This window comes from Dyadobacter chenhuakuii, from assembly GCF_023821985.2.
GTDB lineage: Bacteria > Bacteroidota > Bacteroidia > Cytophagales > Spirosomataceae > Dyadobacter > Dyadobacter chenhuakuii.
This window is the reverse complement of sequence record NZ_CP098805.1, coordinates 2,710,556-2,768,226: the sequence shown is the minus strand read 5'-3', so window position 1 is coordinate 2,768,226 and position 57,671 is coordinate 2,710,556. Positions and strand designations below refer to the sequence as shown.

Below are 57,671 nucleotides of genomic sequence, written 5' to 3'. Positions count from 1 at the left end.
GAACCGTTCATTCCATTGCTGAAAAACAGCGGCCCGTTCTGGGGATGGGCATAATGCAGCAGCTCGAAAATCCGCGCGGTATTAATGGATGGGTAAAGCGATTTTTGTACCCGGCCATTAAGGTTCAGGGAAATTTTGGTAGAGTTTGTTACGTTCGCGTCCAGGTTTAATGCAAGATTGTACCGGTTGTTGTTGGTTGCGTGCCACATACCAGCCTGATGCTGATAACCCACACTGGCATAATACGATACACGCTCGGCTCCGCCCGAAAGCTCAATGTTATGCGTCGTGATTACTGCATTCCGGGCAATGAGCTCTTTACGTACGTCATGGTTCGGATATTTGTCGGTATCCGATCCGTCAATGAATTTTTGCAGCTCTTCATCTGTATAAGGTTTTGGCAGACCAGCCGATTCGGCAGCTGCATTTTTTAGTAAGCCAAACTGGTGCGCGCTTGCATAGTCGGGTAGGACAGTCGGGTTTTGAAAACCTACATAACCATTGTATGTAAGGCTTGGCGTGCCTTTTTTTCCTCGTTTAGTAGTCACAAGCACAACACCATTTGCACCGGCAACACCGTAGGGAGCCACGGCAGCGGCATCTTTCAAAATCGTGAAAGATTCGATCGTATTGGGATCTAAATGCTGGAAGTTTCTAGGGATATTATCAACGATCAGAAGCGGCTGATTGGCCCCGGTAGAAGAGATGCCGCGGATAAAAATGCTGGATCCGTCGCGTCCGGGCTCTCCCGAACCCTGTTTTACAATCACACCGGACAGCCGCCCTCCCAGACTGTTGCTTAAATTCGTGATCGGGATATCGCCGACTTCTTCACCTTTCAATGTAGAAACTGCCGCGGTTACGGATGTTTTCTTTTGTACTCCATAACCCACCACCACCATTTCGGTCAGCGATTTGATATCTGCTGTAAGTTGGATATCAATGCTGCTTTTGTCTGCGGCCACTTCCTGACTGGTGTATCCAACAAAGCTGAAAATGAGGGAAACCGGGCCATCCGGTACGGTCAGTTTGTAATAGCCGTCGTTGTCCGTGGTGGTTCCCTGCGTGCGTCCTTTGATCATAATGCTCACGCCCGGCAGCGCATCACCCTTGTCATCGGTCACGCGGCCATTTATCGATTTATCGATCGGAGCGGACGAGCCGGGATTATTTTCTTTCGTAGGTTTAAGCATTTGGGGAGCATAGCTGAGCACAATCTGCTTGCCGGTTACATCGTAGGAAATCTGTAAAGGCGTGAGCAGTTGTTTGAGCACTTCGCCCAGCGTAGCGTCTTTTACAGTGATACTGACCATCCTGCCGGATTCGATAACCTGGGGACTATACGAAAAGTGTACATCAGCCGATTTTTCAATCTCTTTGAGCACCATTTTCATCTTTTTCTCTTTCAGGTCCAGCGAAAGCCGCTGGTTGAGCAACTCCTGCGCCGACAGGTCATTTGCCCAGGAAACACCAAAAAATGCGCATAGCAGCAGTATTTGCACCAACGAGATTTTCATACATAGGAATAGTAAATTTCTGGCATGTTCCATATTTTTGATTGTTTGTTCGTAATGATTGAAAAGTTCGGACAAAGGATTCCCCGTCAGTCTGGCAAGGCTGTTATCGAAGGAATTCCGGCCAACGATGGAGCAAGCATCGTTGGCTAATTTTTGCGGCGGTAGTTTATGTGTTTCCTTTCATAGGGCGGTGATTTAGGATTAGGGTTTAGGAATAGGTATTCAAATCTCTTTGCAGCCTTTGGAAGTGATAATGATCTGCGCATCCACAATCTCATAAGTAGCGCCGATGGACCGGCAAATGATATCCAGCTTGCCACGCAGGGGCTCCTCGCTCAGATTTGCGGTAAGCTCGCAGCTTTGGAGTAATTCGTCACTGAAGACAATATCAACACCGTAAGCCATTTCAATTTCTTCCAAAACCCTCAACACCGGGGTTTCATCATACACAAATGCGCTGACAGGTGCAGCCGGGAGTAATGCAGGACTTTCAACCAGTGCTTTGTTGAACTGTTCGCCAGTCCGTTTGAACACGACCTGCTGGTTGGGCAAGAGCAGCACGCCCGCTTTTTCTGAATGCTGTCCCGAGCTGTTACTGTATTCTTTTTCCTGATAAACAGATACTTGGCCGCTCTGCACCTTTACGATTACATCCGCGTCTTTTTCAAAAGCACTTACTTCGAAGCGTGTGCCGAGTACTTTGGTTATAATTTCATTGGCATATACCAAAAACGGCCGCTCCGGATTTTTACGAACGTCAAAAATCGCTTTGCCCGACAAGTATACATTGCGGTTCTCATTGTTATAGGCGCTTGAATAGCTCATCTTACTGGCAGGAAACAGGAGCACGGAACTGCTGTCGGGAAGGTAGAATATTTGCGGCTGTGAAAGTGAGTTAACCTTTTCAATGCGCGTATCCTGTAATTGGGAAACCTGCTTCTGATACATGGAACCTGCTGCATCATGCTGCCATACAAACCAGTAACCCGCGGCAAGGATAGCCAGCACCACGCATGCGGCCAACAGGCGGCTATGTTGCCAGCTTACCATCGGAACGACCTTTTCCCGGTCCGGCTGCGCGGAGCGATTGGTCGCCCAGATTCTTTGAAGCAACTCTTCTTCTGCTTCTTCCGAAAGATAAATGCGTGTGTAGTCCTTTAATCCAAGCAGGACTGCTTCTACCAGCTTGCGGGCTTCCTCCCAGTCTGTTGCTTGTCCCGGATTATCGCGCAGCCAATTGTACCAAAACAGATCGGATTCAGGGCTTGGTAACAAATAGTGCCGCAGGAAGGCATCATCTATCGCCAGGTCAATTACGCTGAAATTTGTGTAGTCTTTAATCACATTACTGCCTGTTATTTATCAGTATATAACAAAACAGCTATGATCATACTCACTTGCCATTGAAAAAAAGTAAAAAATTTGCAAATGCAGAATAAAATATGGCTATTTCAGCCACTCACGAAGTTTTTGAACAGCACGGTGGACAAGGTTCTGCGCCGATTGCCGGTTCACTGAAAGGATGTTTCCTATTTCCTGATAATCCATATTTTCGGTGTAACGAAGTCTGATCGCCTCCTGCTGGCGATGCGGAAGCAGTGCGACCAGCCTGCGCATCAGCTCCTGCCGGTTTTCAGCTTCTTCTTTTTCGGCGTAAACTTCATCCGTGGAAGGCTCGGACCACAGATCGTCTAAATCTGCCTGTGTAATCGGCGAATGTGATTTTTCCTGCCGTTTCAATAGATGAATTATTCTGATTTTTAATGCTTTGAGCAGATAGTGACGAATGTGTTCAGGAAGAGAAAGCCGCTCCCTTTTTATCCAGATCTCGGTGAAAACATCATGAATGCAGTCCAGCACAAAAGCTTCTGAAACCGGCACCAGGCTCATCCCGTAACGATACATGGCCTTCACATGCAGCCGGTAAAGGTGGGTGTAGGCATCCTCGCTGCCCGACTGAAATGCTTTCCATAACTGCTGTTCATCAACATTTCCGTCCATCGGCTGGCTTAGCATTAGAAGATTGGATATTCTGAAGGCTTTAAGTAAGTCGAAAGGCCTGCCATAACGTCTTTTACTTAGCATCGTATTGAATATAGCCGCCTATGGGTTGCAATGGGCCAGCTTTTCTGTGGTTTAAAAGTGGGCTCCATCACCATTTATGAAGATCTTCCTTATACTTTTGCTGTTGCTACACAACGCTGTTCGCGGGAAGTTGTCAGGTGGTTCGGGCTGCAATGATGGGCTGGCTCAGCTCCTGAAACAGAATGATATAATAAATCCATAAATGAAAAGCTTCTTTAATCTGTTCGATTTCAAGCAGAAAGTAAATTATAAAAATGAAATATTAGCCGGACTGACCGTCGCAATGACGATGATGCCGGAATCGCTCTCTTTTGCTATTCTGGCTGGTTTTTCACCTTTGGTCGGGCTTTATGCAGCATTCATTATGGGCTTGGTCACGTCCATTTTCGGCGGGCGGCCGGGCTTGATTTCGGGCGGAGCGGGAGCCACGGTGATTGTATTGATCGCGCTTATGCAATCGCACGGGGTGGAATATGTGTTTGCAGCGGTGGCGTTGGCCGGGGTTTTTCAAATACTGGTCGGCATATTCAAGTTCGGGAAGTTTGTGCGTTTGGTGCCGCAGCCAGTCATGTATGGCTTTGTGAATGGTTTGGCAGTGGTCATTTTTATGTCGCAGCTGGAACAGTTCAAAACGGTTGTAAATGGTGAAACTACCTGGTTAGCAGGTGCGCCGTTACTGGTTATGGCTGGTTTGGTGGCGCTTACGATCGGCATTATTATCATTTTTCCAAAACTTACGAAGGCAGTTCCGCCTTCACTGGTTGCAATCATTATCGTATCCCTCGTTGTCCTGGGATTGGGAATTGAAACCAAAACAGTGCGCGACATTGCGTCCGTAAGCGGCGGGTTTCCTCCTTTTCACATTCCGGACATCCCGCTCAATTTCTCCACATTACAGATTATTTTTCCATATGCCCTGGTTATGGGTGCGGTGGGGCTTACCGAAGGACTTCTTACATTGAATCTGGTGGACGAAATAACCGGGACGCGGGGTGATGGAAACAGGGAATGCATTGCACAGGGGAGTGCAAATATTTTAAATGGTTTTTTCACCGGAATGGGTGGATGCCCCATGATCGCGCAAACGCTGGTCAACCTTTCGGCAGGCGCAAGGGCCAGATTATCAGGTATTATCGCTTCACTGACCATTCTCATGATCATTCTTTTCGGTGCGCCTGTCATTGAACTCGTTCCCATGGCCGCACTTACAGGTGTCATGTTCATGGTCGCGATCGGGACTTTCGAGTGGGTGAGTTTCAGGATTATTAATAAAATGCCCAAGCAGGATGTGTTTGTAGGGATACTGGTTGCGGCGATCACGATTTACCTGCATAATCTCGCCCTGGCTGTCCTTATTGGCGTCATTATTTCGGCATTGGTATTCGCCTGGGAGAGTGCCAAACGGATCCGCGCGCAAAAAATGATTGATGAAAACGGCGTCAAACATTATAAAATCTACGGCCCGCTGTTTTTCGGATCGGTAACTGCATTTTCCGAGAAGTTCGACATTGCTAGTGATCCGGAAAAAGTAATTATTGATTTCTCTGAAAGCCGGGTTGCAGATATGTCTGGCATTGAAGCGCTTAATAAGATCACTGAAAAGTATCAGAAAGCAGGCAAAAAAGTCCACCTGACACATTTGAGCCCCGATTGTCGCAGGTTATTGGCCAATGCACAGGATGTAATCGAAGTAAATATCGTCGACGACCCTAACTACCACGTAGCGCTCTGAGGGTACGAAGCAGTTAGCATTCCACAATTCTTCAACTCCAATCCCTGCCGAAAAAAGGAAGAAGTGTTTACGACACTACTTCTTCCTATATTTAATACAAAATAATTCGACATTGTTAGCTTCACTCTTCGTTTAACATTTGCATATTGAAATAATAAATTCAAAATCAAGCCCCGGCGTGTTGCACACATCCTAATGGATTTAAAATGGAGAGTAGTCTGAAAATAGTTTACCTGGAAAATTCACACGATCAAGCGAACATTGTAACACAAGCCTTGCAGAAAGCAGACCTGCTTCCAGTCATCAAAATAGCTGGCACGAGAGAACAATTCATCGCTGCTGTCACGGAATCTGCTCCCGATATCATTCTTTCCGAATACAATTTACCCGGCATTAAATGCGCCGAGGCGCTTGAAATTCTGCGGTCGCTAGACCTTACGATTCCCTTCATTGTTATTTCCGATGCGGTCTCCGATACAATTGCGGAAGAAATGTTGCTGACCGGGGTAGATGACTATATGATCAAAAATCAGGCTGGACGTTTGTCATTTGCAGTGCATAAGGCCCTTGAAAAATACCAGGTTAAGCGGGAACAACAAGCGTTGCTGCAACAATTAACCAATAGTGAAAGGCGTTTTCGCACCCTTGTTGAAAACAGCAGCGATGCGGTGGTGATACTCGATAGGGAAGCGCGGCCAACTTATGTATCGCATGCGGTAAAAAACGTCCTGGGATATACGGCCGAGGAAGTTATGGCTATGGACATTTTTTCCAAGGCGCACCCCGAGGACCTTTCCGGGTTATCGGACACTATGATGAAAGTATTTGCCAATCCAGGAACCGCAATACCAGGGCACACCGGGCGAATGCTTCATAAAGATGGCACATGGCGCTGGATAGAGGCAACGGTAACCAACCTCCTGGACGAGCCGGCGGTGAACGGGATTGTTGATAATTTCAGGGATATTACAAAACAAAAGGTCAGCGAAGATAAAATACTGCATCTGAACAGGCTGTACGCTTTCCTGAGCCAGGTTAACCACACGGTTGTACATGCGCCGGACGCGCAAACGGTCCTGAAAGAAGTTTGCAGGATTGCGTGTGAAACCGGGAAATTTCAGGGAGCCTGGGTAGGGATGTTTGTCCATGACACTGAAAAAATCAATGTTGTTGAGCAGCATGCTGTGCCGGAAGAATTTATGGCTGGCCTTGCAAATGTAGCTGGCGAGCAGACCATGTTGCGTTCGTCTCTGGAATCACAGCCTTATTATATTACCAATAACACACAAGAGATATTTCTTTCCGATTCCTGGAAAGCGCTGGCGGCTTTGGCTGGATATCAGTCTTGTTTGGTTTTGCCCATCAAAAGATCGGGCGAGATTGTGGGGACGTTTAACCTTTACGCTTCCGAAACGGATATATTCACTGAGGCAGAAATTACTTTATTAGAGGAAGCAGCCATGGAAATTTCTTACTCCCTGGATTTCTTCGAAAAAGAAAGATTGAAACTGATCGCTGACGAACAACTCAAACACAAAGAAAGACGCTTGCGGCAGGCCCAGGCGATAGCGCATTTGGGCAGCTGGGAAACGGACCTAACAACCAATACCAGTGTATGGTCGGATGAAGCATGCCGGATTTACGGCCTGGAAGATCAGGACAACATTCAATCCACAGCGTCGTGGCTGTCATTTGTGTATCCCGAGGACCTGGAATATGTTATAAAAAGCAATCAGCGCGTATTGGATTCCATGCAGCCCGCCGACTATCATCACCGTATCATCAGAAAAGACGGGCAGGTCAGGCATTTGCACGTGCGCGCGCAGATCGAGCTGAACAGCCTCGGAGAACCAGCTACATTATATGGTGTTTTACATGATGTTACTGAGCAAAAACAAGCCGATGAAAAAGTAATTAAGGCGCTTGAAGAAAGAAAAGTGATCCTTGAAAGCATTGGGGACGGGTTTTATGCATTGGATAAAAACTGGACCGTCAACTATTGGAACAAAGAAGCCGAGATCCTGTTGCATCTCCCGAAAGAGAAAATACTGGGTCGGAGCTTGTGGGATGTTTTTCCGCACGTCGTCCAGACAACTATTTATGAAAAATATAATAAGGCGGTGGAGCTCAATGCAATCCAGCATTTCGAGTTTTATTATGCAATGGACAACACCTGGTTCGAGATTACAGCTTACCCTTCCCTGAATGGCCTATCGGCGTATTTCCGGGACATTACCGAGCGGAAAGAGTCTGAATCAAGGCTCCGCGAGCTTAATGAGAATTTACGGAACTACGCGAGTGAGCTTTCCGAATCCAACAAAGGGCTTGACCAGTTTGCGTACATCGTATCACACAACCTGCGGGCGCCCGTAGCAAATATTATCGGCCTGGGCGAGCTGATTAGCCAGGATGCCTATCCGCAACCGGTGAAGGACGAGTTCCTGGAAGGCATACTATTGAATGTAAAAAGGCTGGATGACGTCATTTCGGATTTGAATACAATCTTGCGTATCAAACGGGAGGTAAGTGAAAACAAAGAATCTGTGAATTTGCAGCATCTGGTCGATAACATACGGTCGAGCCTTCAAAACATCATTGATAGAGAGCAGGTCAGCATTCAAACAGACTTCCGCGCCGTAGATGAGTTGTTTACGCTTAAAACTTACCTGTACAGCATCTTTTACAACTTGATTATCAATAGCATAAAGTATCGCCGCCCGGATCTGTCGCCTGTTATTTACATTAGCAGCAGCCTCGACGACGGCCTGGTGAACATTAGCATACGCGATAATGGGATGGGAATTGATCTGACAAGAAAAGGCTCTCAGATATTTGGTTTATATAAACGCTTCCATCAGCATGTGGAAGGCAAAGGCCTGGGGCTGTTTATGGTCAAAACGCAGGTGGAAATGCTCGGTGGAAAGATTCATGTGAATAGTACTGTGAATGAAGGCACTGAATTCAAGATTGAATTTCAGTCTGAACTGAATCAAAACCCGGTTATATGAAGTTACCTGCTCAATTTATTGTGGTTGACGATGATCCGATCAACAATATGGTCTGCAAATATGTGATCGCAAGTGTTGCGCCCGCGGCCAGCATACAGCTGTTTACCAATCCGGAAGAAGCGCTAACGTTCTTCAAAGAAGCATTCGGGCAGGCGACACCTTTTGGGGAAACGGTGCTCTTTCTTGACATTAATATGCCCACAATGAGCGGGTGGGAATTTCTGGATGAGGTGGCCTTATTTCCCAGTCAAATGCGCTCACAACTTGCGATATATTTGCTTTCGTCCTCCATCGACCCGGAGGATATCAAGAGTGCCGAAGAACATCCGCTTGTGCAGGGCTATCATTCCAAGCCGCTCAGCAAGGAAGTGTTCGGGAAAATTTATTCAAAAATTGAGTGAAAGGCGGTTCAGAAATTATTAGGGGCAGCACACTTTTTCCAATAGTCGATCATCACTTTGATAGTCGATTTAATCTCTTCAAATTCACCTGGTTTTACAAAAAATCCCTGCGCTGATGTGCTGTAAGCATCAATAACGACCTGATGGTTGATGGCTGTCGTAAAATAAACGTAAGGAATGCATTTAAGGCTCAGCTCAGCATCTGTTTGGACTTTTCTCCTCAGTTCCAGTCCGTTAAGCTGGGGCAGGTTAATGTCAGAGATTATGATAAAGGGCCGTTCGTCGACCTGATACAAATATTGTAATGCCGTTTGCCCATCCGCAAAATACATCCGCGGATTAGAGTAACCGAGCTCATTAAAAACTTCTTCTAATACAAACTGATCGTCGGGGTCGTCCTCTATAATGATAATCGGGCCGTTCTTATTCATGCTATATAATTGTGTAGCGGAGAATTCAATTGAATTACAAACATACTTTTGCAGGAAGTAATTTGCCAAAGCTAAACAGCTTTAATGTCAAATCAGCATTACGCCCTAAATAACTGGGCCAACGAATTGTGCATGGCCTAACATTGCACTATGCATCGCTGAATCGTCCCTGGCTTTTCGCCTGGCACATTTTTAGCAGTAATTGAGGCTCAACTAAACATTATAATGTCATGAGCTCGAAGTATCATTATGAAGACAAAGAAGATTTTAACGGCGGTTTTGTAATTGGTGTGCTCGTAGGTGCGACAGTTGGTGCGTTAGCTGCCATGTTATTCGCTCCAAAATCAGGCGCAGAGACACGTCAGCAGATTAAAGACCTGGCCGATCAGCAAAAAGACAAGCTGAAAAATCAATGGGAAGAAACCAAATCAAAGGCTGCCGAAGTAGCTGGCACAGCCAAGGATAAGCTTAACTCTTTGACAGACCAGGTTAAAGACACAGCGAATGCATATGTCGATAAAGCAAAGGGTTCCGCTGAACAACTTGCCGATGAGACAAAAGAAACTGTGGACAAATTTCCGAGACAATAACAATGTCTTCCAATAATGACGATTCCGGGATCGGTCATGAATTTTCTTCCGGGGAAACAAAAAAGATCCCGGTAATCGAGGAAAAACTGGTGATATCTTCCAAAGTTGTAGAAACGGGGAGTGTTTCTGTTTCAAAAAAAGTGCTGGAAGAGGAAGTTTTCGCTGATGCTACGGTTACGAGTGAAGAAGTGACCATAGAAAGAAAAGAAATCAATCAGTACGTGGACGCTGCTCCGGCACCTGTCCGACAAGAGGGGGATATTACCATTATTTCGGTTGTCAAGGAGGTTTTGGTTGTGGAAAAGCGGTTGATGCTGGTTGAAGAAATTCACATAAAAAAGCATCAGCACCAGGATCAGAAAACATATTCACAAGTGCTGAGAAAAGAAGAAGTCACGATTTCGAGAGACACTTCAGGCATGGATATTTAAGAGTGGGCGGCTAATCAACAAACCAATAACTTTTAAAATAAGAAATCATGGCTAATACAGTAGTTGGAATTTTCGAATATGAAAGCGATGCGCAGGAAGCGCAAAACTATTTACTGGCAAATGGATTCGCAGGCGGCGATGTCGATATCAAAACGGCTTCCTATAAGTCTGACCAGGAAACATCAACTGTTCATAATGACGACGAGGATGTAATGGACCGTATCGGTAACTTTTTCAGGGACCTGTTTGATGGGGACGAAGAAGAAACAAGACGTTACTCGGAAGCGGGACGTCGCGGAACCATTGTAACAGTTCATGCTGCCAATGCTATGGAAGCCGAAAACGCAGCTGCTATTCTCGACCAGTTCGGTGCAGTGGATGTGAATGACCATAATGCTAAGTATACGGCAGACCAAGGATATACGGCAGATCAAGGATATGCAGGCACGGCTACGGAAGTTCCGGTAAATCCATATCAGGATAACACAGCAGATCCTTATGCAAACCGATCGCTTAATGTTGTATCTGATTCTGATGATTTAACAACCCGTAACGACAGCTCGCTGATTGGCGATGATTATTCAACAAATCGCGATCGCTCACTTATTGAAGATGACTATTCAACAATTCGGAATGACAGCTCGATTGTTAGCGATGACATTTCAACAAATCGGGAAAGTTCACTAATCGGAGATGAGTATTCAACCGATCGGGATGAAAGATCCATCATTGCGGATGAGCAATCGGGATCATTACCAGTTATTAAGGAAGAGTTGCAAGTTGGGAAACGCGAGATTGAAACGGGTGGCGTGCGTCTGAGAAGCCGCATCATTGAACGTCCGGTTCAGGAAAGCGTTCGCCTGCGTCAGGAGCAAGTGAATGTGAACAGGACACCTGTTGACCGCATTGCTTCGGAATCGGATTTTGATACCTTCACTGAAGGAACTATTGAAATGAAGGAATATGCAGAGATCCCGGTTGTAAATAAGGAAGCTCGGGTCGTGGAAGAAGTAAGCTTGAACAAAACAGTGGACGAGCGCGATGAGGTAATCAACGAAACGCTGCGCCATACAGAAGTGGAAGCCGAAGATCTGACCGATGAAGAGCGATTGAGAAGAAGGGGGCTCGACCTTTGATCAGACATAATTAGACGTCAAATAGGCACTTTAACAGGTGCCTATTTTTTTGTGCCCAAAAATGAAAATCTGTTAGCGAGCGATCTGATCTGTTGGCATGCCTTTTATAATATCCTCCGCCTGGAATGGCTATTATGCCAAACATTATTCATCAAACATTAACCGAACCATGAACAAGCCAATAATCTCATTTTTTGCAGCAATGCTGTTCGCTACCACCGTGTCTTATTCTCAAAATGCAACCGTTTCGGGCGGGCAAAATGCTGATAAGAGTAAGCAAGGACAAACTGCATCGCAAAGTAAGCAAGGACAGTCTGCCGCTCAGAGCAAGCAAGGCGCGAATAACGCGCCGGCTGCCAGTCCATCCAATCCCAGGCCGGAGGGCAGGAGCAACGCTAACAGCGGTGACGTACAATCAAGCACGAGACCGGGAGGCGCCACGAACGAGAATGCGAACGACGTCGGCAGATATTCTTCCGATAATGAAGATTCGAAATCATTACTGAACTCAAAGGAAGCAGTAGCAAGGCGTAAAAAAAACCTGACCGAATCGGATACGACCATGAAGAAGGGCAGTGGTTCTGCACCAAAAAATACAAAGAACCACACCGGAAAGACCAACAACTACAAAAACGAGGCTACCAAGCATAATACGAAGCAGTAATATTCCCGCGCGAATAATCTCAGATTTCAATGTAACAGCATAAGAATACCGCCATAGAAATGTGGCGGTATTTTACGCTATGTAATCATTGCTTTATCCTTGAATTGGCACAATTTTTATAGAATATATGCAATTTTTCCTGTCGATGAGGAGTCACAATTAACATTAAGGATTCAACTAAATTCATCAACCCATCAGCTATGCGTAATTATTATACCCTGTTTCAACTCTTATTTATTTTGCTTTCCGGCGTTAATTTTGCCCTCGGGCAAGGCACCAATGTAACCGGTGTCGTGCAAACAGCCACGGGTGAAGCCCTGCCTGGCGCCACGGTCGTCGTCGCAGGAACGAATGCCGCCACCATTACAGATGCCAACGGAAAGTTTACAATCACTGCACAAAACGGTCAGACATTAAGGGTTACTTTTATCGGCTACCTGCCCTCCGAAGTGCCCGTTACCGACCAGACCAGCTACACGATACAGCTCGCCGAGGATGCTCAGAATCTGGAAGAATTTGTGGTGATCGGTTATCAGTCAGTTCGCCGTTCAGACCTGACGGGCGCAACGGGCATCATTGATGCCCAGAATACGAATAAGCGGATTGCCCGTTCGGTCCCGGAAGCGTTGCAGGGCATGACCCCGGGCGTCGCGGTCCGGAATGGCGGTGCGCCGGGACAGGAAGCAGTAGTGAACATTCGCGGACTGAGTACACTGTTTGGAAATGCCAGTCCGCTGTACGTGATCGACGGTATGCTGGCCGATGCCAATACAACGGTCAATCCCAATGATGTAGAAACGATACAAGTGTTAAAAGACGCGTCGGCGGCGGCCATTTACGGTTCCCGGGCTGCAAACGGAGTCATTATCATTACTACCAAAAAAGGAAAAGAAGGTGCGCTGAAAGTGGATGCATCGGCGCGTTTTGGCATTTCGTCGCTTCCCAAACGGTGGGATATGATGAATGCACAGGAATACGTGGAAACCAATACCCGCGCTTACCAGGCGGCAGGTTATGCATTGCAGCCATCTGTGGCTAATTATAATGGCGCCGTCAATACAAACTGGGCTGACGAGTTGCTGCAAACAGGCAGTATTCAGGATTATAATGTCAGCTTGTCCGGGGGAGGCAAGGATAGCAAATATCTCATCTCCGGCTCTTATTTTGCGGATGAAGGTGTGCTCAAAGCCCGGGATTTCAAGCGTGGTTCGATGCGGATCAATACCGAGGCGACCCGCAATAAATTTACGTTCGGAGAAAATCTGATGGTGTCGAGCACCGAGCGGAATGCGCCTTTTCAGGGTGGATTCGCAGAGGGTAACGCCTGGTATGATGTATGGACGAGCCTGCCGATCATCCCGGTCCTAAGTGCCGACCTGCAAAGTACTTCCAATCCGGGCGGCTGGGGTTACGGGTCGTTCAATGCGCGGTCATTTTCCAGAAACCAGGCTGCCATCAACGACATTACCCGCTCAACTTCCAATTTTTTCAAAGTGCTGGGTAATGCATTTATCGATTATAAAATCCTGAAAAACGTTACTTACCGCTTCAATGCCGGTTTGGAAACGAGCTTTGACAAAACGAATAACATCAGGAAAGAAGGCCTTTGGTACTGGAACCAATCACCGGAATTCAGCAGCGTAGGGCAGACAAGGGCGCAATTCCTGAGCTATCTGTTTGAGCATACATTGAATTTCAATTTTACATTTAATAAGCACAACTTAAACGGGGTCGTAGGGTATACGCAGCAGACCATCCGCAATGATGATGTTGGGGGGCGGCGTTTACAGCTGGGTGTGTACGGTGGTGATTATTTTACAACCATCAATTCGGCCAGTGGTGGCATGACAGCGACGGGTACCCGTTCACAGACGCTGATCAATTCCGCTTTGGGCAGGCTAAACTATAATTTTGCTGAAAAATATTATCTCACATTCACGTTCCGGGCTGATAAGGACTCACGTTTTTCGCCTGCTCACCGCACGGGATATTTTCCATCGGCCGCAGCTTCATGGAAAGTCAGTAATGAAGAATTTTTCAAATCTGACATTATCAACGAGCTGAAACTGAGAGGTTCTTATGGTGTCCTCGGCTCGGCGAATTTGAGTAACTATCAGTTTACCGGATTCTTGAACCAGGCGCCGAGGGCAGTTTTTGGATCGGGGCAGACAGAATTTCCCGGTGCTACGCAAGCCAGGCTGGTTTATGAAGATATTAAATGGGAGCAAAAAGCGACAACCAACATTGGTGCAGACCTGGTGCTTTTCAACAACAAGCTCGCTATTACCATTGACGCCTTCCGTTCTGTGGCAAAAGACGTTCTGCTATCCCTGCCATTGCCGCTTTATATCGGGAATTTGCAAGGCGATCCGTTGGTTAACATTGGTTCTATTGAAAACAAAGGCATTGAGCTGGATTTTACCTATCGCCATACATCCGGACCATTCACATGGAGCGTTGCGCCCAATTTCAGTCTGATCCGGAACAAGGTGCTCGAGCTGGGTAATCTGGGTGTGGATGAAGAAACGGGAGAGCCGAGGAATTACATTCAATCGGGCAATACGCGTTCGCAAGTGGGCCGCTCTATTGGTGAATATTATTTGATTAAAACAGATGGCCTCTTCCAGAATGATGAAGAAATTCAGGCGCACAAAGCACAGGCCGCTTATGCAAAACCGGGTGATGTCCGCTACGTAAACCGCATCGATCAGGGAACCAATGATGATATCAACGACCGTGACCGCACATTTGCAGGCAGTCCATGGCCAAAACTAACTTCCGGTTTGATCCTGAACGGGTCGTGGTCGGGCATATCGCTGAATGTGCAGTTCTATGGGGCATTTGGCCAAAAAATTTACAATGATGTGAGAAGGGACATTGACGGAATGGGCTACTCCAACTACCGCCGTGACATTAACCCGTGGACTCCACAAAATACCGACACTGATTTCCCAAGGTTAGGAGTTTCTTATTCAACAGGAGCAGCAGGCGACCCTGCCAGTGCAGATCGGGGCATTGTATCCAATGTGCGCGGCAATACGGATCGCTGGCTGGAAAACGGGTCCTATCTGAGGCTTAGAAATGTCGAACTTTCATATTCTATCCCCGAAGCTGTGACTACCAAACTGGCTCTGAGCAATGCCAGAATATATGTAAGCGCACAGAACCTGCTGACGTTCACCAAATATACGGGCCTTGATCCGGATGTGGTCGGAGCGAATTTTAATCTCGAACCGGGCGTCGACCTGGGTGGATATCCGTCTTCCCGTATCATTTCTTTCGGCATCAACCTGGGTTTCTGATCAGCAGCCTTTATCTCAAAAGACATCAACATGAAAAAGATATTTTTGCTTACCTCATTCATTTTAATGGTTGCCACGGCTTGTGACCGCGATTTTGATCAGCCGAATCCGAATAACCCTACCATTGCGTCTTTCTGGAAAAGCCAGAACGATGCCATTAAAGGGATCAACGCCGTTTACAGCACATTCCACAGGACCGCCACGCTTTATTCCCGTTTCCTGTTTTACCACGGCATGCTGCGTTCGGACGAAGGTTACGGCTCAGGCGGAGACATTACGCTGAACAATGTAATGGGTTTCAATCAGACCAATTACAACGAAGGACTGACCGCCGGGACGTGGCAAAATCTGTTTATCGGCATATTCAGGGCCAATCAGGTGCTTGCTTATGTGCCGGGGATCGAGATGGACGAAGCATTGAAAAACCGGATCATCGGCGAAGCGAAGTTTATGCGCGGCCTGTTTTATTTCAACCTGACGCTTTATTTCGGAAGGCCGCCCATTATCCTTGAGCCTTCCGAACCAACAGATCGTCCTGTTAATGCAACCAATGAACAAGCATGGGCGCAAGTTGTAAAAGACCTCACCGAAGCCGCACCTGCATTGCCATTAAGCTACACCGGAGACGACCTCGGCCGGGCCACACGCGGCGCAGCCATGGGTTTATTGGGAAAAGCCTTTTTGCAGCAAAATAAAAATCAGGAAGCGGCAACAGCATTGGCCTGGTTTATCACAGGAGAAGGAAAAGGGCTGTACACGCTTACCGCCAACTATCAGGACAACTTCAAAGCATCCACGGAAAACAACAGCGAATCGGTATTTGAGATCCAGTTCCGTTTTAATCCAAACGAAAACACGGACGACGACGTGGATGAAACCCGCATTAATAACACCGGAACTTCCATTGCGCAGTTTTATGCGCCGCGGGGCGTAGGCTTCTCGGATGGAGGGGCGCGTCGCTGGCTGGTAGGGGAATTCAAAAAAGAAAATACCGCACTGGGCACCAGAGACCCCAGACTTGCCGCAACATTACTTTTTGATTCCACAGACGTTCGTGGTCCCAACTTTACCATGGTTTACGGGAAGACATTTGCCAGCCGCTATGGCACCAACACCGGCGAAAGCAGCTCAGTATGGTTCAGAAAACAGCTCAATGATAATGAAGCGGGCCGGACAGAGGAAGGTTTCCGTTCGCCCAATAACCATCGCTTGCTGCGCTATGCCGACATTTTACTTATGTACGCAGAGGCGCTTAACGGACTCGGGCAAACCGCACAGGCTTATCCATTCGTAGACATGGTGCGTGTGCGGGCAGGTCTGCGACCGCTTACACAGGCCAGACCAGGCTTGTCGCAAGCACAATTCCTTGCCCAGATCAAGCATGAGCGCATTACTGAACTTACTGGTGAAACCTGGCGATTCGCCGATCTGCAACGGTGGGGGGATTTAGGAAAAGAGCTGGCTGCCCGCGACCCTGAATTTACGAACTTTGAAAAAGGCAGGAATGAATGGTATCCCATTCCACAATCGGATATTGATTTAAATCCTAATTTAACGCAGAATCCACGTTATTAGTAGCAAATTCTGGTTCATTTAAACCGCCGTTATGACATTTAAAACCTTGTATAAGCCAGTCCTGATCTGGTGCCTTGCATTTTTGTTTATCGATGCGTCCTGTAAAAAGGAAGCAAAAAGCCCCGAGCCGGGTAAGCAGCAGCAGGCAGCAACATTCTCTAACCCCTTACTGAATGCTGCTCCCGATCCATGGGTTTTTCAAAAAGATACAACCTACTATTATTTGCACACGTTAGGCAACCGGATACAGATCTGGAAGACGGGTAAAATGAGCCGCTTGAAGGATGTTACGCCGGTTACGGTCTTTAATGCACCTGCATCGGGCGGTAACTCGCGGGATATCTGGGCACCGGAGCTCTTTTTTCTGAATTGTAAATGGTATATCTACTATACCGGCTCCGACGGGCAGGACCGCAACCACCGCATGTGGGTGCTGGAAAATGCAAATGCAGACCCGACGCAGGGCACCTGGACGGACAAAGGGCAGCTCAAAACGCATCCGGAAGACCTCTGGTCCATTGATGCGACTGTTTTTCAGCAGGATACTACGCTCTTTATGGTTTGGTCAGGAAGGCCGTTTGCAGGCGGAAGCACCGATTTAACCCAGAATTTATACATTTCGCGGATGGCTAATCCGTTTACCCTTGCCGGACCCACGGTGAAGATCGCTGATCCACAGTATGATTGGGAAAAGCGTGGGTTTCCAGTGAACGAAGGGCCGGAGATTTTGAAAAACCCGGCCGGACAAACCCTTCTCGTATTTTCGGGAAGTTACTGCGGGGATGACCGTTATTCGCTCGGTATCGCCCGTTTGCAGGAAGGAAGTGATCCATTGAAACCCGCAAGCTGGACTAAAATAGCCAATCCGGTTTTCACAGGCCTGGCTTCGGCCAATGCTTTCGGCGTGGGGCACAATGGCTTTTTCAAATCCAGAGACGGCAAGGAAGACTGGATCATTTACCATGCGAACTCGGCCTCTGGGCAGGGCTGCGGCGGTTCACGGAATGTGAGAATGCAGAAATTCACCTGGACAGCGGACGGTCTTCCCAGCTTCGGCGAGCCGGTTTCTACGGGGCAGGCCATTGCCGTTCCCTCGGGCGAATAGCGTTTTAGCTTATATTTGGGGCCGGAACGCAGTTTACATTTAAAAGTTATTTATGAAAAAATTGAGCATTAGTCTGCTGTTGTTGATATTCGTACACATTGCCCATGCACAGCAGGCAGTAATCCGTGGTGATTTCGCGGACCCTTCTGTTATTAAAGTAGGAGACACATATTATGCCGCAGGAACCAGTTCCAACTGGGCGCCGGGCTTTCCGGTGATGAAGTCCAAAGACCTGAAAAACTGGACACAAACAGGATCCATTTTCCCCGACCTGACCGGCTGGGCGGACTATTACTACTGGGCGCCTGAGCTGAATTACGAGAATGGGAAAGTATATGTTTATTATACTGCACATAAAAAAGGGGGTAACCTGTGCGTAGGGGTAGCTAGTGCCGACACACCAGAAGGGCCATTCAAAGATCACGGTCCGCTGGTTTGTCAGGAAGTAGGCTCGATCGACGGTTTCCCGATCCGGGATGAAAATAACAAGCTGCACCTGATCTGGAAAGAAGACGGCAATAGCGTAGGTAAGGCAACGCCGATCTGGATCCAGGAAATCAATGAGGAAAAAACGGCGCTTGTGGGCGAGAAAAAGGAGCTGTTCAGAAACGATACGCCCTGGGAAGCCAACCTTGTGGAAGGCGTTTCGGTGATTAAGAACAATGGCTATTTCTACGCAATTTATGCAGCAGCAGGCTGCTGCGGGCCAGGCTGCACCTATGCCACCGGCATTGCGCGTTCCAAAAGCCTGATGGGGCCCTGGGAGAAATTCAAAGGAAACCCAATCATGACCGGCCAGGGCGACTGGATGTGCCCGGGACACGGAACAGCCGTTACGTACCAGGGAAAAAATTATTTCCTTTATCATGCTTACGACAAGTCTTCAAACAAATATACGGGCCGTCAGGCGCTGGTTCGCGGTTTTGAATTTACACCCGATAACTGGATCCGTTTTACAGATGAATATCTTTCCCCGTCGGACAGCCCGAAAATGTTTACGGCAACAGACGATTTTAACAAAGAAAAACTTGATCTTCAATGGAGCTGGTCCGTTTTCAACAAGCCCGCTATCGAGCTGAAAAACGGCCGTATAGGTTTACAGATTAAAGATGACCGCGAGCTGTTTATCGCAAGAAGGATAGAAGGCCCCAATTATGAGGCAACTGTGGAGACCATTCCCGCAAAAAGCGCAATGGCCGGTGTAGCATTGATCGGTGACGAGAAAAATTTGATTTACGCTGTGGCAAAGCAGGATAGCATTGGCATTACCCTCGTTAAAGATGGCGCAAGAAGCAGTTTGGGTAAGTTTCCTGTTGCCACAAAGGGGAAAAATTTATTCATCAAAATGACTGTAAAAAACAATACGGAGATTGGTTTTCAATACAGCCTTAATGGCACCGCTTTTACAGCTTTGAAAATCAGCGCGCCTGATATTACTTTCCTGCCACCATGGGATAGGGCGGTTCGCGCCGGCATTTTGGCAAAAGGCGTTGAGGGTGAAGTGGCAGTTATAGAGAAATTTGTATTTAAGAATCAATAAAAAAAGCCCACCGTGTCTTGAAATAACGCACGGTGGGCTGAATTAAGATTGCATGGACTAATCACCTTCCTGATCGTGTCCCTGCGTTTTAACAATCTTGTTATAAACGCCCAGCAGCAAAAATGGTGCTGCCCATTGTCCTACAAACAAGGCTGTATGCTTGCGTTTCATGATTTTCAATGCGAGCGAAACGCCCATTGATCCCAATGCCGCCCATAAGAAAATGTCAGATGGTAATTTAGCGGTCTGCTCTTCGATTGCCTCGGCTACTTTGCCTTCGCTATGCGTGGCATTTGTTATATTTTCCATATTTATTGGTTTTAGTGCGGCTCGGGTATGTAAAAACCATACCAGCCGCCGCGTTGTTGAGTCATATTCCTCTACACAATTCGTTTGTCCTTAAAAGCAGATAATGTTACCCCGAAAATGAGGTGTGCGATCATAAGCTGCGTGTAATATCCTTTTCGGTGCGTTTTGGGCGGGTTAGGATGGTTTTCGAACATTGTTTTCCACCAGAGTATCCCCGAGGCACCTGCTGCGGCCCCGTATAAAAGTCCGTTCAGCGGTGAAGCCTGCGTTTTGCCCAATTTGAGAAATAACTTATAACCTACTCCGAACCCTGCACCAATGAGGTAATGGGATAGCCAGCCCAGCGGTGGCGCCGCTTCTTTTTCAATATTCAGAGATCTTTCCAGGAATGTCGCAAGCAGCTTTGGTTCGCTGAAATTTTCATCCTCCTTGTGCGAGGCAATATAGCTGAAAAGCGTCATGGCGGATGTGGCCGTCGCGGCAGCCAAAAGGGTGTTGGTTACTGGTTTCATAACATAATCTTTTATTGTGATGGGTTGGGAGTCATTCACTAGGCTAAGTAAATGACGGTCATGTTGCTTACAAAGATTATACCGCTTGAAAATCAATATTATACTCGCTTTTGGGGTCCTATGGCCCACTTTGGCACACATTTTATATTCGCCGGAAAGTTAATGTACAGTAAAGCAAACACATTATGGCCGACAGACATATAGAAAATGAATTGATTAAAGCGCCGAAATCGCGGCAGCTTAAAGTTTTACCGGGAAATCCGTTCCCACTAGGCTCAACTTTTGACGGAAATGGGGTCAACTTCGCGGTATTCTCCGAAAATGCCGAAGAAGTAGATTTATGCCTGTTCAAATCGGAGGATGATACCGAAGAATACATTAAGATCAAGATCGAGGAAGTCACACACCACGTATGGCACGTGTACATTCCCGGACTCAAACCCGGACAACTATATGGTTACCGGGTGGCAGGACCCTATGAGCCGGAAAAAGGACATCGGTTTAATCCCAATAAATTGCTGGTGGATCCGTACAGCCGCGCGCTGGCCGGTGACCTGAAATGGGATGATGCATTATTCGGTTATGAAATCGGCCAAGAGGACGGAGACCTGAGTTTCAGCGAGTCCGACAGTGCGCCATTTATCCCAAAATCGATTGTGATTGACGGCCAGTTCGACTGGGAAGATGATAAGCGTCCTGAAATTCCTTACCATGACTCGATCATTTATGAAGCGCATGTCAAAGGGCTCACGATGACCCATCCGGACATTCCCGAGGAAATTCGCGGCACTTATGCAGCCCTGGCCCATCCGGTTACCATTAAGTATCTTACTTCGCTGGGAATAACGGCCATTGAACTGATGCCGGTCCACCAATTTGTGGCCGACAGGCATTTACTGGAAAAAGGGCTGACCAACTATTGGGGCTATAACACCCTCAATTTTTTTGCGCCCGACCCACGATACAGCAGCAGCGGGCATAATGGAGAGCAGGTTACTGAGTTCAAAAATATGGTGAAAGAGCTCCATAAAGCGGGTATCGAAGTGATTTTGGACGTGGTGTACAACCATACCGCGGAAGGCAATCACCAGGGACCCACGTTTTCTTTCAAAGGATTTGACAATGCTTCCTATTATCGGCTGACCCCGGAAGACCAGCGCTATTACATGGATTACACGGGCACAGGAAACACGCTGAATGTGCAATTGCCTAATGTGCTCGCGCTGATCATGGACAGCCTGCGTTACTGGATCACCGAAATGCACGTGGACGGTTTCCGCTTTGACCTGGCATCTACGCTGGCACGGACGCTGCATGAGACGGATAACCTGGGTTCTTTCTTCAACATTATCCATCAGGATCCCATTATTTCGCGCGTCAAACTGATTGCGGAGCCCTGGGACATTGGTGACGAAGGTTATATGGTAGGGAAATTCCCTCCCGGCTGGGCGGAATGGAATGATATGTTCCGGGATCAGATCCGTGATTTCTGGCGCGGGGAGTCGGTAGGGATAAGTGCTTTTGCCAATCGTTTTACAGGCAGCCCGGACCTTTACCAGGGCGATTACCGCCGACCCACGGCAAGCGTTAATTTTGTTACAGCCCATGATGGCTTCACGCTACACGATCTTGTTTCCTATAATTCGAAGCATAATGAGGCGAATGGCGAGGATAACCAGGACGGGGCCGATGATAACAGGTCGTGGAACTGCGGTGTAGAAGGCGAAACGGATGACGAAGCCATTATTCTGCTTCGGAACAAACAAAAAAGAAATTTTCTGGCAACAATGTTCCTGTCACAAGGCGTGCCGATGCTGGTAGCAGGCGACGAGCTGGGCCGTACGCAGGGCGGCAACAACAACAGCTATTGTCACGATGATGAAATATCCTGGGTTTCATGGGAAAAGGCTGATAACCAATTACTTGATTTTACCAGATCGCTGATCCGGTTCTGCAAGGAGCATCCGACCTTCCGGCGCCGGAGGTGGTTCCAGGGCTTGCCGCTTCACGGTTCCGAAGCCAAAGACATTATGTGGTTTATGCCTGACGGAAATCAGCTCACGGATGAGCAGTGGGAAAGAAGCTGCGCAGGTGCGATAGGAGTTTACCTGGATGGAAAAGGGATCCGGTGCGTGAATATGGACAACGAACGCATTGTAGACGATAGCTTCCTGCTGATATTCAATAATTCCGATGAAGCGGTGGACTTTGTGCTGCCGTCAGAAGAATGTGGTAACGAGTGGGAGATTGTGATCGACACCGACGCTGGGATGATTGCAGAATCGGGCGATGATTTCAAACCCGGGGAAGTATTGACTGTGCCTGCCAGCTCCATTATGGTCCTGAAATGCCCGGATGCAGGAATAGAGAAAAATACTTTATCCTAGATCTTTTTTGAAATAATGAAAAAAGAAGACATACAGCCCTGGGACTGGCAAAGGATATTGTTTGGGGAAGCGCCGCCTGAATTCCTTGTGGAAGTTTTTGTACGGACATTCATCATTTATATTGCTTTGCTCATCATTGTGAGGCTGATGGGTAAGCGCATGGGTGGTCAGTTGACGGTATCCGAGCTGGCCGTTATGGTCACGCTCGGTGCGATCGTCTCACCTGCCATGCAGATCCCGCAGCTGGGCGTGCTGATGGGTATCCTGATCCTGATCTGCGCATTGATCTTTCAACGCGGCCTGAACCTCACGGAGACGAAGAGCCCGGCATTTGAAAAAATAAGCCAGGGAGAAACGCAGCTTCTTGTTAAGGATGGCCGTATTCAGCTCGATCAGATGGCCGCTGCAAAGGTATCGCGGCAGCAGCTGTTTTCCGCTTTAAGAAGTGAGAATGTCTATAACCTGGGAGATACGGGGCGCGTATACTTAGAAGCCTGCGGCATTTTTAGTATTTACAAAACCAAGGAGCCTGCCGCAGGCCTTCCTATTTTTCCTCCAACCGATGATGCTGTGAACGGTTACGCCCAGGAAATGGTAGAAAATTCCCGCGCATGTGCCACCTGCGGTAACGTTACAAATTCCGCGGATGAAGACGAGGCTTGCAAGATCTGCACCGCTAAAACCTGGATCTCCGCCACCATTTCCGTAAAATCCCAACTTGCCGATTCATGAAACCAGAAGACATCCATATCAATGATTGGCAACGAATATTCATAGGCGACGTTCCTCCTGAATTTTACCTGGAAGTAGTGTTACGCATTGCTGTTATCTATCTCATCCTCATGGTCTCGATGCGGCTTATGGGCAAAAGAATGGCCTCACAGCTCAGCCGTAATGAAATGGTAGCGATGGTATCCCTTGCTGCCGCCATCGGTGTACCGCTGCAATCACCCGATCGCGGCATTCTTGCAGCTGTGGTCATTGCGGTAATCGTCGTATCTGTTCAGCAGTTGATTGCCAAGCTTGCCACCAGAAATGAAAGGCTGGAAACGGTTACACAGGGCGATATCACACCGCTTATTGAGGATTCACATCTGAATTTGCATAACATGAAAAAGGTGGGTATAACCCGGGAAAGAGCATTTGCGCAGCTTCGCAGTAAAGGTATCCGGCATCTGGGGGAGGTAAAAAGACTTTATTTTGAAGCCGGTGGCACTTTCACGTTAATGCGAAGATACGATCAGGTGCCCGGGCTGCCTATTTTGCCTATCTGGGACAAGGAATATCAGTATGAGATCAGCGAAGCAGCGGATGAGTACGTTTGTGAGCAATGCGGCAATGCGGCCGTTGACAATGCAACCGATCAGAAATGCACGAACTGTAGCAGCGACGCCTTTATTTATGCAGTAAAATAGATTTGCAAAATCATCTGAAAAGCGGACAATGGGCACTGATTTTTTAATGATAGCAAAAAGAAACATCCTAGCCTTGTCCATGAAAACCATACATTTATTTGACCAATATGACCTCGACTCGCTATTTTTAAAGAAAACAAACGAGGTTAACGACCTGATAAGCGAATGGCCTGACGCTTATTTCGCGCCGGAGCAAATAGAAATGCACATTAGCGGTCTGAAAAACGATCAGGAGCTGAAATTGCCCCAGTTAGATTTTCTCAACGGGCGGCAGGAAATGTGTGAAAGGATTTATCCTGTTTCGGTTTACCAGCCAGGACGAAATAATAAAGCAAAGGTTAAGGTTTCTGTCCTGATCGTTCATTATGCCTTTAACGGACAAACCTATCTCCTGGGATGTCGCCCGCCTATAGACGTGCCGGCGCCGATAGGGGAATGGCAGGCAGATACTGTAAGCCAGCATATCAGTGTCGAATATATGGATTATGAAAAGTATCCAAAAAAGACATTGGCAGCGCACCAGGAATATGCGGCAGGTCTGCAACGCTGTTATGAATCTTTGCAAACAGCATTTGCAGAATTCAACAACAGGCTGGACGATATCATTAAAACTGCCATCAGTCAAAAAAGCGGTGAAATGGACGATATGCACCGGTTGCTAGCCTTGCTGAGATAACGTAAGGTGCAATGCATGAGGGAGTTAAACTGGGCAGATTAATGCCAATATTGGGGAATCTATAAAGCCGGAACATTCCGGCTTTTCTTTTGAGCCCAACCGTCGCATTTATCTTTCTATCAAAAGTTTAGCATTAGTCAGCCTTCTTTACAGCATTCATGATTTCATCGAGCGTGCCGGTGATGGTTGTAACCATTTTACTTTTGTTGAGCATCTTGTTTTCAGAATCGATCGTGCCCGCAAACTTGCAGGCAAACTGCGTATCCTTTTTGTCTGTCAGCATTTTCCAGCCGGTTTTCAGCATATTGCCGTCAGTTAACTGTGCGTGCACAGAAATGTTCTGGCTTCCTTTTGCCGGAATTGAAATGGTTTTTTCCAAAACTCCGTTCATCTGAAGCGCGTCTTCCACGCTAAACTCAAATTTCCCATCACTTAATTTCAGCGGAAATAAATTCGGATTAAACACTGCCACTTCGATATCCATGCCTTTGCTTTTCAGCGCAAGTGCATTCAAATCCACATGATTGATTTTTACTTTGGGTATTCGCAAAGCAGGGAGTCGCTTCGAGACTTTCATGGTGAATTCGCGGTCACCGGCAATAGGAACATCCACCTCAAACGAAGCTTTCATCTGATAGTCCGCACTGTCAATCTTATTGTCATCAAAATATTTGAGTACCCGGGCCATTGGCTTTACCAGCAGCTCCATAGGCATGGTAAGCGTGGTGCTGTCAGATGAACGGATGTTGATAGGTTTCTCATAAGCATCCTCAATCACCTTCACGGAATCGATATACACGACGTAATTGAGCCGGCTTGTTTTAATGTCGACAGGAAGGGGATTATGAAGTATGACCTTGCTTTGCATTTTGATCCGCTCGGCATCAATGTCCGTGATATTTGTTGAAGCCACGCCGATTGTAGGCATCACCTTATCTGCCGCCTTTTCTTTCGCGTTTTCCGAAGAAGGCGACTTCCACCACCAGATCCCAACCCCAGCCAGTACAAGCAATACCAGCAAAACGATTAACCATTTATTGACCCGCATATGCATGAGTTTAGATAACAATTTATCCCCGCGGGCTATAATTTTTGTGCCATTGCGGATTTAGGGTGCATATAACTAATCTTCTGAGGAATGGTTTTTTAGTAAGGCGCGCTTCAACAGGAATATTAATCATCACTAACTAAAGAAAATACTATGTTAGCAATGAATTACCGCGGACCTTACCGCGTAAGAGCAGACCGGAATAAGCCGATGCCTGAAATTGAGCATTCCGGAGATGCGATCGTGCGGGTTACCCGCTCATGTATTTGCGGGTCAGACCTGCATTTATATCACGGATTAGTGCCGGACACAAGAGTGGGCACGACATTTGGCCATGAGTTTATTGGCGTTGTTGAAGAAATTGGAGATTCGGTTCAAAACCTGAAAGTGGGTGATACCGTCCTGGTGCCTTTCAACATTGCGTGCGGAAAATGCGTTTTCTGCCAGCAGGGGCTGTATGGTAACTGTCATGAATCCAATCCGGAGGCAACTGCGGTAGGCGGGATCTTCGGTTATTCGCACACGGCTGGGGGCTTTGACGGAGGGCAGGCAGAATATGTGCGCGTTCCGTATGCGGACTTTGGCCCGACGCTCATCCCCGAAGACATGGATCACGACGATGCAGTTTTGCTTACAGACGTTGTTCCCACAGGTTACCAGGCTGCTGAAATGGCCGGTATCAAACCGGGTGATACGGTGGTGGTCTTCGGTGCCGGTCCGATAGGCATTATGGCAGCGAAATCGGCATGGCTGTTCGGTGCAGGAAGGGTGATCGTTATTGATCACATTGAGTACAGGTTGGAATTTGTAAAACAATACGCGCAATGCGAAGCCTATAACTTCCGCTCACTGGAAGATCCCGTGCTTTTTATTAAGAAAACAACAGACTGGATCGGGGCTGATGTGTGTATTGACGCAGTAGGCTGCGAAGCGGCCGGCGATGCATTACAGACCATTACAGGCCGGAAACTAATGTTACAGGCCGGTTCGGCCACTGCCTTACACTGGGCCATTAATGCTGTCAAAAAAGGAGGAATTGTGTCGATTGTGGGTGTTTACGGTCCTACGGGTAACCTCATCCCGATCGGTAATGTAGTCAACAAAGGCATCACGATCAGGGCCAACCAGGCATCTGTGAAACGATTGCTTCCAAGGTTGATCGAGCACGTGCAAGCGGGCCGCCTGGATCCGAAAGGGATCATTACGCACCGTATTCCGCTGGAAGAAGTAGGGGACGCTTACCATATTTTTTCCGCGAAACTGGACAACTGTATAAAAACGATTCTTATCCCACCATCAGCAAGAAAATAAGCTCGATATGAAAAAGACAGCAAGTGATTACAGCCACATTAACGGATGGGGCATTGACGCGGACCCATTGGACGTGCCGAACTATCCGATAAAAAAACGAAACGAAAACGATAACAAAGGGATGATCTGGGAGCGCCCGGCACAACAACCGGCGCTGGTAGAAATATTGCATTCCAACGAGCGTCCCGGACTTACAGCCGTGTTTGGCACACCCAATCCGCCAACAGGGCTGAGCGGGCAGTTGCGGCGCTTTGCTTTCCGGTACAGTGAAAACACCTGGACACACTGGCTGGCACTTTTAGTAGCCGACCGGATCAACATGATGGAAGGAATCGGCGAAGATCTGAAAAACGGTCACATACCGGACCTGATTGCAGAGCACGGATTAAAATCCGAGCTGCAGTTCAATAAAATAGGGTTGGCAAAAAAGGTGCTGACGGGTGCAGCGGTGATTACATTGGCCGTGTTGCTAATGAAGTCACGCTCGCGGGACGACAGTTAAGAAGCCTGCATTTCAATCCAAAAACAGACCCGTACTCATTCCAGTGCGGGTCTTTTTTATAGCGCCGTTTTCGGCTGGCACAATTCTTATTTAAGTGGGAGTTTTTTCTTTAATCCGACACCGTTTTCCTATGACCACCAGACTTCAGAAAGACCTACTATGTTTTTCCCACCTCAGGTGGGACTTTGTGTTTCAGCGGCCTCAACATTTGATGACACGCTTTGCCCAAAATGGGAACGTTTATTTCCTGGAAGAACCTTTCTTCGATGCTTCCGGGGAGGCATATCTTGACATTAATAAAAAGCTGCCCGGATTATGGGTTTGCGTGCCGCATCTCCCGGCCGGCGGCACACAGGAGCAGACCAACGCGCAGATCAAAAAGCTTCTGGATTCATTCTTCGAGGAGCGCGACTGCGCTGATTTTGTCTTTTGGTATTATACGCCCGTTGCCTTCGAGTTTTCAAGATCTTTTGCGCCCGGCCTGATCGTGTACGACTGCATGGATGAGCTTTCGGCATTTAAGTTTGCGCCACCGCGCCTTAAATTCGTTGAGCAGCAGCTTCTGGCCAAGGCCGATGTTGTATTTACGGGCGGAGTTAGTTTATATGAAGCCAAGAAGGCGAGTCACCACAACATTCATCCATTTCCGAGCAGCATTGATAAGCAACACTTTCAGGCAGCCAGAAAACAGCTGGCAGGGCCGGAAGACCAGGCTTCCGTTAAAGGAATAAAACTTGGCTTTTATGGGGTGATCGATGAGCGTTTTGATCAGCAGCTTATCCGCGAAATAGCCAGCAAGCGACCAGACTGGCATTTGATGCTGATAGGGCCTGTTGTAAAAATCGATATGGCCGAACTGCCTGTTGCAGATAACATTCATTATCTGGGATGCAAGACTTACCAGGAACTGCCGTCCTATCTGGCAGGATGGAATGTAGCATTGATCCCGTTCCTTTTGAATGAATCCACGCGTTTTATCAGTCCTACAAAAACACCCGAATATCTCGCCGCAGGCAAGCCTGTGGTGTCCACTGCGATCCGTGATGTTGTTTTTCCATATGCAAAAATGGGTCTCGTGAGTATCGGGCACGATGCAGATACTTTTATTAATGCTATTGAGCATGAGCTCACTAACCAGGAGAATGCGCAATGGCTGCGGTCTGTCGACGAGTATCTGGCGGACAAGTCCTGGGAACACACTTTTAGCGCCATGCAGCGGTTGATGCTTTCAGTCAAAAAGCAGGAAACGCCGGTTGCGCTGACAAGAGAGCTCAAAAGTGCCAGCTAGTAACAGTATCAGTCCGCATTAGTGGACATAAACGACGCGGAATTCAAAATAACAGCAATGCAAAACCATACCAATTACGGCTCGTCCAAAAGCCGGGAAGCGAATGTTGAGGACCTTACATTTCAGGATGATCTGCCCCGCGCGGTGCTCCGGCCGAATGAATATGTGCTGCTCGATGGAGAGTGGAAATTTGCAGTCGATCCGAATGACCGGGGCATTACAGAAAGCTGGTATGTCCGGCACGACTTTTCACAAACCGCCCAGTGGCCCGGAAGTGTAGAACAGCACCTGGCAGCATCCCAGCAGGATGTAGCTTCCTGGACGGACAAAATTGTAGTCTGGTACGAACGGGAATTCGAACTTTCTCAGGAAGCATTGGCGGAGCACGATACAGACAGTATTTTGCAGCTGACTTTTGGTGCCTGCGGTTATGAGACCCGGGTCTGGTTAAACGGGCATCTGTTATCCACCATTGAAGGCGAGCAGGTCCATATGGGTGAGTACACCTCATTTTCATATGAATTGGAAGTGCTTCGGCCGGTCAACAAGCTTACCGTTCGTGTTACCAGCAGTATGGACGCTGATATTCCGCGTGGTAAGCAGGAATCCCATGTTTACAAGCGGGGCGGCATCTGGTACCAGACATTCACCGGCGCCGTCCGCAGCATATGGCTTGAAAGGGTAGAGCGAAACCGTTTGCGATCCAGGGTAGGTGTTGTGAGCATTATCGAGGATAACCTGGTGCGGTTCACACTTACCACGCGTATTCATGACCCGGGACAGTACAAGATCAAGCTGTCGGTTTTTGGTGCCGAATCGGGCAAATATGATAGACTCGTGGCAGAGGATGAATTTCCGCTGGTACTTGTAGCAGGACAGAAGGCGCAGCGGCTGGTGCTGGATATGCCGGATGCGTTGCTATGGTCGCCCGAAACGCCCAACCAATACCGGCTTGTGGCGCAGCTCATTGACGAAAAAGGCGATATTTCTGAAATTGAAACAAAATTCGGCCTCAGGAAATTTGAGGCCCGGGGCAGTCGCCTGTATCTCAATAATTTGCCGGTTTACCTGGATGGCATTCTTTACCAGCCGGGCAATGCCAGCTATGACCAGATCAAGAAGCATTTGCTGGCTATGAAAGAGCTGGGATGTAACTTGGTAAGGATCCATATTGCCGGTGTAGACCCACGTATTTATAAACTGGCCGATAAAATTGGCATACTGCTGTGGGTGGAAGTTCCCAGTCCGCACCAATCGACTAAGAAGAGCCGGGAGAATCACCGAGCCGAGCTGATGCGCATGCTAGCATTGATCGGGACGCATCCTTCCGTAGTGATATGGAGCCTGTATAATGAAGACTGGGGAGCCCAGGATATTGCCGTGAATGTGGATACGCGGCAATATATCATTGATATGTATCACTTCATGCAGATTGCCTACCCGCAGTTTATAGTGGTTGATAATGACGGCTGGCAGCATATTTCCTTTGAGGGAAGATTAAAGTCCGATCTGCTGACCGCGCATTTGTACACACCTGACCTCAATCATTGGAAATGGATGCTCGATGAATTGACAGCCGGAAATCTCAATTCGGTTGCAGCCTTTCCGCTCGTTGTCGGCGACCCGTTCTTTTACAGGAAACAGGTGCCGCTGATTGTAAGTGAATGGGGAGGTTTTGGATTTGAAAACTATGGCGGGCCGGTGGACGATTCTGCACGTGCCAGCCAGATCGGCCTTTTTAAAAAGGAACTGAGAAAGCGGTCCTTTTCGGGAGACGTTTACACCCAGGCCACCAACATTGAGGATGAACGCAACGGACTGATCGACTTTGAAACAGGCGAACTAACGGTTCCGGCCGGACTGCTTACATCCTCGCCCGACCCGGATCAAGAAATAAACCGCAATGACAGACATTAGACCAACAGCAATGCTGACCGAAAATAACATCCAGACTGAATCAAAAAGGACTTTCGAGAATCCATTCAAGACATTTTGGATGGCAGGCTTCGAATGCACCGATCAGTTGAACAACAGCGGCGAACGGGTCGACCTGCTCGAAATGACGGGTCACCTCGAACTGATCAGGGCGGATTATGCGCGGATTTCGTTACTGGGAATTTCAACGGTGCGCGAAGGGATTCGTTGGAGTTTCGTGGAGAGAAGACCTTACGAGTATGATTTCAGTCCCGTGCTGGAAATGATGCATGCGGCTGACGAGCACGATGTGCAGCAAATCTGGGACATTTGTCATTTTGGTTACCCAGATGATCTGAGCCCTTTCCATCCCAAGTTTACCGCGCGTTTTGTGGCGCTTTGTGAGGCATTTGTTGATTTTTATTTACAAAATAATCCCGGGAAATTATTGCTCGTAACACCCATCAATGAGGTGAGTTTTATTTCCTGGCTGGGTGGAGAAGTGGCCGGAACGGTGCCTTACTGTACGAAAAACGGCTGGGAACTGAAGTATGCATTAATGCGGGCCTACATTGCAGGAGCCAGGGCAATGAAGCAGCGCAGCGGCCTCGTCCGGATCGTGACAACCGAGCCGCTCGTGAATATGGTACCGGGTTTTGACCCGGATTTAGAAGACCTGGCAACCGCCGCTGCCCAGAATGAGCAGCAGTTCCAGTCCGTTGATATGCTTTGCGGGCGGATATGCCCAGAGCTCGGCGGCAGCGAGGATCTGGTGGATGTAATTGGCTTTAATTTTTATTATAACAACCAATGGATCATAGGCGGATACCAGTTTCTCGGCTGGAACGATTCTGTGCCCGATCCCCGCTGGAAACCACTGGCCGATCTTTTGCAGGCCGGATACGAGCGATATAACAAGCCAATCATTATATCTGAAACCAGCCATCCCAAGGAGGACAGGCCTTTATGGATTAATATGATTGCATCTGAATGTGCGGATGTGCTGGATCGTGGCGTGCCGTTGCTGGGCGTGTGTTTGTATCCCATCATCGACCGGCCCGACTGGGACCATCTCCATATCTGGCATCATTCGGGACTTTGGGACAATGATTTTTCGAGTAAATACAGCCGGGTTTTGCATGAAGAATCGCAGCACGCGCTAATGGCGGCACAAATGCTTATTACAAAAACGCTGGAAGCAAAAAAGCAGTCCGGTATACACTTGAATATTACAGATCCAAGCGATGTGTCGGATCGTAAAACGAACGACTTCAATACGGAAGATCTGGCGACAATGAAGACGAGCGACTTTGATCCGGAAAGTCTGTCTTATAACTAAGTGTTGTTTAGGGAAATAGGAATGTTGTGTTATGAAAATCGGAGAAAAATTGCATAAGGTGCTAAGCAAGCAATACGCACCGGAGGAAATGATCACCCGGAAATTTGAGCGTTACGACATCAGCTTCAAGACCGATGCGGAGGGAAACCCTATCCTGCTTTTTATAGGCGAGCTTACACCGGATGGCAGGATCAAGGGTGAGCGTTTTACGCGTGTTTTAATTAAAGATAAACAAGGCGCAATCCTGAAAGATCACTGGGATGCGAAAGGTAAGATCTGAACATTGCATTCAATGTGCCGTAATGCTGCTCAGCAGGTTGTCAAGCGCCATGCGGACTTTCTCGAACGATGTATCCCTTGTCCAGTCAATGGTATAATGCAGAGATTTATTCAAAGGTCCCCAGCGTTCGGGCTCTCCGTCCATACTGATAACAATGCTGCGCGTGCGCGTGGCGGCCGCAATGTGCGAAACGCCCGTGCAGTTACTGATCAGCAGGTCTGCCCCTTCGATTAGCGCGGCAATTTCTCCCAGCCCCGTTTTACCGGTAAGATCCAAAACCGGACGTTTCATTAAGGCAATCACTTGCGCAGTAATAGGTGCCTCGTCCTTTGTGCCGGTAATGATTATGTGATAGCCTTGATCTGCGCAATGGTCCGCCAGGCAGGCGAAATGTGCGGGAGGCCATTGCCGCCATGCACCGCGGGAACCCGGATGCACACATACATAATGACCATCCGGCATAGAAACAGATTCCTGCAGGTGCCGCCTTTCAGCCGCTGATATCGGGAATTCCAGATCGGTGCCCAGTGAAGGGATTCCCAGGTTTTCCAGCATTTTTAAATGTTTCTCAATCTCAGAAATGCCATTGGGATATTCTAGAAAAAGTGCTTCATTTCTGTGATTACCAGCACTATGAAAGCCCGCGACCGGCCCGGCGTCTAAATTCTCCAGCATTTCATTGACAATGTTCCCGTTTCCCTGCATTTGCAGAATAAGGTCGAAACGCTCGGCTTTTATCTGCACCAGAAAAGCATCCCAGGCCGCTTCGTCAAACGGCTGCTCCGGTAAGCCGTGGTAGCCGGGGAAATGAAGGAAACGATCGATATAATCAGAAAACCGCTCGCTGAAAGATGCGGCCCAGGGCAAGCCCAGCAATGTTATTTCGGCGTCGGGATAGCTGTTGCGAAGCGCCCGTAATGCTGGAACCGTGCAAAGCATATCGCCCAATTGCAACGCCCTGAAAACGGCGATCTTATGTGTGGTATCAGGAGAGAATTTCATAGGAAAAAAACTTTATAACGCATGGCTCCGCGCAATGTCCAATATACAGAAAGGTAGGGGATCAGAAACGAAGTAACGATCATTTCCAACCGGTGCGACCAACTTAAATCTGTACCTCTCAGGCGTTTCAGGGTAAAACGCGCTACTGAAATGAGCCAGATCCCAATCGCAATGGCCGCAATCCATTTATTGCCTGCCAGCAATCCAATAATGGCAACTAGGGTCGACACGATAATAATATAATAATTCCACACCGGCCCGCTGGCGATCCTGGTCCTGTAAAGGTCGGGGTGCTTTTTGAACAGCAGGGCATTGAACATACTTTTTTCCTGGTCGCGAATGCTCGATCCCCAGCCCGCCTCGCGCACAGGATGGCATACCAGCGCTTCGTGCACCTTGATAATGGGTATTTTATTTTTCAAAAACTTGAATTGCAGATCAGAATCTTCACGCCAGGCTGCGGGAAAAGATTCATCAAACCCGTTAACCTGCTCCAATGCGGCTCTGGTACAAGCGCAGTTTGCCGTAATAAACTCGGCGGTAGCCAGATGTGAGACATTTTTCTGATAATCCGTGGGCCGTTCAGGAACCGGAACTTCAACTTGTCCTGTGAATGCCATCGCTGGTAAGACCTCATTTTTATATTGCTGCCAGAACCCTTGCAGCCAGCCCGGTGCGGGAATGCAGTCATCGTCCGTAAATGCGATCAATGAACCCTTGCTGTTTTTCCAGCCGGAATTCCGGGCAGCCGCGGGGCCACTTTTTCTTTCAAGGGGAAGAAATGAGATGGATAAATGAGGCTGCTCGGCCCTGATACGCTCAATGAGTAATGCCGTGGCCGGATCGGGCCCGTCGGAAACCACAATAACCTCGAAGGCAAAGCCTCTGCACGTTTGCAGGGCTATGGCTTCGAGGCACTTGCGCAAAAGTGTGGGTCGCCGATAAGTTGGGATCACTACACTAATCAGGTCTGCCATTATTTTTCGAGGATGAAAGAATTGATGATCAGGGCGTCGAATGGTGATGTCCAGAAACATTCGATGGCATCCCGCGGAGAGCAAACAATAGGTTCGCCGCGCGTATTGAATGATGTATTTACAAGAACAGGCACGCCCGTTTTTGCCTTGAACTCCCGGATGAGCTCATAATATAACGGATGCTGCTGTGCATTAATGGTCTGCACGCGTGCCGTTCCATCCGTATGACGCACCGCCGGGATGCGGTCCGCTTTATCATCTTTAACTGGATATACAAAAAGCATGAAGGGAGACACGGTTGCGTCTTCAAACCATTCAGGGGCATCTTCCTCCAAAACCACAGGAGCAACAGGGCGGAAATCTTCCCGGTCCTTGATATCGTTAAGCCTGGCCTGCATATCCGGGTGGATTGGTGACGCCAGGATAGACCTGCTTCCCAGCGAGCGCGGACCAAATTCCATACGGCCCTGGTACCAGGCAATAATCTTGTCCTCAGCCAGGATAGCAGCCGTTTCGCTGGCGACATTATACAGTCTCTTATAAGGCATCTTTGCCCATATCATGAATTTTTCTATCTCATCATCGGTATAGTCAGGTCCCCAGTAAACGTGGTTCATTTCGGCTGTATAGCGCATATCGCCTTGCGCGTTCAACGCTACGTCCAGCCACTGCGCCGCGCCCAATGCTGTGCCTGCATCGCCTGCTGCCGGTTGCACCCATACATTTTTGAACGGGCCGTGATCCCGGATCACTGCATTCATTACGCAGTTCAGCGCTACGCCGCCTGCCATGCACAGGTTTTCCGAGTTGGTTTGTTCGTGCAGCCAGCGAACCAGTTTCAGCACAGTTTCCTCCAACGCTTTTTGCAGGGAGTGTGCAATGTCATGGTGCAGCTGCTCGAAAGGATCGTCTTTTTTCCGGCCCGGTCCCCACCATTGTTCCGGGTCGAATTCATCAATGGTATATTGTCCGTTGTCCTCAATGTGGATCACGGAACGGAAATCTTCTATAAACACCGGCTTACCATAGGAGGCAAGGGCCATGACCTTGTATTCATCGGATGAATGCAAAAAGCCCAGATAGGTTGTAATTTTTTCATATAACATACCCAGCGAGTGCGGCATGTCCACCGTCGCCAGCTGTGTAATTTTATTTCCTTGTCCTAAAAAGTAGCCTGTCGTTGCCTTCTCACCGCGTCCGTCCAAAGTCAGCACGGCTGCTTCTTCATAAGGAGACGGGAAGAAAGCGCTGGCCGCATGCGCATTATGATGGTTGATGAATGTCCATTTTGCATTTAAATCGCCTGCATCCGCAAATCGTTTTTGCAGATGGTGCGGATAACCGTCCCGTAGCTGATCGGGTGCTTTACGTATGTAATTGAGAAATAATGTATCCCAGCCATTGTATACATCCGCAGCTTCCAGCACATCAGAGCCGGAAAGCAGGTCGTCTTCGTATACAGCTGCTTCGCTTACGCCATCCGGATCAAATGAATACGCAATGTGGTCCACGTCCTTCATGGTAATGCCCGCTGTTTTGAGACAATAATCAATGGCATGAAACGGAAGCTCCCACGTGGAGAAAGGAACAGGCCGTTTCCCGTGCTTGATATGCGTAAAACGCTCTTCTTCGGCGGCAGCAATGATCTTGCCGTCCTTTACGAGTGCTGCGGCGGTATCGTGAAACGCAGCATTGATTCCAAGGATATACATAAGCAGTGGTCTGGTTTAAAATGCAGCGGGTTGCTTACAAGTTTGGTGCCAGCAAGAAGTGTGGAACTTATTGCTTGTAAATCCGGGATTCTAAAATGTTGATAAAAATCCTGAAATCGTTTCGTCCTGACAATGAGCAGGTTTCATAACTCACTGATAATTAGGGAAGCGTTTTGTGCTGGATGGCATTGTTTTTATAACGCCGTTCTGTCCTCATCCAAATTCGCTGACCTATGCATCAAATCAACACGACAAATGGAAGGTTAAAAATCTTTACCTGGCACATTCACGGAAGCTATCTGTACTACTTATCGCAAGGTGATTATGACATTTACATCCCCGTTACTGAACGCAAGAGTGAAGGCTATTACGGTAGGGGAGAAACGTTTCCTTTTGGTCCGAATGTGATTGAAGTGCCGGCAGTGGAAGTCAGGAACATGCAGTTTGACTGCATCCTTTTTCAGTCCGAACGTAACTTCCTGATTGATCAGCATGAGGTTCTTGCCGACTGGCAGAAACAACTTCCGCGCGTATACGTGGAGCATAACACACCGGAAAAGCATCCCACCAACACGCGGCACGTCATGTCGGATCCGCAGGTGACGCTTGTGCATGTGACGCATTTCAATAAGCTGATGTGGGACAGCACCGGAATTCCCAATGTGCGGGTAATTGAGCACGGAGTGTGCATCCCGCAGGTTGCTTATCAGGGAGATATCCCCCGGGGCATTGTGGTGATCAACCATATACAACAGCGGGGGCGGATCACCGGTTGGGATGTTTTTGATGAAGTGAGAAAGCATGTGCCCCTGGACCTGATCGGCATGGGGACATCAGAATCCGGTGGGTTAGGCGAGGTGCTGAACCCGCAACTTCCCGAATTTATCAGCCATTACCGATTTTTCTTTAACCCTATCCGGTATACGAGCTTCGGTCTGGCAGTGTGTGAAGCCATGATGACCGGTATGCCCGTTGTTGCGCTTGCTACCACGGAATATGTGACCGTGATCAAGGATGGCGAATCCGGATTTATTGATACCAACATTGGAAATCTAATTGATAAGATGAATTCGCTCATAGCCGATCCTGCAAGGGCTGCGGATATGGGCGCCAAAGCGAAACAGACGGCGCAGGAAAAATTTGACATTAACAGGTTTACCAGTGATTGGGAAAGTACCTTCAGACAAACGATCCAACTAACGATCCACAATCATGACAAAAAGAATAGCATTTATCAGTGAGCACGCTTCGCCGCTGGCAACCCTGGGCGGAGTGGATAGTGGAGGCCAGAATGTATACGTGGCCGAACTATGCAAATGTCTGGCTAAACTGGGTTATGTGATTGACATTTTTACGCGGAGAGACGATGAACATTTGTCTCAGATCGTTCACTGGCTTCCTGATATCCGCGTTATTCACATGGATGCGGGGCCTGCGCAGGAAGTGCCTAAGGAAATGCTGCTGGGGTATATGGATGAATTTACCCAAAGCATGATCCGGTTTATCAACCAGCAGGAGTTCCAGTATGATCTCGTACATGCTAATTTTTTCATGTCCGGCCTTGTGGCTTCCGAAGTTAAAAAACAACTGGATATTCCTTATGTAATCACTTTCCATGCCTTAGGTAAGATCCGTATGATCCATCAGAAAGACAAGGATGCATTTCCTGCCGCCCGGATGGACATTGAGCAGATGCTTGTAGACGACGCCGATTTCGTCATCGCCGAGTGCCCTCAGGACAAACAGGATCTGATAGAACATTATAATGCTGACCCTTCGCGCATAACGATCATTCCGTGCGGGTTCAGTTCCGAGGAATTTTATCCGTATCCCAAAGAAAAAGCCAGACGTAAGCTCGGCCTTGAAAAAGATGATGTGGTGCTGCTGCAACTGGGCAGGGTTGTACCCCGCAAAGGCATTGACAATGTAATCCGCGCCATCCGGTTCCTGAAACATATTCCGAGGATCAAACTGCTTGTGGTAGGCGGTGCGGATGAGAAGCCTGACTTTGTGAATGATCCGGAACTCAAACGCCTCAAAGAAGTGGCAGAAGTAGAGGAAGTTTCCGGCGCTGTGGAGTTCGTAGGACGACGGAACAGGCAGCAACTCCGCTACTATTATCAGGCAGCCGATTTCTTCATTTCAACACCCTGGTATGAACCATTTGGCATAACACCCCTGGAAGCTATGGCTTGCGGCACACCTGTCATAGGCTCCGATGTTGGCGGCATCAAGTTTACAGTGTTAGATAAAAAAACGGGCTTTCTGGTCCCTCCGCACAATCCTAAGGCACTTGCCGATGCCCTTTTGGAAGGATTGTCATGCCCTGAAAAGTATCAGGCCTTGTGTAATAATGCCTTGAAACGGGTGAATGAGAATTTTACCTGGGCTTATGTCGCAGAAAAAGCGCATCAGCTATATTGCAAACTGAATGTTGTTTCTGCCAAGAAGCCTGTATATCTTTTTCATTATAAGAGAGCGCAAAGAAAACGGGCTCGTCTATACGGACTACCGGCCGCAAACTATGCAGTTTCCTGATTAAACCATTGAAAATATGCCTTCACAACTGATTATTGATTGTAGTAAAATTTTAAACGAAAAAGGACTGACCATTGCCTTCGCCGAAAGTGCGACGGCGGGCCGGCTAGCCGCGGAGTTTTCACTGACGGAAAATTCCGGCAGTGTCCTCAAAGGCGGACTTGTGTGTTATGATGCGGAAGTAAAAGTGGACGTGTTAGGGATGGATCCGGCTTTTATAGAAGAATTCACTCCAGAATCCGGGGAAGTTACCAAAGAGCTGGCCTTGCGCCTGAAAAACCTGATCAAATCAGATGTCCAGGTTGCTGTTACCGGGCTGACCACACCGGGTGGGAGCGAAACGGAACAAAAGCCGGTGGGCACCATTTTCATTCACATGTTCCTGAACGAACGTTCTATTGCTGCAAGGGAAGTTTTTGAAGGCTCTCCGGAAGAAATAGTGCTGCTGGCAGCAGACCTGGCCGCAAAGACAGTTATCCACGAACTGGAACAATTATGAGTATGATCTAAACCATACTCATAATTATTACTAATATCATTTTACCCCAATGTTGACCGGCTGGAGATTTCTTCTGGCCGGTCCTGTTAGTACGGTCCCGTCCGTATCAAAGCGCGCTCCGTGGCAGGGGCAGTCCCAGCTTTTTTCAGCATTATTCCAGTTCACAATGCAATGGGTATGTGTACACACGGGATCAAGCGCTTGGACCTTGCCCGTTGGATCTTTGTAAATGGCCAGCTTCTGACCGTCCAGTTCAACAATTTCACCTGAATCATCCGGTAGTTGGGCAACTGAATCGATTTCTTGCACGCCAAAGCGGTCGCCTATAAAGCGGCCCACGACATCGGCATTTTCTTTGATGACCTCTGTAAAACCAGCGATCGGCTTAATTCTTGCCGGATTGTACAGGTCTTCGTATTCGCTTTTTCCATTTAAAATAATATCGGAAAGAACCATCGCCGAAACTGTTCCCAGGATCATACCATTTCCATTAAAGCCCGTGGCTGTATAAATGCCGTCCGAGGCTCCGGGCGACTTGCCAATGTAAGGCAACCCATCCGCCGGAACATAATACTGTGCCGACCACTGGGTGTAAATGTCTTTGACGGGATAACATTGTTTTGTAAAATTGATCAGGTCAGTAAATGACTGTTCCGGGTCACCGTGGCCCGTTTTATGGTCATGACCTCCCGCTATCAGATACTTTTGTCCATCAATTTCATGCGTCCTGAAATAGTGGTAAGGCTCTTGCATATCATAGACCAGATCCTCAGGATATTCGTCGTTGGTAAGCGTAGCTGCTATAACGTAACTGCGATAAGGCGCATTCCGGAAATGGAGCACATTAACTCCGCCCGGCGGAATGTGGGTGGCATATACAACCGTTTTCGCCTTAATTTCCCGCGACGTTGCTGAGGCAATGTGAACACCATCTTCTGTTTTAATATCATCGATCAGCGTATTCCCCAATGTGACACCACCCAGCTTTTCGAACTCCGAAAGAAGGCCCTGGATGTATTTGAGCGGGTGGAATTGTGCCTGGTTTTCGAATACAATGGCTTTTTGAAACTCGGCGTTTACGGGGACTTCGTTGGTAATTTCCACTTTCACACCAGCCCGTAGCGAGCTGTCGAAAATATCATCCAGCTCCTTGGTTTCTTTCTCCGTTTGCGAATACACATATCCTTTTTTCCATTCGAAATCGCAGTCGATCTCGTAAGTTTCAACATGCTCATGGATCAGGCGTACGGACCCGGCGATGGAATCCGCGAATTGTTTGGCAGCCTCTTCGCTGAATTTGCTTTCTACTTCTGCAAAAGTGGTGTCTGCAAATGTATTAATGTGTGCCGTGGTGCCTCCGGTTGTGCCATATCCGGGATTGTGCGCGTCCACCAGGATGCAACTCCGCCCGGCCTTCTGTAAGAGTAAAGCCGTTGTTACTCCCGTAATTCCCGCACCTACAATGAGTGCGTCAAATGTCCTGGAAGTGTCGAGCCCATCAGAGGCTGCTGCACCGGATGTATTTTTTTGCCAAAGGCTTGTGTTGCGTCCGTCGCGCGTATTTTTATTATTATTTTCCATATCAATAATCTAATTTTTTCGTCAGTGCTAAACTAAAACCGTACCAACCGGCAAGCTATAAATGCGTGGTGCAGCAATAGTTTTTGAAAAGTGTTTAAAAAGATAGACTAGGGATTAATTTTGCAAAGAATCCTTCTGACATGCTATATCGTTTTACTATATTCTTCTTTCTTTTTTGCCTCACAACAAATGCACAGGTTTTGCGGAAAAGGACCACTATGCTCATGGGTGGCCGTTTTGACATCACCATCGTAGCACAAGATTCCGCCGCAGCAGAAGCGGGCATTGATGCCGTGATCGCGGAAATTACGCGGATCGAAAATCTGATTTCCGATTGGAAACCCAACTCCCAGGTTTCAGAAGTTAATGCCAATGCGGGTATCCGGCCGGTGAAAGTCGATGCGGAGGTTTTCGGGTTAACGGAAAGGGCCATTGCACTTTCCAAACTCACCAATGGTGCCTTCGATATCAGTTTTGCAGCTATGGAACGCATCTGGAAGTTCGATGGCTCAATGACAGCAATGCCCAGTGCCGATGCTGTGAAAAAATCTGTTGAAAATGTGGGTTACCAAAACATTATCCTGGATAAAGAGGAAGGGACTATTTTTCTGAAAGAGAAAGGAATGAAAATCGGGTTCGGGGCGCTGGGCGAAGGTTACGCAACGGACCGGTGTCGTGATATGATGTTAAAACAGGGCATTAAGGCTGGCATAGTGAATGGTTCCGGAGATATGAGCGCGTGGGGAAAACAGCCCGATGGCAGCGACTGGGTCATCGGCATAACGGATCCGGGGCGTCCGGGAGAACTTTTTGCAGTGGTGCCGCTTCGTCAGGGTGCCGTAGTGACGTCGGGCAGTTATGAGAAGTTTGTGGTCATAGATGGCAAGCGTTATGCGCACATTATCAATCCTGCGACGGGTTATCCTGCTACGGGCCTTACGAGCGTGACCGTTTTCGGGCCCGGTGCCGAGCGCGCCAATGGTTTCAGCACATCGCTGATGGTTATGGGCCAGGAAGCCGGAATGAAGCTCATCAACCAATTCCCGGAATTCAATTGCGTAATGATCACCGACGACGGTAAAGTGGTTACTTCAAAAAATTTCAATATTGCCAGATACCGGCCTTAGTAACAATCCATTAGCACCTGGCCGTGCGACTGAAAGTAACTGATGTTTTTCCCCAGGCGGGTTTGACAAATATGGTCCAGCAAAGCGACTACATTGTTCTGCATGGCCAACGACCCGCAAAGCATGATAACACCGTTATTGGACAGCGTTTCGGCCACAAAAGCTTCGTCCCTTGCCAGCAGATCTTTCACATATTCCCTGGCGCCTTCCCGGGAATAAGCAATGTGCAGACTGTTTAATTTCCCGTTTTTCAGGTTAGTTTGAATGGAAGTTTTGTAAAGCAAAAACGAGGCATCGTCCCGGAAACCGCAGTATAAACGGCAATCCACCGGAGCATTTTGCTGATCGATCATACCCAGGAACGGCGCTATGCCTGTCCCGTTAGAGATCATAATCACCGAAGACGCATTCTCTGGAAAGTGGAAATGCGGGTTGCCTACAATCCTGGCACCGATCTCGCTCCCTGCATTCAGGCGATAAAGATAATCCGAACCCAACCCGCCTTCATGCAATTTTACACTCAATTGAATGTTGCTACCAACCTTGCCAATAGAATAAAGCCGCTCCCGGTGATCATTTGCGGGATAAATGGCAAGTAAATCGCCGGAAGTGAAATCCGTCGGGTTATTTGCCCGAAGGCTGATGAGAAAGGCTTCGCCTGGGGTTGAAACGGTTGTTTTATCAACGACTGTAAGTTGCTGTACGGGTTCATGGCGGGTTGTTAGCGAGTCGGAGGATATAGCAAGCGCCACACCCGCATGCTGCGACCAGCTCGCTGCCCACTGACCGAACTCATCCGGGGATTTGTCATTGACGGTGTGGATTTCAAGGGCAGGAACAGCCCAATCCTGTTTGGCCAAAAGATTATCAACCTCAAACGCGAATTTGCAAAAATCGGGATAACCGTGTGAACCAAAGCCTACCACAGAAAAACGGACGGGACGGGGTTGCTTGTGCTTTTCCAGATGTGCAGCGAAATGTGCAGCATTGGTAGGCGGGTTACCCAGCCCGTAAGTAGCCGCCATGACAATGATGTTTGATGCTTTCGGATAAACTTTATAATTATTAAGCTCCGTAACATAAGCCGATCTGCCTCCTGCGATCAGCTGCTTGTGAATGGCATTGGCGAAATTAAAAGTGCTGCCGTTTTCAGATCCTACCAGGATGATAAACTCACTTTCATCCGCCGTATACTTGTTTTTTACGCGGTTAGCCCTGCGCTTCCATGTCATCGCAAAGCCTGAGTAGATGAAAAAGAGAATGTTACCCGAAGCAACTGCCAGGATAACAGCCCATATCGCATGGGTGCGCCCCGTGTGCAGGTCCAGATTTAGCTCGGTAAGCAATGCAGCCGTCGGATACCGAACCTCGCTTAAAATGTCTCCGTTGATCTGGTTAACCGTTATCTCGCGGTCGGTAAGTTTTAATGTATAGTAATCCTCAGGGTCTTCGGAAAAGGGAAATTCAATGGTTTGAACCTCGGATAAATTTATTTTTTTAAACACCTCAAAATCAGCAGGATCCCGAACAGGCCCCGACTTGATCGCATCAAAATCAACCTCGGCGGATACAACCGGGGACTCTATCAATCCAAAACGGGCCAGCGAGAGATACGTGCCACTTAATGCAATGATGAAAATAGGGATGAGCGACAGCCTGCCTAGCACCACATGGTAATACTGCGCAAAATTATCCCGCACAATGCGGCTGAAAAAACGTTTCAATCCACGCTGCCGCTGGATTATGAGCATTGTGCCGGAAACGGTGATCAGGAGCAATAAAAACGCAGTCAGCCCGATAAAAAACCGGCCTGTTTCATGAATAAAGAGCGAGCGGTGCAGCGCCGTTACCCATTCGAAAAATTCGCTTTTGGGTGCGGGGTAACCCAGCAGGCTGCCGGTTTGCGGATCAATGTAAGCTTGCAGTTTTTTCCCTTCCGCATCACTGCCTTTGATCTGTACAAACTGATTTTTATCAACCGTAAGTTCGCTGATTCCGGGATATTGTTTTCGTAAAACGGGTAATGTTCCCGCCAGCGTAGTTTCACTGAAATGATCGGTGCGGTAGGGCAGGACTTTTTCGGACAATGGCTGAAATGCCAGAATGATGCCCGTAACAGCGGCGAGGGTCAGTAAAAGAAAAGAAGATACAGCCAACGCTAGGTGGCTGTATCTCCATACAGAAATGGTCATAAGGAACTTAAACTTTAATTAGCGCTGAAACGGACGTAACGAATGTATCCAGTTCCCTCGTTTTTCGCAGCCAGTGACTCGGTGGTCAATGGGATTTCCAGGTCTTTCACGTGATATTCCTTGTCTTCCACAGCGCTCTCAAAACGGATCTTATATCCCGCGTTGATCTTGGCATTATCAATTTCAAACACGTTCACGCTCCGGTCGCCTCCCGTCACCGATGCACCCGTAATGGCGCTGATGTTGGCTTTTTGCCTGGATTGGAACTTGTGCCATTCTTTCATGCTGTTGTACCACTTTTTATCGGGCCCCAGCACATACAATGTCTTCTCGTAAGCACCTTTACTGTTAATGAGCGAAATCACGATATATGCGCCTTCACCCATGTAATTGGTCATCTGGATCATGCACTTGTATTTGCTCTTGCCGGCCGCCTGTGCAACAGCATTGTTTGGGCGGGCGATCGTCAGTGTCAGGAAAAGGAGTGTTATTTTAAATAAATCAGACATGAAAGTTATTTCAGGAAATTGACAGTTACATTGTTTTTAGAAAGCGACTCATTCTCTCCCGCCAAGTCAAAAGCAGTTTCGTTGAAATTTGTCTCAATCTCTTTTTTAGCACCGATGGAAAGCAGATATTTCAGCATTGCATCGTCTTTCGAAACCATAGCAGCCTTGTGCAATGCGGTAATGCCTTCGCTGTTTTTTGCATTCACATCTATCTGATATGCTTCCAGACTTTTAACCAGTGCCAGGTCGTTTTTCGCCACTGCGATATGGTATAATGTGTTGCCGTTTTTCGCTGGTGCAGCGATTTTAAAACCTTTGTCCTGCAACACTTTTATTTTCGGTCCAAACTCGCCTGCTGTTCTGGCATTGTAGGATTGGGCGAGATAGAAAGCAAGGTTATCGCCGTTTTTATCCGTTGTATTAATATCTGCACCTTTGCCGATCAGGTAGCCGATCACCTCAGGAGAGTTACCGCGAACAGCCATTGCCAACGCACTAACGCCCTTTTCATTCAACTGGTTAATGTTTTTAACACTGGAAAGTAATATGCCAATGGTCGCTGTATCCCGATTGCTGGCCGCGGCATTCATGAAAACCGTGTTGCCGTCTTCGTCCGCTTTGTTCACATCCACGCCTTTGCTCAGGAAATATTTGATGATTTCTTCCTGCTTTGGCTTGCGCACAATAGCATGCAATGCATTCTCTCCGTTCTTCCCGATAACAGTCGGTTTCAATTTCAGGCTTTCCAGATATTGATAAACTTCGATAGGGTTAGCACTGCCGCGACCGCCTTGCGCAGCCATGAGAATCGCATCCGAATTGGCAGGAACTCCTTTTGCTAAAAGTGTTTTCAAAACATCGATTTTACCCGCACGGGCAGCGTAACTGAATGCATTGTGTCCGGCAGCGTCAGTGCTTTTTAAGTCCAGGCCTTTGGATATAAAATAATTGGTCAACGCCAGGTCTTTATCATTTGCTATGCCGATCAGCAATGCATTTGCACCATCATTATTCAGGTCTTTTTTCAAATCGGCGCCGTGTGCCAGGCATATGTCGTAAACCTTGGTGTTCTGCTGACCGCCGCCTGCAGCAAAGTTGATCGGCGTAGCACCGTGGCCATCCACATAATTTCCTTTCGCTCCCTTGGCAACCAGATATTCCATCAATTCCACATTGCCTCGCATAGCAGCCCAATGCAGATAAATCCGGCCGTCGTGGGTTGCCTTATCCACTGTGTTGCCCGGCTGGGTCAGCAGATATTCAATGGTAGGGTTGGGCGCTCCTGCATTGATAGCAAGCACAACCGGATCAAACATGTTGTTATTGAACTGGGCAGGATTGCTTCCTTTTTCAATCTCCGCTTTCACTGCACTCACATCCGGGGAGGTTTTCCAGAAAGATTGTTCCAGAAGGACATTCTGCTGAGCCTGAGCAGCAAACGATAAGAATGCACAGGCAGCAATAAGAAGTTTTTTCATATTAAGACAAATTAAAATAACGGGTTAACAGGTGCAACTTCCCTGTTTTGAGAGTCAAGATGCACAAAGTTAAACGATAATTGGTCTAAATATGGATTTGCGGCAAGTTTTTGAACTGAAATTAAATATGCAAAAAAGATTACTTTAACACTCCGCTCGATACGATATGCTTCGAAAGCTCCCTTGCAAAACGCTGCGCGCCAGGCTCACTCAGATGGCATACATCACAGAACAAAACCGAATCTTCGGGCATAACCGCCGCCATATTAAAGAAACCGGTCTTTTGTTCCTGATGGACTTTTTCCAGCATTGCATTATGCATCCGGACTCCTTTCGCAACATTCGCCGGCTTGCCCCACGTGGTCACCGGCGACACCATGTAGCAGGGCGTGAAATATTTTTTGTCGGCCTCCTCACCCGTCAATGTTATGCCGGGCGGGAAGAAGGTTGCATATTTTACCAGAAGCAGCGGGTCGTGTTTCTTGTTGGCCAGTCGGGCAATGTCATTCAGGTTGTTATAGTAGGACGCAGCCGTTTTAATGTCCTCACCATAACCGGCGTATGCAGGATCAACCTGGTCATTGCTGATGTAGTTCCGGTGTTTTAGCTTGTCTATCAGTGTTTTAATTAATAAATGAATGGAGTAGGGTATCACAGTCACATTCATTTCCGGATGCTTCAACAGCAAATTGATCTCGTCATACCATTTGATGTGGCTGTAATCCGGGTAAAACATTTCGGTGGAAATGTTATTGGCGCGGTTCTCATTGATGGCTTCATAAAAAATGACCAGGTCATAGGGCTGGTTTTTGAGGAGCCGGTATTTTACGAGATTGTCGCGGGAGTTATGGCCCGGCATGGCGACATTGAAGAAGTTGAATTTTTTAATCGCCGGATAGGCCTTTTGAAACAATGTATCCAGCCGCATTTCCAACCTCGACCAATGCGTGTTGACCACCGATCCGCCCAGGATCAGAATGTTCCGCGTGTCACCGCCACGTTCCACTCGCGCCTCCTGCATGGCTTCGATATAAGGGTAGTATTTCTTTTCAAGATATCGGGCCGGCTGAAAGAACGGATAACCGACCAGGGAAAGGCCTATCCTGAAAATGACTTCTGAAAAGACATAAAGCAGCGCAGTCAAAGTCAATGAAAGATAGAATTTTCTTGATATCATGCAGGATCGTAGTAATAATTGCTTTGTCATAAGGACACATCGCTACTTCAATTCCGTTGCATAACAGCCTGGGACTTTCAGATTTATACTTACTTTTGAAAAAATGCAATTCAAGTCATGCAGATTAAATTTCCAGGCATAAATAATGATAGTCCGGGTTCGAACTGTCACGTAACCCTCGCCGTCCTGCTTCCGCTATGCGATTAATTCCGGTCTCAACATTATTCTCAAAACAGGAGTGGCAGCTGGCGGCCGGGATTGTCTGCATTTATCTGCCTGTGCGGATATTTGTAAGCAATGTGGCGCTGGACGGAGAGACCATTTTAAATAAAATGCCGCTCTGGATTGCTGAATTCGCTGTTAACCTGCTGTTTTTCAGGATATGGATCGCGATCATCGGTGCCATACAATACTCATCCGGCAGGCTCGATGCAACTTTTACGTTCAGGTTTCCGAGGCGGCTTTTTACCTATGCCGTTGGTTTGGTGCTGGCGGTGTTATTCAATTTTGCATTCATTTTCCTTTGGCGCAATATGGAAATGTTGCTGGCGCAGCAATTACAGATCGTCATCAAAAGGACCGAACAGGAAATACAGCCTTTCAACCGTCAGCAAAAAGCAAAAGCCAATACGGGCCTGACGGTGATGGCTATGTTGGCGACCATTTATATGGTCTCGGTCAAGCGCAGCAATGAACAACTGGAACAAGTAAGCTTGCGCGCCGCACAGCTAGAAAAGGAGAATTTGCAAACCCGCTTTATAGCACTCAAAAATCAGCTAAGCCCTCATTTTTTGTTTAACAGCCTGAGTATTCTGACCTCTATCATTGAAAAGAATCCGCAGCAATCGGTGTTGTATGTCAATAGGTTATCCAAATCTTACCGTTATATACTGGATCATTCCGATCTGGAATCGGTAACATTGAGAACGGAGCTGGATTTCATTGAAGCGTATGTTTTTTTACTGAAATCGAGGTTTGAGGAAAAGATGCATGTGCACATCGAAATCCCTGCTGCTGCCCATTACCAATACAAAATCGCCCCGCTCACATTGCAATTGCTCATTGAAAATGCAGTGAAGCACAACCAAATGTCGATGGAAAATCCTTTGCATATCAGTATTGGAATGATTGATTTTCAGCTGATTATTAGTAATCCCATCAGAAAGCGGAACAACCTGCCGGCTTCGGCTGAAATAGGACTGTCCAACATTATCCGCAGATATGGATTGCTGACCAAAGAGCCGGTAACGGTCTCTGAAACAGGCGGTTCATTCGTTGTGAAAATCCCATTGCTGACATGAAAGTATTGATCATTGAAGATGAAGGCCAGACTGCCGAACGCTTGGAAAACCTCATTCACAGGTATGACAAGACGATCCGGGTGCTCGACAAAATCGGATCTGTTGAAAAGACGCTGGCATATTTTGCAAAACAAAATGCGGAGCTTCCAGACCTGATCTTCATGGACATTCACCTGGAAGACGATCTTGGATTCCGTATTCTGGAAGAGCTGAAACTAACCGTTCCGGTTATTTTTACAACCGCTTTCAACGAATATGCATTAAGGGCCTTCAAAACATTCAGTATCGATTATTTGTTAAAACCAATTGATTATCAGGAGCTTTCGGAGGCCATCGACAAGTTTAAAACCATTGTAAAACCTACGTTGCCCGAAAATCGGTTCGCGCGGTTACTGGAAAATTATAAGGAGTCGGCCTATAAAGAGCGGTTCATGGTCACGGCCGGAACGCGATTACAGAGCATTGCGGTGGCGCAAGTCGCCTATTTTTCCTATGAGCGAAAGACCACGCTGTTGAACACAACAGACGGGAAATTTTATAGCCTTGATTACAGTTTGGATAAGCTTGTAGAATTGCTTGATCCGAATCGATTTTTCAGGGTTAACAGGTCGCAAGTGATCTCTTTACATTCCATCCGGTCGGTGAATCAGCATCCCATGGGCAAAATGGTCGTGGAAATCGAGCCTACGCCACGAGTTGAAGTGACTGTAAGCCTGGATCGCATCGCTGCATTCAAGGATTGGCTCGGTAAATAGCATCATTGATGCATTCCTTAAATCCGATATAACTGTCATTCAGGCCAAAATTCCCGGCATTCAGCTCCTGCCTTCTTCCATTCCTTTCCTTATCCGGCTATCTTATGAAGCGCTTTAATGTACGAGCGGACACATTTTGATGACTGGGGAAAACGATGGAACTGTTGAAATCCATAAAGTATTTTGATTTTGAAGACTGCGAGGAGGCAGAGCTGGGCGCTGTGGCAACAATCACGACGGGATGCCAATATGCTCAGTTTGAATGGCCCGACGAAAATTTACAACCATTCACACTCATTGAAAAACTGGTTGGCGACAGCATTATCCTGGGAGAACAGAAATATATGCGCGTTTCCGAGCGCGAGAAAAAGAAGTTCGGTTTCCTGCATGGCGACATTATATTTACCCATAACAGCAGTTCCAGCCAGCTTGGCAATTGTGTCCTTTACGATCTTCCCCATTTTGTTTTACATACCAAATATCTGCGCATTGTTGCCAATGAGCGCGTGAACAGCCATTTTCTGTTACTAATGCTTACCCAATTACGTCTGGAAGGAAACATTCACCGGATCGCAAAACAAAAAGGCAGTGTTTATTACGTGAGTATAGAAGATTTGAAGCGGTTGAAAATCCTTGTTCCCACAATAGAACACCAGAAACAATTGCTCGATTTTCATATCCGTGCTTGACTAAGCACATTTGTCTGCTTATGTTAGGGGCGAATAAGTATCGGGGATTTTACAATTAAGATATGTCGATTACCAAAGAAGAAGAATTAACGGGAATGCAGCGTGCGAGTGAAGTGGTTGCCGTAATCCTGAAAAGAATGACGGCGTTTGCAAAACCCGGAATGACAACCAAAGAACTCGACAATTTCGGGGCTGGGCTTTTTAAAGAATTTGGGGCAAAATCAGCGCCTAACCTTGCTTATGGCTTTCCCGGCTGGACGTGTATCAGCGTTAACAATGAGTTTTGCCACGGCATCCCAACGGACAGAACGATCTTGCGCGATGGCGATCTGGTGAACATTGATGTTTCGGCAGAAGTGGGTGGCTACTGGTCTGATAACGGCGGATCATTTGTGTTGGGACCAGATACAAACGGGCATCAGCAGCTTGTGGACGCCTCCAAACAAATCCTGAAAAAGGCGATCAGCAACATCAAAGGCGGCGTAAGAATCTCGGATATCGGTTTTTTAATAGAATCAGAAGCCAGAAAACGCGGTTATAAGGTGATCAAAAACTTGAATGGCCATGGAATAGGACGGCATCTGCACGAAGAACCGTCCGAAATTGCCAATTACCGCGATCGTTCTAATACGAGGCGCTTCAAGAAAAATTCAGTTGTTGCCATCGAAACGTTTATTTCAACACGTTCATCGCTGGCCGTGGAAACAGGCGACGGCTGGACAACGGTAGGGGACAAAGGCGGTTTCATGGCTCAGCACGAGCACACAATCGTGGTAACCGACGGCGCGCCGATCATTTTAACGGCCAGCAACGATATCTGGGCATAATAACAGCACATTTACATTTTCCCGACGACAGCCATTACAAGTGTGGCGGCGTTGTGAGCGGCAATGTCGTAAAAAGCCATAATGTCATTTTGCGCTTTTTCATTGGCATTGTCGCTCAGGCTGCGGATGATCAGGAAAGGTGTGTTTTGTTGGTAACAAGTTTGGGCAATAGCAGCACCTTCCATCTCAGTTGCAGCGGCATTCAGCTCTTCACGGAGGCGTTTCGTGATAATTTCAGAAGAGACAAAAACATCGCCCGTGACAATAATTCCCTGCTTTACAGCCGGTTCGAAACTGCCGTTGTCTCGTTTGATCTTCGAGAATGTAAGTCCCTTAGAAACGGCTAACGCCTTCTTAACCAATGTACTGTCACAAACAAATGACCTTGGGTTTTCCAACATTGTTGCCGGGTTTTTAGTAGACCAATATTGCATCCCGTTGTCTTCGGCCATACCAAAATCGTGGTAGGTCACATGTGTCCCAATCACTATGTCGCCTGGGTTAAGCGCAGGGTCAATGCCGCCCGCAATTCCGGAAAAGATAATTTCGCGTGGCTTGAAATGTTCGATCATCAAAGTCGTAGTGATCGCAGCATTCACCTTCCCGATCCCCGTTTGCGCCAATACGATCTGACGGCCATTTAATTTGCCTTTTGTAAAGCGGATCTGCTGTATGATCGTGTCTTTTTTCTCCTCCATTCTGCTTTGCAGCAACACCAGCTCAGGAGGAAATGCACCAAGAACGCCCGTTACGCTCTGCGCATTAATGTTTGTGATTTGTAAAAATAAGAGAAGAAAAATAAGGAGTGATTTTTTCATAAAAAGTTAGAGAATGAGCGCCAGAATGGCAAAAATGTCAATGATCCAGAGCGCCAGACTGATTTCCCTGATCTTTCCCGTTGCAATATGCAGTGCGGTCCAGCTCAAAAATCCCCAGATAATTCCTTGCGTAATGGAGTAAGTAAATGGAATCAGCACCATCGCAAAAAATGCTGGAAACGCTTCGCTCAGGTTCCCCCAATTGATCTTGACAACTGGTTTCATCATAAAAACGCCCACCAATACAAGGGCCGGAGCAGTTGCAATAGCCGGAATAGCGCTTAATAATGGCGATAAAAAAAGAAAAGGAAGAAAGAGAATCGCTCCCGCAACAGCGGTAAGGCCTGTTTTTCCACCTTGCTCAATGCCTACGGCCGATTCAATGTATGCAGTTCCCGGGCTGCTGCCGACCAATCCAGCGATGGTGGTGGAAAAGGCGTCGGTAACGAGTGATCTTTTAATGTTCCTGGGTTCGCCGTTCTCATCCAGCAGTTCCGCCGCTTCGGCGAGTCCTACGAATGTGGAAAGACTGTCGAACATATCCGTGAAAACAAATGCCAGGATAATAGGGGCCAGGCTCCATTTCAGTGAATTGACCATATCCAGCTCGAAAAGCAGGCTGAAATCAGGTTGTGAAACAATGGTGTCGATGTTGATAATGGTCTCCGTTCCGCCCCACCAGCGTCCGATCGGCCAGGCGAGCAGGCTCGTTAAAACAATGCCGATAAGAATGCTGCCTTTAATATTTTTAATCAAAAGAACGACCGTAATTAATAATCCCGCGGCAAATGTCAACGACGAAGCATTTAATTTGCCCAAACCCACCATCGTTGCGGGATGGGCAACGATGAATTTGGCATTTGCAAAGCCTATTAATGTAATAAAAAGGCCGATTCCGGCCGCTATGGCAAACCGCAGCGATTTTGGAATGGCCTTTAAAATGTAGGCGCGCACATTAAAAAACGATAGCAACAGGAAAAAAATACCCGACCAGAACACAGTCCCCAGCGCAACTTGCCAGCTCAGTTTCTCGGTAAAGACTGCTGTGAATGTAAAAAATGCATTCAACCCCATTCCCGGCGCAACCAGGATCGGATTATTTGCATACAAACCCATCATTAAGCTGCTGAAAAAAGCAACCAGAATTGTGGCCGTCAGCACTGCCGAAAATGGCATACCCGTTTGGCTTAATATGGATGGGTTGACTACGATAATATACGCTGTGGCCAGAAACGACGACACTCCTGCAAGAATTTCAGTGGACAATGAAGTGTTATGTTTCTTTAAGTCAGCAGCGGAAAACATACGTATCGGTTTATTTCAAAGATATTGATTGCGCTTTGTTTAAAAAAATGCTCAACAGGAAATGGCAACCCGCTGTGCCGGTTGGTATGATCCCGATTTTTAATAGGGATCACCAGCCAATGCCATAATCTTCCCCGTGGTTGCTGGATCCGCCCCAGAAGGTTTTATGTTGCCAGTCAAAATAGATCGCATTGATCGGTCCGCTTGTTCTCGGCTGAAAGTAAAGCTTGTAACCCATTCTGGTAAGTTCTTTTCGGGACCAATCGGGCATGGCTTGGTTGAGTATAAGCCCGCCCGGCTCTTTTTCATGTGCTCCAAAGCTTGCATACATTTGCAAGGTCTTAAAGCTGGGTGCTTCCGTAGCCTCCTGCACCGTCATGCCAAACTCCACCATATTCAGAAAGAATTGCAGCAGCAACTGGTCCTGTTCATCCCCGGCTTGTTTTGCAAATGACAAAAATGGCTTTCCATCTTTCAGCGCAAGGCTTGGCGTCAAGGTAACCCGCGGCCGTTTGCCCGGCTCTACAACATTGAACGGGTTTTCATTCGCATCCAGAACGAATGATTGCATACGCTGGCTCAATCCCACACCTGTATTGCCTGCAATGCAGGCAGGCACCCATCCGCCACTGGGCGTAATGCTTACCACCCAGCCTTCTTCATCGGCTGCTTCCACAGATGTCGTCCCCGCTGTGAACTCATCCATATATTCTTTACTTAATCCGTTCGCGTTACGGTTAAGCGAAGCATGGAAATTTCCCCATGACTTAATTTGATCTGCATAAGGATTTTTCTTTCCCTCGAATGGATACGGATCTCCGGGAAGTGCCTTTGCATCATTCGTTTCCCAATTGATCTGCTTAATTCTTTCCTTGGCATATTCTTTCGAAAGCAAACCTTTCATCGGTTCCTCAGGTGCAAAAGCCGGATCACCATAGTAAAAGTCCCGGTCGGCAAAAGCCAGGTTCATGGTCTGATACAACGTGTGCACGTATCGCGATGAGTTGTAGCCCATACTTTTCAGATCGAAGTTTTCCAGCATATTCAAAGTCTGCAACAACACAGGGCCCTGCGTCCATTGCTGCATTTTATAGACATCGATCCCTCTGTAAGAAGTCATCAGCGGTTCCTCGATCTTGACTTTCCAATTGGCCATGTCCTGTTCTGTGATCAGGCCGCCTTGTTCCTGCGTACCTCTGGCGATTTCTTTGGCAATGTCACCTTTATAAAAACGGTCGTAAGCTGCATAGATCGCTTCTTTCCGGCTCTTACCCTTTTTTAATGCTTCCTGTTCTGTGTCAACCAGTTTTTGCAATGTCGCCAGCAAGTCTTTCTGAACAAATATTTCACCCGCGTCCGGCGCCTCCCGTTTTGAACCGAGATGTGGCAGAAACACTTTGGCGGAATATGGCCACTTTTTTATTTCGGCCTTATCTCTTTCGATCGCATTGGCAGTCTGTGCTTCGATGGGATATCCTTCCGCCAGTTGCATTGCTGGTGAGAGCACTTCTTTCAGGGACATTGAACCATATTCTGCCAGCATCGTCATTAAACCACCAGCCGTTCCCGGCGTTGTTGCCGCCAATGGCCCATATTCCGGTGGGTATTTCATGCCCTTGTTTTTGAAAAAATCAGCGGTTGCCCCGGTCGGAGCAACACCCATCGCATTGATTGCGATTACTTTTTTCGTTTTTGGATTGTAGATCAGCGCCTGCGTTTCACCGCCCCAGCTCAGCACATCCCACATGGTGCAGGTTGCTGCCAGCATTGCGCAGGAAGCGTCAATCGCATTTCCGCCTTTACTAAAAATCATCGCTCCCGCCGTAGCCGCCAGCGGTTTTCCGGTAATGCCGATCCAGTGCTTGGCATGCAAAGGAGGTTTTTGCGTGGTAACCGGAAAGTTGTTAAAAGACTGACCATTTGCTGCAAAAGCACATATGCTGAGGAGAGACAAATTAAGTAGGAGACGTAATTTCATAAACGTAGCTGGTTCAGGTTTTGCGGGATCAACAGCCTTAATTATACTGTCGTCCTTACGCAATTTAAACATTTACTCATTGCTGAGCCGCCTACTAATGAATTTTGTTACTCCACACAGGTTGTTACCCCATATATGCGGCTAGTCCTGGTATTTTGTTTACGCTAACTATTGAATGTTGTTCATGACGTGACACCCGCACGCCATGAACCTAACCATTCAAAACAGTGAACCTTGTGTATAACTGCCTCCTGGAACTCCAAGAAGTGGGAAGTTTGCGATTTGCTCGTATTTAGAGCCTGTAACCAGTGATCTCCTAAGGAGAACCATTTCGCTGGCTTGAAATGATGCCAGGAACTCGCGATAAAGCCAATCTATGGCTGCCTTGGCGGTTTGCAAGGCGCTCATATTCCTTGCAATGGTGAAATGCGGATCCTCACAAAAATGATTTTCGCCGGGCGCCCATTGCCGCACGTGCCGGCCTATTTCTGATTTTAACTTTTTAGTCAGATCAAGCACCTGATCGGACGCCGTTGTTTCCAGATCAACATAAAATTTGCCGTATTCGTACTTCTTGAATTGCGTCAGCGAAATGGACAATGGAGATGTATGGCGGGCCACTTTCTCGAATCCCTGGATAATGCGATCCACTTTGTTTTCATGAATCGTACATTTGAAGAGCGTAAGGTGCGGCACCAGGTTCGCAGCATAGGCGCACCCATAATTTTCCTCAAAATAACGCTTCACATTATGAAGCAATGCTTCCGTCACCTTATCACAAGAAAATACCAGGAGATATTCATACATGTGATGCCTGATGCTGGCCAGTGTATTCCAATGGTTGTTGTCGATGTGGACCCGTTTCATAATTTTTGCTGATGAAGTGTAACCTTGATGTAAAAATAATATTGTTATTTTAAATATCAAATATTTGACACTAAAAATATCTGAAAAATTTTACATAAGCTGTTGACAGGGATTGTTTTGGCATGAATTGACTTTATTAGCTGTGGCTTTAAACAGGTAACACACTAGTTGGAAACAAAAAAACGACGCAGCCAGGACACATTGGTCACTAAGCTACGCCGTCGTGGTAGAGAAAGATTCACTTTATAAAATCATACAAGCGCATGAATAGGGATTTTTGATCATAGCAATCAGTTTTTGATCAATTTAGAAGAATGTAATGTTCCATCCTGCTCACGGACCTGTATAACGTAAATGCCTGCTGTAAGCTGTTTCAAATTGATTGCACCATCAGGCAGCTTTTGTAGTTCACTCTTATTGGCTTCGTACACAACACTGCCGGATTTACTTACAATTTTTACATTTTCTGGTTGACGTGCATCCGGCATTTCAATGGTAAGCCAATCTGCTACTGGGTTTGGATGGAATGCAACAGCGAAATTATTTGCCACCCGAATATTCCGGATTCTGCTGAATGCAAATTTTCCATCATTGTCTACCATACGCAAGCGGTAATAATGCACAGCTGCTAACGGTCGCTCATGTACGTAGGAGTAAGTGCGTTCTATTTTGCTGTCTCCGTTTGAATTTACGTCTCCGAGTACGAGCCAGTTCTTCCCATCTGTGCTATGCTGAATTTCAAAGAAATCGCTATTGGCTTCAAACGAAGTGCTCCAAGTAAGAACAACATCATTTTCCTTTTGTGCGGCAACGAAGTCCACCAATGTAACAGGCAGCCCGCTGCCGGATTCTGTTGCAGTGAGGGTGCTGATGTTCGTCCAGTCTCCTGATTCGGAAACATTGTTCAAAATTGGGTCGGGTGTGCTTTTGTTCGTCGGGATCGTGTAAATGTGATCTGGTCCTGCATGCGCGATTTGCAGCACATTTTCATTGTTACCATTCAATTCTGATTCAAGATATGCGATCAGCACTTTTCCTTTAAAAGTAAGTGGGCTGGCCAGATTGTAAACGCGATTAATGCTGCCGGTTGGCTTACCAGCAATTGCCACATCCGAATGTGTTATTTCATTGTTGTTCAGGTTCGTAGCTTCGGTTGGCGTCAGTGACAAAGAGCTAACGGTCACGGTTGTTCCCGGCGATATAAAAAAGCTGTTCGCGCCTGTCTTCAATTGCGCCTGTGCCTCGGCAAAAACAGCTGTGAAGCCTAGCAGTGCTATTAAGGTATGTTTTGCTTTCATAATATATTATTTGACTATTAAATGATTTTGAAATAAGTAAGGATCAAAGCTTTTGAAGTAATCTTCCGTTGAAATGAGCTGTGGAGTTGGATGTTTCAAGTTCAACGCCATTTTTCCCAGACTTCCCGGTCGCGTAGACTTTATCACCCTGCTGCAATTCACAATCAATTGTTATAACAGACGTATGCCTAAAAGCTGCATTAAAGGCGAAATCAAAGGCAATTTCCGTTTCTACATTGTTTCGGCTTCTTATCAACCTAAATCCTGGATCAAAAATCAGCTCCGGGTTCGCATGTTTCCATTCTATCATAGCGTCAAAATGGTAAATGCCGTTGAAAGGTGCTGTGAAACTATTTGTTACACCGTCATATGCATTACCCAAATTGTAAGCAATATTTCCAAAATTTACTTTTACAGGTGTAAGACCTTGAGTAGAGTTAATATTTCCTCCACCATCTATACCCAACTCTGAAAAAGCTATTAAATTAATTGCGGGAGCCTGCCAGGACGCGTTCCCATTTGCATCCGAGGTTAGCAGTTTGC

The 57,671-nt window shown here is 47.4% G+C and carries 50 protein-coding genes (2 of these 50 running past the window's edge); 29 read left to right on the top strand and 21 right to left on the bottom strand.

The features are described from left to right. The 3 genes from NFI80_RS11440 to NFI80_RS11430 form a co-directional block, all read right to left on the bottom strand. Positions 1–1,517, bottom strand: the 5' portion of a protein-coding gene (locus NFI80_RS11440; protein WP_235162977.1) for a TonB-dependent receptor. The gene continues 1,834 nt to the left of window position 1, outside the view; 1,517 of the gene's 3,351 nt are visible here — the first part of the coding sequence; the start codon lies at positions 1,515–1,517; its stop codon lies off the left edge, out of view. Positions 1,518–1,739: 222 nt separating this feature from the next. After that, a complete protein-coding gene (locus tag NFI80_RS11435) occupies positions 1,740–2,861 on the bottom strand; it encodes a FecR family protein (RefSeq protein WP_235162978.1) in 1,122 nt (373 codons plus the stop codon). A 102-nt stretch (positions 2,862–2,963) separates the two neighbouring features. Then, a complete protein-coding gene (locus NFI80_RS11430; RefSeq protein ID WP_235162979.1) occupies positions 2,964–3,533 on the bottom strand; it encodes an RNA polymerase sigma factor in 570 nt (189 codons plus the stop codon). A 271-nt stretch (positions 3,534–3,804) separates the two neighbouring features. Between NFI80_RS11430 and NFI80_RS11425 the strand changes: the two genes are divergently transcribed. The 3 genes from NFI80_RS11425 to NFI80_RS11415 all read left to right on the top strand — a co-directional run bounded on the left by NFI80_RS11425 (position 3,805) and on the right by NFI80_RS11415 (position 8,743). Continuing rightward, the gene (locus NFI80_RS11425) at positions 3,805–5,334 is read left to right on the top strand and encodes a SulP family inorganic anion transporter (RefSeq protein WP_235162980.1); all 1,530 of its coding nucleotides are present in this window, start codon (positions 3,805–3,807) and stop codon (positions 5,332–5,334) included. Between the two features lie 206 nt (positions 5,335–5,540). Then, positions 5,541–8,342, top strand: coding sequence for a PAS domain S-box protein (locus NFI80_RS11420; protein WP_235162981.1), 2,802 nt, complete (start codon positions 5,541–5,543; stop codon positions 8,340–8,342). Continuing rightward, positions 8,339–8,743, top strand: coding sequence for a response regulator (locus NFI80_RS11415; protein WP_235162982.1), 405 nt, complete (start codon positions 8,339–8,341; stop codon positions 8,741–8,743). Before NFI80_RS11420 ends, NFI80_RS11415 begins: the two co-directional genes overlap by 4 nt. A gap of 8 nt (positions 8,744–8,751) precedes the next feature. On the opposite strand, the gene NFI80_RS11410 is transcribed toward NFI80_RS11415, so the two are convergent. Then, on the bottom strand, positions 8,752–9,174 hold the full coding sequence (locus tag NFI80_RS11410) for a response regulator (protein ID WP_233795844.1): 423 nt from the start codon (positions 9,172–9,174) through the stop codon (positions 8,752–8,754). Positions 9,175–9,404: 230 nt separating this feature from the next. On the opposite strand from NFI80_RS11410, the gene NFI80_RS11405 reads away from it, so the two are divergent. From NFI80_RS11405 to NFI80_RS11370, 8 genes are all read left to right on the top strand, one after another. Continuing rightward, positions 9,405–9,764, top strand: coding sequence for a YtxH domain-containing protein (locus NFI80_RS11405; RefSeq protein WP_233795845.1), 360 nt, complete (start codon positions 9,405–9,407; stop codon positions 9,762–9,764). Positions 9,765–9,766: 2 nt separating this feature from the next. Then, positions 9,767–10,195 (top strand): YsnF/AvaK domain-containing protein, encoded by a 429-nt coding sequence (locus NFI80_RS11400; protein WP_235162983.1) that lies wholly within the window; start codon positions 9,767–9,769, stop codon positions 10,193–10,195. Between the two features lie 47 nt (positions 10,196–10,242). After that, a complete protein-coding gene (locus NFI80_RS11395) occupies positions 10,243–11,331 on the top strand; it encodes a YsnF/AvaK domain-containing protein (protein ID WP_235162984.1) in 1,089 nt (362 codons plus the stop codon). 169 nt (positions 11,332–11,500) lie between these two features. Beyond that, complete coding sequence (locus NFI80_RS11390; RefSeq protein ID WP_233795848.1) at positions 11,501–11,995, top strand: hypothetical protein; 495 nt, start codon at positions 11,501–11,503, stop codon at positions 11,993–11,995. Positions 11,996–12,195: 200 nt separating this feature from the next. Next, positions 12,196–15,297 carry a SusC/RagA family TonB-linked outer membrane protein gene (locus NFI80_RS11385; protein ID WP_235162985.1) on the top strand — a complete coding sequence of 1,034 codons (3,102 nt, stop codon included), beginning with the start codon at positions 12,196–12,198 and terminating at the stop codon, positions 15,295–15,297. Positions 15,298–15,327: 30 nt separating this feature from the next. Further along, a complete protein-coding gene (locus tag NFI80_RS11380; RefSeq protein WP_235162986.1) occupies positions 15,328–16,872 on the top strand; it encodes a RagB/SusD family nutrient uptake outer membrane protein in 1,545 nt (514 codons plus the stop codon). A 31-nt stretch (positions 16,873–16,903) separates the two neighbouring features. Continuing rightward, positions 16,904–17,977: a glycoside hydrolase family 43 protein gene (locus NFI80_RS11375; protein WP_235162987.1), complete on the top strand. Its 1,074-nt coding sequence runs from the start codon at positions 16,904–16,906 to the stop codon at positions 17,975–17,977. Positions 17,978–18,029: 52 nt separating this feature from the next. Next, positions 18,030–19,517, top strand: coding sequence for a family 43 glycosylhydrolase (locus NFI80_RS11370; protein ID WP_235162988.1), 1,488 nt, complete (start codon positions 18,030–18,032; stop codon positions 19,515–19,517). 57 nt (positions 19,518–19,574) lie between these two features. On the opposite strand, the gene NFI80_RS11365 is transcribed toward NFI80_RS11370, so the two are convergent. Together NFI80_RS11365 and NFI80_RS11360 are read right to left on the bottom strand one after the other, a co-directional pair. Further along, positions 19,575–19,826, bottom strand: coding sequence for a hypothetical protein (locus tag NFI80_RS11365; RefSeq protein WP_026631002.1), 252 nt, complete (start codon positions 19,824–19,826; stop codon positions 19,575–19,577). A 71-nt stretch (positions 19,827–19,897) separates the two neighbouring features. Beyond that, positions 19,898–20,338 carry a hypothetical protein gene (locus NFI80_RS11360; RefSeq protein ID WP_233795853.1) on the bottom strand — a complete coding sequence of 147 codons (441 nt, stop codon included), beginning with the start codon at positions 20,336–20,338 and terminating at the stop codon, positions 19,898–19,900. A 185-nt stretch (positions 20,339–20,523) separates the two neighbouring features. Between NFI80_RS11360 and glgX the strand changes: the two genes are divergently transcribed. From glgX to NFI80_RS11340, 4 genes are all read left to right on the top strand, one after another. Beyond that, positions 20,524–22,725: a glycogen debranching protein GlgX gene (glgX, locus tag NFI80_RS11355; RefSeq protein WP_235162989.1), complete on the top strand. Its 2,202-nt coding sequence runs from the start codon at positions 20,524–20,526 to the stop codon at positions 22,723–22,725. Positions 22,726–22,740: 15 nt separating this feature from the next. After that, positions 22,741–23,457 (top strand): DUF421 domain-containing protein, encoded by a 717-nt coding sequence (locus NFI80_RS11350; RefSeq protein WP_235162990.1) that lies wholly within the window; start codon positions 22,741–22,743, stop codon positions 23,455–23,457. Continuing rightward, on the top strand, positions 23,454–24,140 hold the full coding sequence (locus NFI80_RS11345; protein WP_235162991.1) for a DUF421 domain-containing protein: 687 nt from the start codon (positions 23,454–23,456) through the stop codon (positions 24,138–24,140). Before NFI80_RS11350 ends, NFI80_RS11345 begins: the two co-directional genes overlap by 4 nt. 79 nt (positions 24,141–24,219) lie before the next feature. Further along, positions 24,220–24,816 carry a hypothetical protein gene (locus NFI80_RS11340; RefSeq protein ID WP_235162992.1) on the top strand — a complete coding sequence of 199 codons (597 nt, stop codon included), beginning with the start codon at positions 24,220–24,222 and terminating at the stop codon, positions 24,814–24,816. Between the two features lie 133 nt (positions 24,817–24,949). Here NFI80_RS11340 and NFI80_RS11335 read toward each other — a convergent pair whose 3' ends face one another. After that, positions 24,950–25,864 (bottom strand): LEA/WHy family protein, encoded by a 915-nt coding sequence (locus NFI80_RS11335; protein ID WP_235162993.1) that lies wholly within the window; start codon positions 25,862–25,864, stop codon positions 24,950–24,952. Between the two features lie 153 nt (positions 25,865–26,017). Here NFI80_RS11335 and NFI80_RS11330 point away from each other — a divergent pair, with 153 nt between their 5' ends. The 6 genes from NFI80_RS11330 (at position 26,018) to NFI80_RS11305 (ending at position 32,498) form a co-directional block, all read left to right on the top strand. After that, complete coding sequence (locus tag NFI80_RS11330; RefSeq protein ID WP_026631009.1) at positions 26,018–27,175, top strand: zinc-dependent alcohol dehydrogenase; 1,158 nt, start codon at positions 26,018–26,020, stop codon at positions 27,173–27,175. Positions 27,176–27,182: 7 nt separating this feature from the next. Beyond that, positions 27,183–27,677 (top strand): hypothetical protein, encoded by a 495-nt coding sequence (locus NFI80_RS11325; RefSeq protein ID WP_235158442.1) that lies wholly within the window; start codon positions 27,183–27,185, stop codon positions 27,675–27,677. Between the two features lie 211 nt (positions 27,678–27,888). Beyond that, positions 27,889–28,965 carry a glycosyltransferase gene (locus tag NFI80_RS11320; protein ID WP_235162994.1) on the top strand — a complete coding sequence of 359 codons (1,077 nt, stop codon included), beginning with the start codon at positions 27,889–27,891 and terminating at the stop codon, positions 28,963–28,965. 57 nt (positions 28,966–29,022) lie between these two features. Next, entirely contained in the window at positions 29,023–30,882 is a 1,860-nt protein-coding gene (locus NFI80_RS11315; protein WP_235162995.1) for a glycoside hydrolase family 2 protein, read from the top strand. Continuing rightward, positions 30,869–32,218 (top strand): amine oxidase, encoded by a 1,350-nt coding sequence (locus NFI80_RS11310; protein WP_310587981.1) that lies wholly within the window; start codon positions 30,869–30,871, stop codon positions 32,216–32,218. The genes NFI80_RS11315 and NFI80_RS11310 overlap by 14 nt, the downstream gene beginning before the upstream one ends. A gap of 31 nt (positions 32,219–32,249) precedes the next feature. Further along, entirely contained in the window at positions 32,250–32,498 is a 249-nt protein-coding gene (locus NFI80_RS11305) for a hypothetical protein (protein ID WP_235158445.1), read from the top strand. Between the two features lie 9 nt (positions 32,499–32,507). Here the strand turns inward: NFI80_RS11305 and NFI80_RS11300 are convergent, their stop codons facing one another. The 3 genes from NFI80_RS11300 to NFI80_RS11290 are packed head-to-tail and all read right to left on the bottom strand — an operon-like array spanning position 32,508 to position 36,189. Next, a complete protein-coding gene (locus NFI80_RS11300) occupies positions 32,508–33,500 on the bottom strand; it encodes a glycosyltransferase family 9 protein (protein ID WP_235162996.1) in 993 nt (330 codons plus the stop codon). Beyond that, positions 33,497–34,477 (bottom strand): glycosyltransferase family 2 protein, encoded by a 981-nt coding sequence (locus tag NFI80_RS11295; RefSeq protein ID WP_235162997.1) that lies wholly within the window; start codon positions 34,475–34,477, stop codon positions 33,497–33,499. The genes NFI80_RS11300 and NFI80_RS11295 overlap by 4 nt, the downstream gene beginning before the upstream one ends. Continuing rightward, the gene (locus NFI80_RS11290; RefSeq protein ID WP_235162998.1) at positions 34,477–36,189 is read right to left on the bottom strand and encodes a carbamoyltransferase family protein; all 1,713 of its coding nucleotides are present in this window, start codon (positions 36,187–36,189) and stop codon (positions 34,477–34,479) included. The genes NFI80_RS11295 and NFI80_RS11290 overlap by 1 nt, the downstream gene beginning before the upstream one ends. Positions 36,190–36,422: 233 nt before the next feature. Here NFI80_RS11290 and NFI80_RS11285 point away from each other — a divergent pair, with 233 nt between their 5' ends. From NFI80_RS11285 to NFI80_RS11275, 3 genes are read left to right on the top strand one after another with little or no spacing between them, the layout of a single operon-like run. Beyond that, entirely contained in the window at positions 36,423–37,430 is a 1,008-nt protein-coding gene (locus NFI80_RS11285; RefSeq protein WP_235162999.1) for a glycosyltransferase family 4 protein, read from the top strand. Then, positions 37,402–38,727: a glycosyltransferase gene (locus tag NFI80_RS11280; protein WP_235163000.1), complete on the top strand. Its 1,326-nt coding sequence runs from the start codon at positions 37,402–37,404 to the stop codon at positions 38,725–38,727. Before NFI80_RS11285 ends, NFI80_RS11280 begins: the two co-directional genes overlap by 29 nt. 16 nt (positions 38,728–38,743) lie before the next feature. Then, positions 38,744–39,226, top strand: a complete 483-nt coding sequence (locus tag NFI80_RS11275) for a CinA family protein (protein WP_235158451.1) — start codon at positions 38,744–38,746, stop codon at positions 39,224–39,226. A gap of 36 nt (positions 39,227–39,262) precedes the next feature. On the opposite strand, the gene NFI80_RS11270 is transcribed toward NFI80_RS11275, so the two are convergent. Further along, positions 39,263–40,807 carry an FAD-dependent oxidoreductase gene (locus NFI80_RS11270; protein WP_235158452.1) on the bottom strand — a complete coding sequence of 515 codons (1,545 nt, stop codon included), beginning with the start codon at positions 40,805–40,807 and terminating at the stop codon, positions 39,263–39,265. 140 nt (positions 40,808–40,947) lie between these two features. Here NFI80_RS11270 and NFI80_RS11265 point away from each other — a divergent pair, with 140 nt between their 5' ends. Then, positions 40,948–41,934 carry an FAD:protein FMN transferase gene (locus NFI80_RS11265; protein WP_254414175.1) on the top strand — a complete coding sequence of 329 codons (987 nt, stop codon included), beginning with the start codon at positions 40,948–40,950 and terminating at the stop codon, positions 41,932–41,934. On the opposite strand, the gene NFI80_RS11260 is transcribed toward NFI80_RS11265, so the two are convergent. The 4 genes from NFI80_RS11260 to NFI80_RS11245 all read right to left on the bottom strand — a co-directional run bounded on the left by NFI80_RS11260 (position 41,931) and on the right by NFI80_RS11245 (position 47,290). After that, the gene (locus tag NFI80_RS11260) at positions 41,931–44,126 is read right to left on the bottom strand and encodes a PepSY domain-containing protein (protein WP_235158454.1); all 2,196 of its coding nucleotides are present in this window, start codon (positions 44,124–44,126) and stop codon (positions 41,931–41,933) included. The genes NFI80_RS11265 and NFI80_RS11260 overlap by 4 nt on opposite strands. Before the next feature lie 14 nt (positions 44,127–44,140). Next, positions 44,141–44,635 (bottom strand): DUF2271 domain-containing protein, encoded by a 495-nt coding sequence (locus tag NFI80_RS11255; protein ID WP_235158455.1) that lies wholly within the window; start codon positions 44,633–44,635, stop codon positions 44,141–44,143. 5 nt (positions 44,636–44,640) lie between these two features. Beyond that, positions 44,641–46,113: an ankyrin repeat domain-containing protein gene (locus NFI80_RS11250; RefSeq protein ID WP_235163001.1), complete on the bottom strand. Its 1,473-nt coding sequence runs from the start codon at positions 46,111–46,113 to the stop codon at positions 44,641–44,643. A gap of 139 nt (positions 46,114–46,252) precedes the next feature. After that, positions 46,253–47,290 (bottom strand): hypothetical protein, encoded by a 1,038-nt coding sequence (locus tag NFI80_RS11245; protein ID WP_235163002.1) that lies wholly within the window; start codon positions 47,288–47,290, stop codon positions 46,253–46,255. Between the two features lie 197 nt (positions 47,291–47,487). Here NFI80_RS11245 and NFI80_RS11240 point away from each other — a divergent pair, with 197 nt between their 5' ends. The 4 genes from NFI80_RS11240 (at position 47,488) to map (ending at position 50,862) form a co-directional block, all read left to right on the top strand. Further along, positions 47,488–48,591, top strand: a complete 1,104-nt coding sequence (locus NFI80_RS11240; RefSeq protein ID WP_235163003.1) for a sensor histidine kinase — start codon at positions 47,488–47,490, stop codon at positions 48,589–48,591. Next, the gene (locus NFI80_RS11235) at positions 48,588–49,346 is read left to right on the top strand and encodes a LytR/AlgR family response regulator transcription factor (protein ID WP_235163004.1); all 759 of its coding nucleotides are present in this window, start codon (positions 48,588–48,590) and stop codon (positions 49,344–49,346) included. Before NFI80_RS11240 ends, NFI80_RS11235 begins: the two co-directional genes overlap by 4 nt. A 164-nt stretch (positions 49,347–49,510) precedes the next feature. Then, entirely contained in the window at positions 49,511–50,035 is a 525-nt protein-coding gene (locus tag NFI80_RS11230; protein WP_235163005.1) for a restriction endonuclease subunit S, read from the top strand. A gap of 62 nt (positions 50,036–50,097) precedes the next feature. Beyond that, positions 50,098–50,862, top strand: a complete 765-nt coding sequence (map, locus tag NFI80_RS11225) for a type I methionyl aminopeptidase (protein ID WP_235163006.1) — start codon at positions 50,098–50,100, stop codon at positions 50,860–50,862. Between the two features lie 11 nt (positions 50,863–50,873). Here map and NFI80_RS11220 read toward each other — a convergent pair whose 3' ends face one another. From NFI80_RS11220 to NFI80_RS11195, 6 genes are all read right to left on the bottom strand, one after another. Next, complete coding sequence (locus NFI80_RS11220) at positions 50,874–51,680, bottom strand: 5'-methylthioadenosine/adenosylhomocysteine nucleosidase (RefSeq protein WP_235163007.1); 807 nt, start codon at positions 51,678–51,680, stop codon at positions 50,874–50,876. Between the two features lie 6 nt (positions 51,681–51,686). After that, entirely contained in the window at positions 51,687–52,985 is a 1,299-nt protein-coding gene (locus NFI80_RS11215) for an NCS2 family permease (RefSeq protein WP_235163008.1), read from the bottom strand. A gap of 109 nt (positions 52,986–53,094) precedes the next feature. Further along, positions 53,095–54,963 carry a gamma-glutamyltransferase family protein gene (locus NFI80_RS11210; protein ID WP_235163009.1) on the bottom strand — a complete coding sequence of 623 codons (1,869 nt, stop codon included), beginning with the start codon at positions 54,961–54,963 and terminating at the stop codon, positions 53,095–53,097. Between the two features lie 219 nt (positions 54,964–55,182). Next, positions 55,183–55,830: a 2'-5' RNA ligase family protein gene (locus NFI80_RS11205; RefSeq protein WP_233795881.1), complete on the bottom strand. Its 648-nt coding sequence runs from the start codon at positions 55,828–55,830 to the stop codon at positions 55,183–55,185. A gap of 290 nt (positions 55,831–56,120) precedes the next feature. Then, a complete protein-coding gene (locus tag NFI80_RS11200; RefSeq protein WP_235163010.1) occupies positions 56,121–57,128 on the bottom strand; it encodes a T9SS type A sorting domain-containing protein in 1,008 nt (335 codons plus the stop codon). A 43-nt stretch (positions 57,129–57,171) separates the two neighbouring features. After that, positions 57,172–57,671, bottom strand: partial view of a phage tail-like protein gene (locus NFI80_RS11195; RefSeq protein WP_235163011.1) — the final stretch only. The gene runs 556 nt beyond the window's last position; 500 of the gene's 1,056 nt are visible here — the last part of the coding sequence; its start codon lies off the right edge, out of view; it ends in the stop codon at positions 57,172–57,174.

What these genes read in the sequence shown, in the direction of transcription:
- NFI80_RS11350 (WP_235162990.1), top strand. Translation starts at nt 22,741, where the DNA reads ATGAAAAAAGAAGACATACAGCCCTGGGACTGGCAAAGGATATTGTTT.
- NFI80_RS11280 (WP_235163000.1), top strand. Translation starts at nt 37,402, where the DNA reads ATGACAAAAAGAATAGCATTTATCAGTGAGCACGCTTCGCCGCTGGCA.
- NFI80_RS11420 (WP_235162981.1), top strand. Translation starts at nt 5,541, where the DNA reads ATGGAGAGTAGTCTGAAAATAGTTTACCTGGAAAATTCACACGATCAA.
- NFI80_RS11395 (WP_235162984.1), top strand. Translation starts at nt 10,243, where the DNA reads ATGGCTAATACAGTAGTTGGAATTTTCGAATATGAAAGCGATGCGCAG.
- NFI80_RS11370 (WP_235162988.1), top strand. Translation starts at nt 18,030, where the DNA reads ATGAAAAAATTGAGCATTAGTCTGCTGTTGTTGATATTCGTACACATT.
- NFI80_RS11265 (WP_254414175.1), top strand. Translation starts at nt 40,948, where the DNA reads ATGCTATATCGTTTTACTATATTCTTCTTTCTTTTTTGCCTCACAACA.
- NFI80_RS11295 (WP_235162997.1), bottom strand. Translation starts at nt 34,477, where the DNA reads ATGGCAGACCTGATTAGTGTAGTGATCCCAACTTATCGGCGACCCACA.
- NFI80_RS11430 (WP_235162979.1), bottom strand. Translation starts at nt 3,533, where the DNA reads ATGCTAAGCCAGCCGATGGACGGAAATGTTGATGAACAGCAGTTATGG.
- NFI80_RS11250 (WP_235163001.1), bottom strand. Translation starts at nt 46,113, where the DNA reads ATGAAAAAACTTCTTATTGCTGCCTGTGCATTCTTATCGTTTGCTGCT.
- NFI80_RS11270 (WP_235158452.1), bottom strand. Translation starts at nt 40,807, where the DNA reads ATGGAAAATAATAATAAAAATACGCGCGACGGACGCAACACAAGCCTT.
- NFI80_RS11400 (WP_235162983.1), top strand. Translation starts at nt 9,767, where the DNA reads ATGTCTTCCAATAATGACGATTCCGGGATCGGTCATGAATTTTCTTCC.
- NFI80_RS11290 (WP_235162998.1), bottom strand. Translation starts at nt 36,189, where the DNA reads ATGTATATCCTTGGAATCAATGCTGCGTTTCACGATACCGCCGCAGCA.
- NFI80_RS11375 (WP_235162987.1), top strand. Translation starts at nt 16,904, where the DNA reads ATGACATTTAAAACCTTGTATAAGCCAGTCCTGATCTGGTGCCTTGCA.
- NFI80_RS11205 (WP_233795881.1), bottom strand. Translation starts at nt 55,830, where the DNA reads ATGAAACGGGTCCACATCGACAACAACCATTGGAATACACTGGCCAGC.
- NFI80_RS11340 (WP_235162992.1), top strand. Translation starts at nt 24,220, where the DNA reads ATGAAAACCATACATTTATTTGACCAATATGACCTCGACTCGCTATTT.
- NFI80_RS11305 (WP_235158445.1), top strand. Translation starts at nt 32,250, where the DNA reads ATGAAAATCGGAGAAAAATTGCATAAGGTGCTAAGCAAGCAATACGCA.
- map (WP_235163006.1), top strand. Translation starts at nt 50,098, where the DNA reads ATGTCGATTACCAAAGAAGAAGAATTAACGGGAATGCAGCGTGCGAGT.
- NFI80_RS11285 (WP_235162999.1), top strand. Translation starts at nt 36,423, where the DNA reads ATGCATCAAATCAACACGACAAATGGAAGGTTAAAAATCTTTACCTGG.
- NFI80_RS11385 (WP_235162985.1), top strand. Translation starts at nt 12,196, where the DNA reads ATGCGTAATTATTATACCCTGTTTCAACTCTTATTTATTTTGCTTTCC.
- NFI80_RS11310 (WP_310587981.1), top strand. Translation starts at nt 30,869, where the DNA reads ATGACAGACATTAGACCAACAGCAATGCTGACCGAAAATAACATCCAG.
- NFI80_RS11245 (WP_235163002.1), bottom strand. Translation starts at nt 47,290, where the DNA reads ATGATATCAAGAAAATTCTATCTTTCATTGACTTTGACTGCGCTGCTT.
- NFI80_RS11220 (WP_235163007.1), bottom strand. Translation starts at nt 51,680, where the DNA reads ATGAAAAAATCACTCCTTATTTTTCTTCTCTTATTTTTACAAATCACA.
- NFI80_RS11410 (WP_233795844.1), bottom strand. Translation starts at nt 9,174, where the DNA reads ATGAATAAGAACGGCCCGATTATCATTATAGAGGACGACCCCGACGAT.
- NFI80_RS11240 (WP_235163003.1), top strand. Translation starts at nt 47,488, where the DNA reads ATGCGATTAATTCCGGTCTCAACATTATTCTCAAAACAGGAGTGGCAG.
- NFI80_RS11380 (WP_235162986.1), top strand. Translation starts at nt 15,328, where the DNA reads ATGAAAAAGATATTTTTGCTTACCTCATTCATTTTAATGGTTGCCACG.
- NFI80_RS11315 (WP_235162995.1), top strand. Translation starts at nt 29,023, where the DNA reads ATGCAAAACCATACCAATTACGGCTCGTCCAAAAGCCGGGAAGCGAAT.
- NFI80_RS11300 (WP_235162996.1), bottom strand. Translation starts at nt 33,500, where the DNA reads ATGAAATTCTCTCCTGATACCACACATAAGATCGCCGTTTTCAGGGCG.
- NFI80_RS11335 (WP_235162993.1), bottom strand. Translation starts at nt 25,864, where the DNA reads ATGCGGGTCAATAAATGGTTAATCGTTTTGCTGGTATTGCTTGTACTG.
- NFI80_RS11415 (WP_235162982.1), top strand. Translation starts at nt 8,339, where the DNA reads ATGAAGTTACCTGCTCAATTTATTGTGGTTGACGATGATCCGATCAAC.
- NFI80_RS11425 (WP_235162980.1), top strand. Translation starts at nt 3,805, where the DNA reads ATGAAAAGCTTCTTTAATCTGTTCGATTTCAAGCAGAAAGTAAATTAT.
- NFI80_RS11210 (WP_235163009.1), bottom strand. Translation starts at nt 54,963, where the DNA reads ATGAAATTACGTCTCCTACTTAATTTGTCTCTCCTCAGCATATGTGCT.
- NFI80_RS11255 (WP_235158455.1), bottom strand. Translation starts at nt 44,635, where the DNA reads ATGTCTGATTTATTTAAAATAACACTCCTTTTCCTGACACTGACGATC.
- NFI80_RS11330 (WP_026631009.1), top strand. Translation starts at nt 26,018, where the DNA reads ATGTTAGCAATGAATTACCGCGGACCTTACCGCGTAAGAGCAGACCGG.
- NFI80_RS11325 (WP_235158442.1), top strand. Translation starts at nt 27,183, where the DNA reads ATGAAAAAGACAGCAAGTGATTACAGCCACATTAACGGATGGGGCATT.
- NFI80_RS11215 (WP_235163008.1), bottom strand. Translation starts at nt 52,985, where the DNA reads ATGTTTTCCGCTGCTGACTTAAAGAAACATAACACTTCATTGTCCACT.
- NFI80_RS11405 (WP_233795845.1), top strand. Translation starts at nt 9,405, where the DNA reads ATGAGCTCGAAGTATCATTATGAAGACAAAGAAGATTTTAACGGCGGT.
- NFI80_RS11360 (WP_233795853.1), bottom strand. Translation starts at nt 20,338, where the DNA reads ATGAAACCAGTAACCAACACCCTTTTGGCTGCCGCGACGGCCACATCC.
- NFI80_RS11365 (WP_026631002.1), bottom strand. Translation starts at nt 19,826, where the DNA reads ATGGAAAATATAACAAATGCCACGCATAGCGAAGGCAAAGTAGCCGAG.
- NFI80_RS11275 (WP_235158451.1), top strand. Translation starts at nt 38,744, where the DNA reads ATGCCTTCACAACTGATTATTGATTGTAGTAAAATTTTAAACGAAAAA.
- NFI80_RS11345 (WP_235162991.1), top strand. Translation starts at nt 23,454, where the DNA reads ATGAAACCAGAAGACATCCATATCAATGATTGGCAACGAATATTCATA.
- NFI80_RS11235 (WP_235163004.1), top strand. Translation starts at nt 48,588, where the DNA reads ATGAAAGTATTGATCATTGAAGATGAAGGCCAGACTGCCGAACGCTTG.
- NFI80_RS11320 (WP_235162994.1), top strand. Translation starts at nt 27,889, where the DNA reads ATGACACGCTTTGCCCAAAATGGGAACGTTTATTTCCTGGAAGAACCT.
- NFI80_RS11200 (WP_235163010.1), bottom strand. Translation starts at nt 57,128, where the DNA reads ATGAAAGCAAAACATACCTTAATAGCACTGCTAGGCTTCACAGCTGTT.
- glgX (WP_235162989.1), top strand. Translation starts at nt 20,524, where the DNA reads ATGGCCGACAGACATATAGAAAATGAATTGATTAAAGCGCCGAAATCG.
- NFI80_RS11390 (WP_233795848.1), top strand. Translation starts at nt 11,501, where the DNA reads ATGAACAAGCCAATAATCTCATTTTTTGCAGCAATGCTGTTCGCTACC.
- NFI80_RS11260 (WP_235158454.1), bottom strand. Translation starts at nt 44,126, where the DNA reads ATGACCATTTCTGTATGGAGATACAGCCACCTAGCGTTGGCTGTATCT.